General features: G+C 64.1%; 55 protein-coding genes and 1 riboswitch (1 of these 56 running past the window's edge). Of the genes, 26 read left to right on the forward strand and 29 right to left on the reverse strand.

Annotated elements, in window-relative coordinates; translation table 11 throughout:
* On the forward strand, positions 1–324 hold a 324-nt coding region (locus M2432_RS25495; protein ID WP_280829634.1), incomplete at its 5' end, for an HNH endonuclease signature motif containing protein.
* A gap of 32 nt (positions 325–356) precedes the next feature.
* Here M2432_RS25495 and M2432_RS25500 read toward each other — a convergent pair.
* Positions 357–1,154 (reverse strand): exodeoxyribonuclease III, encoded by a 798-nt coding sequence (locus tag M2432_RS25500; protein WP_280829635.1) that lies wholly within the window; start codon positions 1,152–1,154, stop codon positions 357–359.
* A gap of 263 nt (positions 1,155–1,417) precedes the next feature.
* A complete protein-coding gene (locus M2432_RS25505) occupies positions 1,418–3,652 on the reverse strand; it encodes an NADP-dependent isocitrate dehydrogenase (protein WP_280829636.1) in 2,235 nt (744 codons plus the stop codon).
* A 207-nt stretch (positions 3,653–3,859) separates the two neighbouring features.
* A riboswitch (SAM riboswitch) is annotated at positions 3,860–3,979 on the forward strand.
* Between the two features lie 44 nt (positions 3,980–4,023).
* Here M2432_RS25505 and M2432_RS25510 point away from each other — a divergent pair.
* Genes M2432_RS25510 through M2432_RS25520 form a run of 3 tightly spaced genes read left to right on the forward strand, consistent with a single transcriptional unit; the run spans position 4,024 to position 7,198 of the window.
* Positions 4,024–5,346, forward strand: coding sequence for a bifunctional o-acetylhomoserine/o-acetylserine sulfhydrylase (locus M2432_RS25510; protein WP_280829637.1), 1,323 nt, complete (start codon positions 4,024–4,026; stop codon positions 5,344–5,346).
* Positions 5,343–6,479 carry a homoserine O-acetyltransferase gene (locus tag M2432_RS25515; RefSeq protein WP_280829638.1) on the forward strand — a complete coding sequence of 379 codons (1,137 nt, stop codon included), beginning with the start codon at positions 5,343–5,345 and terminating at the stop codon, positions 6,477–6,479. Before M2432_RS25510 ends, M2432_RS25515 begins: the two co-directional genes overlap by 4 nt.
* A complete protein-coding gene (locus tag M2432_RS25520; RefSeq protein WP_280829639.1) occupies positions 6,476–7,198 on the forward strand; it encodes a class I SAM-dependent methyltransferase in 723 nt (240 codons plus the stop codon). The genes M2432_RS25515 and M2432_RS25520 overlap by 4 nt, the downstream gene beginning before the upstream one ends.
* 48 nt (positions 7,199–7,246) lie before the next feature.
* On the opposite strand, the gene M2432_RS25525 is transcribed toward M2432_RS25520, so the two are convergent.
* The 3 genes from M2432_RS25525 to M2432_RS25535 form a co-directional block, all read right to left on the reverse strand.
* Positions 7,247–8,752 (reverse strand): FAD-dependent monooxygenase, encoded by a 1,506-nt coding sequence (locus M2432_RS25525; protein ID WP_280829640.1) that lies wholly within the window; start codon positions 8,750–8,752, stop codon positions 7,247–7,249.
* The gene (locus tag M2432_RS25530; RefSeq protein ID WP_280829641.1) at positions 8,749–9,378 is read right to left on the reverse strand and encodes a TetR family transcriptional regulator; all 630 of its coding nucleotides are present in this window, start codon (positions 9,376–9,378) and stop codon (positions 8,749–8,751) included. Before M2432_RS25530 ends, M2432_RS25525 begins: the two co-directional genes overlap by 4 nt.
* Positions 9,379–9,448: 70 nt before the next feature.
* Entirely contained in the window at positions 9,449–9,823 is a 375-nt protein-coding gene (locus tag M2432_RS25535) for a DoxX family protein (protein ID WP_280829642.1), read from the reverse strand.
* A 34-nt stretch (positions 9,824–9,857) separates the two neighbouring features.
* On the opposite strand from M2432_RS25535, the gene M2432_RS25540 reads away from it, so the two are divergent.
* Positions 9,858–11,399 (forward strand): recombinase family protein, encoded by a 1,542-nt coding sequence (locus M2432_RS25540; protein WP_280829643.1) that lies wholly within the window; start codon positions 9,858–9,860, stop codon positions 11,397–11,399.
* Positions 11,400–11,444: 45 nt separating this feature from the next.
* Here M2432_RS25540 and M2432_RS25545 read toward each other — a convergent pair whose 3' ends face one another.
* Positions 11,445–11,639 carry a hypothetical protein gene (locus tag M2432_RS25545; RefSeq protein WP_280829644.1) on the reverse strand — a complete coding sequence of 65 codons (195 nt, stop codon included), beginning with the start codon at positions 11,637–11,639 and terminating at the stop codon, positions 11,445–11,447.
* A gap of 445 nt (positions 11,640–12,084) precedes the next feature.
* On the opposite strand from M2432_RS25545, the gene M2432_RS25550 reads away from it, so the two are divergent.
* The 3 genes from M2432_RS25550 to M2432_RS25560 all read left to right on the forward strand — a co-directional run bounded on the left by M2432_RS25550 (position 12,085) and on the right by M2432_RS25560 (position 14,666).
* Positions 12,085–12,435 carry a DUF732 domain-containing protein gene (locus M2432_RS25550; RefSeq protein ID WP_280829645.1) on the forward strand — a complete coding sequence of 117 codons (351 nt, stop codon included), beginning with the start codon at positions 12,085–12,087 and terminating at the stop codon, positions 12,433–12,435.
* The gene (locus M2432_RS25555) at positions 12,432–12,755 is read left to right on the forward strand and encodes a DUF732 domain-containing protein (protein WP_280829646.1); all 324 of its coding nucleotides are present in this window, start codon (positions 12,432–12,434) and stop codon (positions 12,753–12,755) included. Before M2432_RS25550 ends, M2432_RS25555 begins: the two co-directional genes overlap by 4 nt.
* A gap of 1,275 nt (positions 12,756–14,030) precedes the next feature.
* Positions 14,031–14,666: a maleylpyruvate isomerase family mycothiol-dependent enzyme gene (locus tag M2432_RS25560; protein WP_280829647.1), complete on the forward strand. Its 636-nt coding sequence runs from the start codon at positions 14,031–14,033 to the stop codon at positions 14,664–14,666.
* 454 nt (positions 14,667–15,120) lie between these two features.
* On the opposite strand, the gene M2432_RS25565 is transcribed toward M2432_RS25560, so the two are convergent.
* The 7 genes from M2432_RS25565 to M2432_RS25595 all read right to left on the reverse strand — a co-directional run bounded on the left by M2432_RS25565 (position 15,121) and on the right by M2432_RS25595 (position 19,021).
* Positions 15,121–15,570, reverse strand: coding sequence for a hypothetical protein (locus M2432_RS25565; protein ID WP_280829648.1), 450 nt, complete (start codon positions 15,568–15,570; stop codon positions 15,121–15,123).
* A gap of 221 nt (positions 15,571–15,791) precedes the next feature.
* Entirely contained in the window at positions 15,792–15,935 is a 144-nt protein-coding gene (locus tag M2432_RS25570) for a hypothetical protein (protein ID WP_280829649.1), read from the reverse strand.
* Between the two features lie 357 nt (positions 15,936–16,292).
* Positions 16,293–17,366: an AAA family ATPase gene (locus M2432_RS25575; RefSeq protein WP_280829650.1), complete on the reverse strand. Its 1,074-nt coding sequence runs from the start codon at positions 17,364–17,366 to the stop codon at positions 16,293–16,295.
* Positions 17,363–17,752 (reverse strand): hypothetical protein, encoded by a 390-nt coding sequence (locus M2432_RS25580; protein ID WP_280829651.1) that lies wholly within the window; start codon positions 17,750–17,752, stop codon positions 17,363–17,365. Before M2432_RS25580 ends, M2432_RS25575 begins: the two co-directional genes overlap by 4 nt.
* Positions 17,753–17,856: 104 nt before the next feature.
* The gene (locus tag M2432_RS25585; RefSeq protein WP_280829652.1) at positions 17,857–18,078 is read right to left on the reverse strand and encodes an excisionase family DNA-binding protein; all 222 of its coding nucleotides are present in this window, start codon (positions 18,076–18,078) and stop codon (positions 17,857–17,859) included.
* Positions 18,079–18,213: 135 nt separating this feature from the next.
* Positions 18,214–18,840, reverse strand: coding sequence for a hypothetical protein (locus tag M2432_RS25590; protein ID WP_280829653.1), 627 nt, complete (start codon positions 18,838–18,840; stop codon positions 18,214–18,216).
* On the reverse strand, positions 18,833–19,021 hold the full coding sequence (locus tag M2432_RS25595; RefSeq protein ID WP_280829654.1) for a helix-turn-helix domain-containing protein: 189 nt from the start codon (positions 19,019–19,021) through the stop codon (positions 18,833–18,835). Before M2432_RS25595 ends, M2432_RS25590 begins: the two co-directional genes overlap by 8 nt.
* A gap of 39 nt (positions 19,022–19,060) precedes the next feature.
* Here M2432_RS25595 and M2432_RS25600 point away from each other — a divergent pair, with 39 nt between their 5' ends.
* Positions 19,061–19,546 (forward strand): hypothetical protein, encoded by a 486-nt coding sequence (locus M2432_RS25600; RefSeq protein WP_280829655.1) that lies wholly within the window; start codon positions 19,061–19,063, stop codon positions 19,544–19,546.
* A 437-nt stretch (positions 19,547–19,983) separates the two neighbouring features.
* Here the strand turns inward: M2432_RS25600 and M2432_RS25605 are convergent, their stop codons facing one another.
* Positions 19,984–20,277: a DUF3017 domain-containing protein gene (locus M2432_RS25605; RefSeq protein ID WP_280829656.1), complete on the reverse strand. Its 294-nt coding sequence runs from the start codon at positions 20,275–20,277 to the stop codon at positions 19,984–19,986.
* Positions 20,274–21,125, reverse strand: a complete 852-nt coding sequence (locus M2432_RS25610; protein WP_280829657.1) for a bifunctional methylenetetrahydrofolate dehydrogenase/methenyltetrahydrofolate cyclohydrolase — start codon at positions 21,123–21,125, stop codon at positions 20,274–20,276. The genes M2432_RS25605 and M2432_RS25610 overlap by 4 nt, the downstream gene beginning before the upstream one ends.
* A gap of 70 nt (positions 21,126–21,195) precedes the next feature.
* On the opposite strand from M2432_RS25610, the gene M2432_RS25615 reads away from it, so the two are divergent.
* On the forward strand, positions 21,196–22,395 hold the full coding sequence (locus M2432_RS25615) for an NADH:flavin oxidoreductase (RefSeq protein ID WP_280829658.1): 1,200 nt from the start codon (positions 21,196–21,198) through the stop codon (positions 22,393–22,395).
* 18 nt (positions 22,396–22,413) lie between these two features.
* Positions 22,414–25,062: an FHA domain-containing protein gene (locus M2432_RS25620; protein ID WP_280829659.1), complete on the forward strand. Its 2,649-nt coding sequence runs from the start codon at positions 22,414–22,416 to the stop codon at positions 25,060–25,062.
* Between the two features lie 35 nt (positions 25,063–25,097).
* On the opposite strand, the gene M2432_RS25625 is transcribed toward M2432_RS25620, so the two are convergent.
* Positions 25,098–25,670, reverse strand: coding sequence for a pentapeptide repeat-containing protein (locus M2432_RS25625; RefSeq protein ID WP_280829660.1), 573 nt, complete (start codon positions 25,668–25,670; stop codon positions 25,098–25,100).
* A gap of 49 nt (positions 25,671–25,719) precedes the next feature.
* Here M2432_RS25625 and M2432_RS25630 point away from each other — a divergent pair, with 49 nt between their 5' ends.
* Positions 25,720–26,439: a DUF1906 domain-containing protein gene (locus tag M2432_RS25630; RefSeq protein WP_280829699.1), complete on the forward strand. Its 720-nt coding sequence runs from the start codon at positions 25,720–25,722 to the stop codon at positions 26,437–26,439.
* Positions 26,440–26,456: 17 nt separating this feature from the next.
* Here M2432_RS25630 and M2432_RS25635 read toward each other — a convergent pair whose 3' ends face one another.
* From M2432_RS25635 to M2432_RS25650, 4 genes are read right to left on the reverse strand one after another with little or no spacing between them, the layout of a single operon-like run.
* Positions 26,457–26,999 carry an ATP/GTP-binding protein gene (locus tag M2432_RS25635; protein ID WP_280829700.1) on the reverse strand — a complete coding sequence of 181 codons (543 nt, stop codon included), beginning with the start codon at positions 26,997–26,999 and terminating at the stop codon, positions 26,457–26,459.
* Positions 27,000–27,054: 55 nt separating this feature from the next.
* Positions 27,055–27,435: a DUF742 domain-containing protein gene (locus tag M2432_RS25640; RefSeq protein ID WP_280829661.1), complete on the reverse strand. Its 381-nt coding sequence runs from the start codon at positions 27,433–27,435 to the stop codon at positions 27,055–27,057.
* A 15-nt stretch (positions 27,436–27,450) separates the two neighbouring features.
* Entirely contained in the window at positions 27,451–27,864 is a 414-nt protein-coding gene (locus M2432_RS25645; protein WP_280829662.1) for a roadblock/LC7 domain-containing protein, read from the reverse strand.
* The gene (locus tag M2432_RS25650) at positions 27,861–30,572 is read right to left on the reverse strand and encodes a sensor histidine kinase (RefSeq protein WP_280829663.1); all 2,712 of its coding nucleotides are present in this window, start codon (positions 30,570–30,572) and stop codon (positions 27,861–27,863) included. Before M2432_RS25650 ends, M2432_RS25645 begins: the two co-directional genes overlap by 4 nt.
* A gap of 356 nt (positions 30,573–30,928) precedes the next feature.
* On the opposite strand from M2432_RS25650, the gene M2432_RS25655 reads away from it, so the two are divergent.
* Entirely contained in the window at positions 30,929–31,393 is a 465-nt protein-coding gene (locus M2432_RS25655; RefSeq protein ID WP_280829664.1) for a tRNA (cytidine(34)-2'-O)-methyltransferase, read from the forward strand.
* 13 nt (positions 31,394–31,406) lie between these two features.
* On the opposite strand, the gene M2432_RS25660 is transcribed toward M2432_RS25655, so the two are convergent.
* The 3 genes from M2432_RS25660 to M2432_RS25670 form a co-directional block, all read right to left on the reverse strand.
* Complete coding sequence (locus tag M2432_RS25660; protein WP_280829665.1) at positions 31,407–32,048, reverse strand: nitroreductase family protein; 642 nt, start codon at positions 32,046–32,048, stop codon at positions 31,407–31,409.
* Between the two features lie 100 nt (positions 32,049–32,148).
* Positions 32,149–33,702 carry a succinic semialdehyde dehydrogenase gene (locus M2432_RS25665; RefSeq protein ID WP_280829666.1) on the reverse strand — a complete coding sequence of 518 codons (1,554 nt, stop codon included), beginning with the start codon at positions 33,700–33,702 and terminating at the stop codon, positions 32,149–32,151.
* 157 nt (positions 33,703–33,859) lie between these two features.
* A complete protein-coding gene (locus M2432_RS25670; RefSeq protein ID WP_280829667.1) occupies positions 33,860–37,156 on the reverse strand; it encodes an error-prone DNA polymerase in 3,297 nt (1,098 codons plus the stop codon).
* A 143-nt stretch (positions 37,157–37,299) separates the two neighbouring features.
* On the opposite strand from M2432_RS25670, the gene M2432_RS25675 reads away from it, so the two are divergent.
* The 3 genes from M2432_RS25675 to M2432_RS25685 all read left to right on the forward strand — a co-directional run bounded on the left by M2432_RS25675 (position 37,300) and on the right by M2432_RS25685 (position 39,933).
* Positions 37,300–38,583 carry an MFS transporter gene (locus M2432_RS25675; protein ID WP_280829668.1) on the forward strand — a complete coding sequence of 428 codons (1,284 nt, stop codon included), beginning with the start codon at positions 37,300–37,302 and terminating at the stop codon, positions 38,581–38,583.
* Between the two features lie 137 nt (positions 38,584–38,720).
* Positions 38,721–39,239, forward strand: coding sequence for a tautomerase family protein (locus M2432_RS25680; protein ID WP_280829669.1), 519 nt, complete (start codon positions 38,721–38,723; stop codon positions 39,237–39,239).
* A 103-nt stretch (positions 39,240–39,342) separates the two neighbouring features.
* A complete protein-coding gene (locus M2432_RS25685) occupies positions 39,343–39,933 on the forward strand; it encodes an emopamil-binding family protein (RefSeq protein ID WP_280829670.1) in 591 nt (196 codons plus the stop codon).
* Positions 39,934–39,959: 26 nt separating this feature from the next.
* Here M2432_RS25685 and M2432_RS25690 read toward each other — a convergent pair whose 3' ends face one another.
* Positions 39,960–40,088, reverse strand: a complete 129-nt coding sequence (locus M2432_RS25690) for a hypothetical protein (protein WP_280829671.1) — start codon at positions 40,086–40,088, stop codon at positions 39,960–39,962.
* A gap of 8 nt (positions 40,089–40,096) precedes the next feature.
* Positions 40,097–40,234, reverse strand: a complete 138-nt coding sequence (locus M2432_RS25695; protein ID WP_280829672.1) for a hypothetical protein — start codon at positions 40,232–40,234, stop codon at positions 40,097–40,099.
* A 960-nt stretch (positions 40,235–41,194) separates the two neighbouring features.
* On the opposite strand from M2432_RS25695, the gene M2432_RS25700 reads away from it, so the two are divergent.
* Positions 41,195–42,394 (forward strand): DUF4157 domain-containing protein, encoded by a 1,200-nt coding sequence (locus M2432_RS25700; RefSeq protein ID WP_280829673.1) that lies wholly within the window; start codon positions 41,195–41,197, stop codon positions 42,392–42,394.
* A 579-nt stretch (positions 42,395–42,973) separates the two neighbouring features.
* Here the strand turns inward: M2432_RS25700 and M2432_RS25705 are convergent.
* Positions 42,974–43,150: a hypothetical protein gene (locus tag M2432_RS25705; protein ID WP_280829674.1), complete on the reverse strand. Its 177-nt coding sequence runs from the start codon at positions 43,148–43,150 to the stop codon at positions 42,974–42,976.
* A 414-nt stretch (positions 43,151–43,564) separates the two neighbouring features.
* Here M2432_RS25705 and glsA point away from each other — a divergent pair, with 414 nt between their 5' ends.
* A complete protein-coding gene (gene glsA / locus M2432_RS25710) occupies positions 43,565–44,824 on the forward strand; it encodes a glutaminase A (RefSeq protein ID WP_280829675.1) in 1,260 nt (419 codons plus the stop codon).
* Positions 44,825–45,318: 494 nt separating this feature from the next.
* Positions 45,319–46,830, forward strand: coding sequence for an FAD-dependent monooxygenase (locus M2432_RS25715; RefSeq protein WP_280829676.1), 1,512 nt, complete (start codon positions 45,319–45,321; stop codon positions 46,828–46,830).
* Between the two features lie 69 nt (positions 46,831–46,899).
* On the opposite strand, the gene M2432_RS25720 is transcribed toward M2432_RS25715, so the two are convergent.
* On the reverse strand, positions 46,900–47,145 hold the full coding sequence (locus tag M2432_RS25720; RefSeq protein ID WP_280829677.1) for a CsbD family protein: 246 nt from the start codon (positions 47,143–47,145) through the stop codon (positions 46,900–46,902).
* 340 nt (positions 47,146–47,485) lie between these two features.
* Here M2432_RS25720 and M2432_RS25725 point away from each other — a divergent pair, with 340 nt between their 5' ends.
* On the forward strand, positions 47,486–48,190 hold the full coding sequence (locus M2432_RS25725) for a DUF899 family protein (protein WP_280829678.1): 705 nt from the start codon (positions 47,486–47,488) through the stop codon (positions 48,188–48,190).
* On the forward strand, positions 48,187–48,672 hold the full coding sequence (locus M2432_RS25730) for an ATPase (protein WP_280829679.1): 486 nt from the start codon (positions 48,187–48,189) through the stop codon (positions 48,670–48,672). The genes M2432_RS25725 and M2432_RS25730 overlap by 4 nt, the downstream gene beginning before the upstream one ends.
* 183 nt (positions 48,673–48,855) lie before the next feature.
* On the opposite strand, the gene M2432_RS25735 is transcribed toward M2432_RS25730, so the two are convergent.
* Positions 48,856–49,722: a MaoC family dehydratase gene (locus M2432_RS25735; protein WP_280829680.1), complete on the reverse strand. Its 867-nt coding sequence runs from the start codon at positions 49,720–49,722 to the stop codon at positions 48,856–48,858.
* A gap of 89 nt (positions 49,723–49,811) precedes the next feature.
* Here M2432_RS25735 and M2432_RS25740 point away from each other — a divergent pair, with 89 nt between their 5' ends.
* The gene (locus M2432_RS25740) at positions 49,812–51,821 is read left to right on the forward strand and encodes an SDR family oxidoreductase (protein ID WP_280829681.1); all 2,010 of its coding nucleotides are present in this window, start codon (positions 49,812–49,814) and stop codon (positions 51,819–51,821) included.
* Between the two features lie 59 nt (positions 51,822–51,880).
* Here M2432_RS25740 and M2432_RS25745 read toward each other — a convergent pair whose 3' ends face one another.
* Positions 51,881–53,125, reverse strand: coding sequence for an ammonium transporter (locus tag M2432_RS25745; protein WP_280829682.1), 1,245 nt, complete (start codon positions 53,123–53,125; stop codon positions 51,881–51,883).
* Between the two features lie 207 nt (positions 53,126–53,332).
* Here M2432_RS25745 and glnT point away from each other — a divergent pair, with 207 nt between their 5' ends.
* The 4 genes from glnT to M2432_RS25765 all read left to right on the forward strand — a co-directional run.
* Positions 53,333–54,670, forward strand: a complete 1,338-nt coding sequence (gene glnT, locus M2432_RS25750) for a type III glutamate--ammonia ligase (RefSeq protein ID WP_280829683.1) — start codon at positions 53,333–53,335, stop codon at positions 54,668–54,670.
* Positions 54,671–54,756: 86 nt separating this feature from the next.
* Positions 54,757–55,668 carry a glutamine amidotransferase gene (locus tag M2432_RS25755; protein WP_280829684.1) on the forward strand — a complete coding sequence of 304 codons (912 nt, stop codon included), beginning with the start codon at positions 54,757–54,759 and terminating at the stop codon, positions 55,666–55,668.
* Positions 55,665–56,345 carry a protein glxC gene (locus tag M2432_RS25760; protein ID WP_280829685.1) on the forward strand — a complete coding sequence of 227 codons (681 nt, stop codon included), beginning with the start codon at positions 55,665–55,667 and terminating at the stop codon, positions 56,343–56,345. The genes M2432_RS25755 and M2432_RS25760 overlap by 4 nt, the downstream gene beginning before the upstream one ends.
* A 13-nt stretch (positions 56,346–56,358) precedes the next feature.
* Positions 56,359–57,671 carry the 5' portion of an FMN-binding glutamate synthase family protein gene (locus M2432_RS25765; protein ID WP_280829686.1) on the forward strand. 43 nt of this gene lie beyond the right edge of the window, so 1,313 of the gene's 1,356 nt are visible here — the first part of the coding sequence; the start codon lies at positions 56,359–56,361; its stop codon lies beyond the right edge, outside the window.

Here is a 57,671-nt window from a genome sequence, read left to right on the forward strand (position 1 = left end):
GGCTGCGGAGCCACCCGAGGATTGCACGCCCACCACATCCAACACTGGGAAGACGGCGGACCCACCGACCTTCACAACCTGGTGCTGCTATGCCCACACCATCACCGCTTGCATCACCGCGGCGGCATCACCATCACCGGACCCGCCGACCGACTGATCGTCACCGACAGCACCGGAAAACCACTAAGCGGCGGATCGCTGGCCCGCCCACCAACCACACCACCACCCGCAGTCCCACCATGCCCAGGACCCACCGGCGAACGCGCGCAATGGTGGTGGTACCAACCCTTCCAACCGGAACCACCCCCACCGTCGACTAACTAGGTAAATCCCCTGGGGTGACGCGAAAAGCCAGGTCAGCCGAACTCGACCGTCACCGGCGCGTGGTCGGACCACCTCAGGGCGTACGCCTCAGCCCGTTCGACCCGTGCCGCAACGGCTTTCGGCGCCAGTTTGGCGTTGGCCAGCTGATAGTCGATGCGCCAGCCGGCGTCGTTGTCGAAGGCCTTACCCCGCCACGACCACCAGCTGTACGGGCCCGGTGTGTCCGGATGCAGCTCACGCACCACGTCGGTCCAGCCCGAGGCCATCAGGTCAGCCAGCCATTGCCGCTCACTGGGCAGAAAGCCTGACTTCTTGACGTTGTTCTTCCACGCCTTGATGTCGAGCTCACAAGCAGCGATGTTCCAGTCGCCACACACCACCACACCGCGCCGCCTAAGGCTCAACTCGGCCATCCGGCCGGCCAGCGCCGTCATGAAGCGTTCCTTCTCCAACTGCTTGTCGGTCTCGGCCTCGCCGGTAGGCACATACACGCTGGCGACCGTGGCATCGGCGGTATCGACCTCCAGATAACGTCCGTGCGAAGCGAATTCGTCACCAAGACCCATCCGCGCAGCGGTGATCGGCGTACGGGACAGCACCGCCACCCCGTTACGGCCCTTCACGTGGGGCTCAGCCGAAGCCAGCTGCCAGCCTTCGGCCAAGGCCGGGGCCAACGCGTCGGCCAACTGAGCGTCGTCGGCGCGGGTTTCCTGCAGGCACACCACATCTGACTTGGTCTGCGCCAGCCAGGGCAACAATCCCAGGTTCTCCGCCGAGCGTTCTTTCACCGCAGCCCGGATGCCGTTGACATTGATGGTGGTGACGATCACGACGGAGAACCCTAGCCGTGGGGTGCGACAGCCTTTTGCGGCGGCTACGGAACGATCAGGTCCAGCACGCTCAAATCGGTGTTCTTGAACGCCGACAAGGTGATCAGCAGCGTCCCGATCCACCCGTTGGCGACGAGTCGCTGCGCCGTGTTGTTCAGCAGCGCGCCGCAGTCGAATGCGATGACATCCCGTTTCGTACCGGCCCCGTTGCAAGCCTCGCTTCGATCACCGGCCTGTCTGGTGAGGGTGGCCGACGCATCACCCTACTGAGCGGCCGCCAATACAGCGTTGAAGGTGGCGCTGGGCCGCATCACCGCCGAGATCTTCTCCGGATCCGGTGCGTAGTAACCACCGATGTCGGCCGAATGACCCTGGACCGCAGCCAATTCAGCGACGATCTTCGGCTCGTTGTCGCTCAGCGTCTTGGCCAGCGGGGCGAACTTGGCGGCCAACTCGGCATCCTCGGTCTGTTCGGCCAGCGCCTCCGCCCAGTACATGGCCAGGTAGAACTGGCTGCCCCGGTTGTCCAGCTCACCGGTGCGACGCGACGGAGACTTGTTCTCGTCCAACAGCTTTCCGGTCGCGGCGTCCAGTGTCTTGGCCAGCAACAGGGCCCGTGCATCGTCGGTCTTGTTGCCCAGATCCTCCAGGCTGGCACCCAGAGCCAGGAACTCGCCCAGCGAATCCCAGCGCAGGTGGTTTTCCTCGACCAGCTGCTGTACGTGCTTGGGTGCCGAACCGCCGGCACCGGTCTCGTACAGTCCGCCGCCGGCCATCAACGGCACGATCGAGAGCATCTTGGCGCTGGTGCCCAACTCCAGGATCGGGAACAGATCGGTCAGGTAGTCGCGCAGGATGTTGCCGGTAGCGGCAATGGTGTCCTGCCCGCGGATCGCCCGCTCGATGGTGTGCCGCATGGCGCGTTCCTGCGACATCACTTGGATGTCCAGGCCCTCGGTGTCGTGGTCCTTCAGGTACAGCGCGACCTTCTTGCGCAGTTCGTTCTCGTGCGGACGCTCCTGGTCCAGCCAGAACACCACCGGCATACCGGAGTTGCGGGCCCGGGTGACGGCCAGCTTGACCCAGTCCCGGATCGGCGCGTCCTTGACGATCGGCATGCGCCAGATGTCACCCTCTTCGACGGCCTGGGTCAGCAGCACCTCACCGGAGTCGATGTCGATGATGTTGGCGACGCCGTCCTCGGGGATCTCGAAGGTCTTGTCGTGCGACCCGTACTCCTCAGCCTTCTGCGCCATCAGACCGACGTTGGGCACCGTGCCCATGGTGGTCGGATCGAACTGGCCGTGGGTCTTACAGAAGTTGATCATCTCCTGGTAGATCCGGGAGAAGGTTGACTCCGGGTTGACGGCCTTGGTGTCCTTGGTACGGCCGTCGGCGCCGTACATCTTGCCGCCCAGGCGGATCATGGCCGGCATCGAAGCGTCCACGATGACGTCCGAGGGCGAGTGGAAGTTGGAGATGCCGCGGGCCGAGTCCACCATGGCCAGTTCGGGCCGGTGCTCGTGGCACTTGTGCAGATCGTCGACGATCTCGTCGTGCAGTGACTTGGGCAGCGAGGCGATCTTGTCGTACAGGTCGGAAAGGCCGTTGTTGACGTTGACACCCAGCTCGTCGAAGAGCTTCTGGTGCTTGGCAAATGCGTCCTTGTAGAAGATCTTGACCGCGTGGCCGAACACGATCGGGTGGCTGACCTTCATCATGGTCGCCTTGACGTGCAGGGAGAACATGACGCCGGTCTTGTAGGCGTCCTCCATCTGCTCTTCGTAGAACTCGATGAGCGCCTTCTTGCTCATGTACATCGAGTCGATGACGTCGCCTGCGTCCAGCTTGACCAGCGGCTTGAGTTCGATGGTCTTGCCGGCCTTGGTCTTCAAGACCATCTTGACGTTGCGCGCCTTGTCCAGCGTCATGGACTGCTCGCCGTGGTAGAAGTCGCCGTGTTTCATGGTGGCGACATGAGTGCGCGAGGCCTGCGACCACTCGCCCATGCTGTGCGGGTGCTTGCGGGCGTACTCCTTGACCGCTTTGGGGGCGCGGCGGTCCGAATTGCCTTCGCGCAGCACCGGGTTGACCGCACTACCCAGACACTTGGAGTAGCGCTCCTTGATCGCCTTCTCCTCGTCGGTCTTCGGGTCACCCGGGTAGTCGGGCAGGTTGTAGCCCTTTTCCTTGAGTTCCTTGATGGCGGCGACCAGCTGCGGCACCGAGGCGCTGACGTTGGGCAGCTTGATGATGTTGGTCTCGGGGAGCTGGGTCAGCCGGCCGAGCTCGGCCAGATTGTCCGGCACCTTCTGCTCGTCGGTCAGGTAGTCGTCGAACTCGGCCAGAATGCGCGCCGCCACCGAGATGTCACTGGTCTGGACGTCAATGCCGGCCGCGCCGGCGAAAGTGCGGATAACCGGCAGGAAGGCATACGTCGCGAGCAGCGGTGCCTCGTCAGTCAACGTGTAGATGATGGATGGTTTCTCGCCACTCATGGTCACTCTCCCGGCGTCACGGACGGTCACATTCATGCAAAATCTATGTCGCGTTCGGTACCCACACACGGCTACCCATGACACGACGGATACGAAGCTACCGTGACCCGGCTAACAGCCTCTCAGTGGTCCCGTATCAGCTCACCTGACCGGCCAATAGAGAGTCCAGGTGGCAGCCTTCGCATGAGTTGAGATACGCTCACAGTCGGTCATGAGCGCCAGCGTCAAGCCCCGGCTTGCTGGCCGGCAACCCTCCATCCGCGGTGGGGTGCCCCGGGAGACGACCAGGTTGAGTAGCCGGTATCGGCTACGCGGCAAGCGCGGGTCCGCCACCACGGGCCCCGAGTGACCCGAGTGGAGGCTCTATACCCATGACTGACGCCAGTAGCTGGTCGTTTGAGACCAAGCAGATTCACGCCGGCCAGACGCCCGACGACACCACGCGTGCCCGGGCCCTGCCGATCTACCAGACCACGTCGTACACGTTCCGCGACACCGACCACGCCGCCGCCCTGTTCGGGCTGGCCGAGGCGGGCAACATCTACACCCGCATCATGAACCCGACTACCGACGTCGTCGAGCAGCGGATCGCTGCCCTGGAAGGCGGCGTGGCGGCTCTGTTCCTGTCATCCGGGCAGGCCGCGGCGACCTTCGCGATCCTGAACCTGGCCTCCTCAGGCGACCACATCGTCTCCTCGCCACGGCTGTACGGCGGCACCTACAACCTGCTGCACTACACGTTGGCCAAGCTGGGCATCGAGGTCACCTTCGTTGAAGATCCCGACGACCTGGACTCCTGGCAGGCCGCGGTGCGACCGAACACCAAGGCGTTCTTCGGCGAGACCATCTCCAACCCGAAGATCGACGTCCTGGATCTTCCCGGGGTGTCCGGCGTCGCGCATAAGAACGGCGTGCCGCTGATCGTGGACAACACCGTCGCCACGCCATATCTGATCCAGCCGCTGGCCCACGGCGCCGACATCGTGGTGCACTCCGCCACCAAGTACTTGGGCGGTCACGGTTCGGCGATCGCCGGGGTGATCGTGGACGGCGGTACGTTCGACTGGACCAACGGCAAGTTCCCGGGGTTCACCGAGCCGGATCCCAGCTACCACGGCGTCGTGTTCGCCGACCTGGGCGCACCGGCCTACGCGCTCAAGGCCCGGGTGCAGCTGCTGCGCGATCTGGGCTCCGCGGCAGCACCGTTCAACGCGTTTTTGATCGCGCAGGGATTGGAAACGCTCAGTCTGCGCGTTGAGCGTCATGTGGCCAATGCACAACGTGTCGCCGAGTTCCTGCAAGGGCACTCCGATGTGGTGTCGGTGAACTACGCCGGCCTGCCGTCCTCGCCCTGGTACGAGCTCGGCCGTAAGTTGGCCCCGCGCGGCACCGGTGCGGTGCTGTCGTTCGAGCTGGCCGGCGGCATCGAGGCGGGCAAGGCCTTCGTGGACGGCCTGTCGCTGCACAGCCACGTCGCCAACATCGGTGACGTGCGCTCGCTGGTGATCCACCCGGCGTCCACCACCCACCAGCAGCTCACCGAGTCCGAGCAACTGGCCAGTGGCGTCACCCCTGGCCTGGTACGGCTCGCGGTGGGCATCGAGGGCATCGACGACATCCTGGCCGATCTGGAACAGGGCTTTGCCGCCGCACGGGCCGTGGGTAGCGCTACTGCAGCTGTGGGGTCAGCGTGACCATCATCGATGTGCCCGTGCCTAAAGCGCCGTTCGCCGAACTGCCCACCGAAGGGGCCATCGGTGTGGTGAACATCGGCGCACTGACGTTGGAAAGCGGTACGGTGCTGCCCAACGTGACGGTGGCGGTGCAGCACTGGGGCGAGCTGTCCGCCAACCGCGACAACGTGGTCATGGTGCTACACGCGCTGACCGGCGACTCGCACATCACCGGCCCGGCTGGACCTGACCATCCGACCGGCGGCTGGTGGGACGGCATAGCAGGACCGGGTGCCCCGATCGATACCGATCGCTGGTGTGCCATCGCGACCAACGTCCTGGGCGGCTGCCGCGGGACCACCGGGCCCAGCTCTTTGGCTCCGGACGGAAAGCCTTGGGGCTCAAGGTTTCCCGAGATCACTGTGCGCGACCAGGTGAATGCCGATCTGGCCGCGCTGGCGGCACTGGGCATCACCCAGGTGGCCGCTGTGGTCGGGGGTTCGATGGGCGGCGCGCGGGCGCTGGAATGGATTGTCGGACATCCCGATACGGTGCGGGCCGCGTTGGTGCTGGCTGTCGGCGCTCGGGCCACCGCCGACCAGATCGGCACCCAGTGCGCGCAGGTTGCGGCGATCCAGGCCGATCCGTATTGGAACGGTGGCGACTACTACCTCACCGGCCAAACGCCTGATGCCGGCATCCAGATCGCACGCCGGTTCGCCCACCTGACCTACCGCGGCGAAAAGGAACTCGACGACCGGTTCCGCAACACCGCGCAGAACCATGAAAACAGTTCTATCGATGGGCTTTACGCGGTCGAAAGCTACCTGGAGTACCAGGGCCGCAAGCTTGCCGCGCGGTTCGACGCGGGTACTTACGTGGCCCTGACCAACGCGCTCAGCAGCCATGACGTCGGCCGCGGGCGTGGCGGTGTGGCGGCCGCTCTCAGCGGTTGTCCGGTGCCGGTGATCGTCGGCGGCATCACTTCGGACCGGTTGTATCCCATTCGGCTGCAAGAGGAATTGGCCTCGTTGCTGCCCGGTTGTGCCGGACTCGAGGTGATCCAGTCCGATTACGGCCACGACGGCTTCTTGGTGGAGTCCGATGCAGTGGGCGTATTGATCCGCCAGACACTGGATTTGGCTTCGCGGTGACCGGCGAACGCTCCCTGTCGTTCGGCGAGGAAGCAGCTGCCTACGAACGGGGTCGCCCGTCGTATCCGCCGGAGGCCATTGACTGGCTGCTGCCCACAGGCACTTCGGACGTGCTGGACCTCGGTGCCGGCACCGGCAAGCTGACGGTGCGACTCGCCGAGCGCGGCCTCACGGTGACCGCAGTCGACCCGATTCCGGAGATGCTCGAGGTACTCAGCAACTCGCTTCCGTCGGTACCCGCATTGCTGGGGACGGCCGAGGATATTCCGTTGCCGGACAACAGTGTTGATGCCGTTCTGGTGGCGCAGGCATGGCACTGGTTCGACCCTGATCGGGCGTCGGCCGAGGTTGCCCGGGTACTCCGCCCGGGCGGGCGGTTGGGCCTGGTGTGGAACACCCGCGACGAGCGCCTGGGCTGGGTCAAGGAATTGAGCCAGATCATCGGCAGCGAGCACGACCCGCTCGGCAAGTCGGGACTGTCTGACCTGTTCACCGACGTGCAGACCCAGCTGTTCGAATGGACGAGTTACCTTACCCCGCAAGCGCTTATCGATCTGGTCGCCTCGCGCAGCTACTGCATCACCTCACCGGCCGATGTCCGTAGCCGGGTACTGGACCAGGTGCGCGAGCTGCTGGCCACGCACCCCGCGCTGGTCAACAGCAACGGCCTGGCGCTGCCGTACGTGACACACTGCGTCCGCGCCACCCTGGCCTCCTGAGTGATTTGTGCACGATTTCGCGCGCTGAGCGCGCCTTTCGTGCACAAATCACCCGACCCAGCGGCGTAGTTGGGCGGTCAATCGGTCGGCGTCTTCGTCGGTGAATTCGTCTGCGGCCCAGGCGACATAACCGTCCGGGCGGATCAGCATGGCGGCCGCAGGCCCGTCCGCCATCGCGGCGTGGACGACTTCGACCCGGTCTGCCCAGTCGTGCGCGGCCTTAGCCGCATCGCCACCCGTGAAATCCAGCAGCAGCGGACGGGCCGGGTGCAACAACTCGGCGACCCGTCGACCGTCATCAAGGGTCAGTTCGGGCACCAAGCGGCCGGACAACGCATGGTCATCTCCGACGTCGTACCGGACATCGGAACCCGCCAGCAAGTTCCCCATATGTTCCACCACCGCCGGGATCTGCAGCAGCTCACTGAAAAGCTCTCGCATCGCGGTTATTTCGGGACCCGGTGCCATCAGGGCGATCTGCGACTGAGACTGCATCATCACCCGCTGCCCCACCGGATGACGTTCGGACTCGTAGCTGTCGAGCAGACCGGGCTGCACTGCGCCATTGATCTCGGCAGCCAGTTTCCAGCCGAGGTTGAAGGCGTCTGACATCCCGAGATTCAGGCCCGGTCCGCCGAGGGGAGAGTGCACATGCGCGGCGTCGCCGACCAAAAAGATTCGTCCGGTCCGGTACCGGTCAGCTTGACGGGTGTTCTGCCCATCGATGCGCAGGTTGGCTTTCGGTCCCGCCCAGCGCGGTTCTTCGATTGGAACGTCGACGCCGAGGATGCGATGCAGGCTCTCCCGCAACTCGGCGACCGACATCGGCCCCTCAGCACTGCCCGGGGCGTGTCCGTACTCGATGGTGCCGATCATCGGCTTTTCCGGATCCATCATCATGACCATGACCACGCCACAGTCAAGTCTGTTGTGCCGGAACGGAATAAACCCATACCCAGGGATCTCGAGTCCACCTTTGACCACGTGCACCTGTTCGGGCAGGTGCACGTGGGACAACCGGCTGACGGTGTCTGCAGTGTGGCCGGGGAAGTCGATACCGGACTGCTTACGCACCGTGCTGCGTCCACCGTCCGCGCCAACGAGATAACCGGCTTCGAGTTGATATTCGCCATCCGGGCCGGCGGCGGTGACCACCACGCGGTCGTCTGCGGCACTCAGGCCGATCAGTTCATGGCCCCAACGGATTTCGACTCCGAGGTCGCAGGCACGTCGCTCCAGAACCTCGACCATATGAGGCTGCGTGATCCGCAGACCGTAGATCGGCTTGTCTGCCAAACCCACGAAGTTGAGCGGCATTCCGGCGAACACCCACTCGTAGGCCGGCTCCGGCGGACCGGGATGACCGCGCAGTGCGGGATAAAGGCCACGCATGTCCAGTTGCCGAACCACCTGTCCGACAAAGCCGTTGGCCTTGAGTTCGGTGCCGCGGGCGGGCAGCTTATCCAGCACAACGGGTTGCACGCCGGCCAGTGCGAGCTCGCAGGCCAGCATCAGGCCGTTGGGTCCGGCCCCGGCAATCACCACATCGGTCATCGGCGCCTCCTTCGGGGCGGTTCGGGCAGCCCGGCTGCCACCTCAGCCAGTCCACTACGCACCAACTCGGCGAACGACACCGGCGGGCCCGCCGTCACATACATCTCCGCCGCGGCGTCACCGACAGCGCGAACAACCGCGGCAACCAGACGCGGGTACATGTCACGGACCGGATCGGTGCCGGTGCGCTCGGCGACGACCTCAACCCACTCGTCGAACAGGTCCTTTGCCATCGCGCCGCGAACCGGCTTGCTCATCAACAATTTTCGCACCTCGACAAGCTCGGTGCGCGTCATCTCGCCGTCGATGTCGGCCAGGTCGTCCTCCAGCGGTTTGAGCACCGACGCACTGACCGACGCCCACAGCGGCTCGCTGGCGGGGCGCCGGCGCAACTCGTCGATGCTGCGGCGCATCCGTTGGGACTGCCAGTAGGCCAACGCCTCGTACTTGCCGGTGAAGTAGTTGTTGAACGTCCGTAGCGACACCCCGGCGAGCGCGGCGATCGCCTCGCGGGTGACGTTTTCGAAGCCGTGTTGGAACGCGAGCTCCAACGCGGCGTCGCTCAACGCCTTTCGGGTGTCGGCCTTCTTGCGTTCCCGCAGGCCGACTTCGGGATGTTCGGGCACGCCACGATGCTACCCAGATTTTTGCATGGTGGGCAAGATTGCACATTGGGCACGTATAGCCCCAGATCACTCAGAAGGCGTACTGACCGAAGCGACCCCAGGCCACGAATACCGCCATCGCCAACAGCACCAGGTTCACCACTACGTTCGGGTATTCCTTCCGACGGGAATGCGTGACAATGGCCCCGATCATCACCAGGGCCAGCCCGACAGCCGCCAGGGGAACCAGCATCGGAGCGATATGCGTGGCGGCAGGCAGGATGAGGCCGAGTGCGCCCAGCACCTCAAGTACCCCAATCGATCGAATGGCGGCCGGGCTGACGTCAGCGGCCCAGCCCTGGCCGGCACCGACCAGTTTGTCCTTCGGCACAGCCAGTTTCAGCAGTCCACTGCCGACGAAGACGAATGCCAGCACTCCGGCGATGATCCACAATGTGTTGTTCATTCATTCATAGTACCCGTCGCTGTAGTCTGAGCGCGTGAGCAGCACAACCCTGGAAAACGACTACCCGTCCCTACGCAAGTACGCAGGTCGCTACCTGCTCAACCCGCCTGACGTGCCAGCACCCGGCACGCGCTACGCGGCTGCATATGCACGACTGTCGAAAGACAAGTACGGTGACGAGCTCGGCGTCGACCGTCAGCTCGAAGACGTCGTGTCGATGCTGCTCAACGACGGCTATGTGCCCGTCATCTATGTCGACAACAGTGTCAGCGCGACGAGCGGCATTCGACGCCCCCGCTATCAAGATATGGTCGCCCACATCACCGCAGGCAGATTGCACACTGTCGGCTGCTACGACACGACGCGTCTATTTCGCGACAATCTTGAGCAAGAAATATTCATGCGGCTCGCGCAAGAGATCGCGTTAGAGCCGCTGCGATTCAAGAGTGGCGGTGAAAAAGATTTGTGCGACTACACCGGTCAGTTCGAATTTCGCATTAACGGCGCAGTCGCAGCGCGGCACGTCGCCGAATTGAAAGCGAAGCTGAAGCGTTCGCACAAACAGCGCTTCGAGTCGGGTCGCGCATACTGGCCGAAACGCCCATTCGGGTTCGAGCGCATGAAACGCGACGGCACGGGCGTCATACATCGCGAAGATGAAGCTGCGCTGATTCGACAAGCGTACAAAGATGTTCTGCGCGGTCGCTCGATCGCTGGCATCACGCGCGAATGGAACGAGAAGGGTTATCGCACGCCGACGTGTGTGAACGAAGACGGTGTCGTCACATCGGGCGGCAATGAATGGAAAGCAACAGTTGTGCGCAATCTGCTGCTCGCCGGGCGCAACGCAGGCATACGCGAACGCACTGAGCGACGCAACGGCAAGCGCGTCAAAACGGGTGACGTGTGTAAAGCAGACTGGGAGCCGATCGTCGACCGCGACCTATACGACGGTGTTGTTGCGTTACTCAGATCACGCAAAGCGCACCCGAGCGCGTGGGTGCTGAAACATCTGCTGACCTCGATCGCGTACTGCGGCAAGTGCGGCAAGACGATCGCGTCCAGCAAAAGAGACAACGGCGTCAACATCTATCGCTGTCTTCATCACGGCTGCTACGGCGTGCGCCGCAACATGCACGACGTCGACACGTACATCGTCAACGCGATCGGCTTGCGACTGTCAGCAGACGACGCGAAAGACTTGTGCAAACGTGACGCGCTCGACACAGCGCTCGTCGCGAGCGTCGAAGAAAAAATCGACGCGCTTGTGAACGTGCGCAAGCTACAGAACAAGCTCGCGATACAAGGCGAGATCAGCGCCGACGAATGCGAAGAAAACATTGCTGAGATCAACGCGAAGATCGCGACGCTGCACGCGACGATCACAGAACCTGCGCGCGCAGAAGTGTTCGAAGACGCAGTGAACGCCGACGATCCGCGCGTGTGGTTCGACAACGCGACGCTCGACCGCAAACGCGCGATCATCGACGAGCTGTGCTCGATCACGATTCTGCCGGGTCAGAACCCGCGTCGACCATTCGACGACGAGCTCGTCGTCATCGAGTGGAAGCAATAACGCATGTCATACGCGCGTTGTATCGTGCGGACGCCGTGAGGTTCTCTAACCCATCGTCCCTGGAGGTGGGCCAGCCTGCACTTCTTCGTGCCCCTTCTCGCTGATCAGCACCGTCACCACGTGGTGGCAGTACCGCAGCACCCAGTAGTTGCGCCCCTGCCGGTGAGAGACGACGCGGTGCCTCTGGCACACCGGACAATACCTGGTCACAGGGGGTGCGGGTGCTGCGGGAGTGCTCACGGGGTGCTCCTACCTATGTCACATCGCAATGAGGCCATCGCAAGGTGGATTCTGTTGCAAATTTACAAACCGGTCAATTTTTGTGAAGAAGCCGTTACGAGGCATTTGCGCTGCTGGCCCAGCCGCACCTGGCCGTGCGATCTATATGCGATCTTCTGCAGCACTTGCCAGCACTCACCCAGCACGTCAGGCCCGGTCGGCAGGCTGCTCGCAGGCCCCGCCAGTGCCGGTCGCCAGCCAGTCCGCCAGGGCCCCCCGCCGAGAGGCCCGTTCCCGGCCGCCAGGTGCCACGCTGGGCCACAGTCACTCTCGGGCATGAACTCCGCGCCAGGGGAGAAGAAGCCCTAAGCGTTCCGTCGAAGTGTGCTGCCTTGTCCGTGGCCGAATGTAATTTCTAGCGGGCTAGGGATTGCCACCCGAGCAGAACTAAACAAAGGAATGAATCATGATGAAGCGCACTATCATCGGCGCGGTGTCGGTGACGGCGATCCTCAGCCCGGTCACGGCACACGCCGATCCAAGTTCAGGCCAAGTCGATACATTCCTCAACGAATTGCAACAGCGCGGCGTCCAGTACTCGACAACCCACGCCATCGTCAACACTGGCGTTGACGCCTGCAACGCGTTGCGCGGCGGCAACAGTGTGCAGTCGGTGGTCAACGCCATACACGAGGGCGGCGATTTCAGCCACCGCGACTCCGGTCTGGTCGTCGGCGCAGCAGTCGGGTCTTTCTGCCCAGATGAATGGCCGATCATCCAAGCATTCGTGCAACACGGCCAAGGCGGTGGCTCGTGAACTCCTGGGCCATGACCAAAGGGGCAATCGCTGCTGTCGCCGCCGCCAGTTTGTTACTCGCGGGAACGGCCCGCGCCGACACGGACGACGTAGACGGCTACCTCTCCGTCCTAAACCATGAGGGCGTCGACACCAGTGCCCGCGCGGCAGTTGTTCACATGGGGCGTGAAGTGTGCGAGGGGTTCGACAACGGCCTCACCCTGAACCTGATCCTCCGTGCCATCACGACCGCAGGGGGCTACACCAACGACGAGGCCGAGTGGATCGCCGCTGCATCTGTGACCAAACTATGCCCCAACCACAAGGGAGACGTTCACTAAATCAGTGGCCGTCTCACTGCAGGCAGGAGGGCGAAGTGTGCTGCGCCTGTGGGAGATTCGGGCTGATCGCGGTTAAAAGGCTCCACGGGTGTGCGTGACGACGAGCCGAAGTGAAAAGGAGGAACGGTGAAGGTACATGCTCGAGATCGGCAGTGTCCCATAATGGCTAGGATTCGTTCCTCTCACGCAGCCAACCCAGCCGACTGTCAGGAATAGGCCGTGAAGAAACTAATTGCGACCACGCTCGCCGGCACGGGCCTCATTGTGGGCACCGGGGTTGTGGATGACCTATTCTTTGCGCCTCAAGCCCACGCCCAATGGTGCAACGACGGCACCTTTGACCATAGCGGGGACTGTATCGCGCACGAGGGCGAACTTGGCGGCCCAATCATGAAGCCTTGCGGGCTGATTCAACTGGCCATGCATGATCCGTGCTGGGGCGGCCTGGGCGACCCGCCTGCTCCGCTCTTCTTCACGGGACAGCTACTGTCTCAGGACAGCAGTGCGCAGCTATCCAATGTGGCCCACAGACAAATCGTAGTCTCATGCCCTGCCGACCTTGAGAGGCTCGTCGACCAAACAGAACGCTGCACGTTCGACGATCAAGGCCGGGGATGGTGGCTCGATGCCTCAGTGGTACCTGCTGGCCCCGGTATCGTTACAACCCACTACCAAGTACAACCAGGATGGACCCCTTAACAGGGTGACACAGGCAGGCGCTGCGTTCGTCCAGTAGGCCCGGCCTGAAGCAAGATTGCTCCGCCCGAGCTTGCGCGAACTGCGTTCATGCTGCGTGACGCGCTTTTTGTCGCGTTTTGCGCAATTTGCGCGCCTTGTTTGCTGCGTGACGCGTCAGGTTTGCTGGCTTCTGCGTGTTGCATCACGCGCCTCCGTTCCTTCATTTTGGGTAGATAGATCGCGACACCGCGAACGTGTCGGCCCCGTCGTGGCAAAAAAACGACCGTCGCATCACCGCTCTGAGCTGCGGGGATGCGCTTTCTGTTGCTGCTCCGCGAACGTGCTTCGTTGAGTGACACGACTGAACGCGTGCCGCGACTGTAGTTGCAGTTCGCGCACGCGCCGCGCACGTTTGCGCGAACGTTTGCTAGGTCGGGTCGCTTCGATACTGGGATGACGTGATCGGCGGTCGTTGACAGGCCGGTGCTGCCGGGGAGTCTGAGCCAGCAGTAGGGCTCTTCGCGTGACGTGGACGCTCAGTGCACCCATTTGGGGGAAGCCCGTTTCGACCACCGGTGGTCGTAATATCCTCGGCGGATGAACCGCGAGAAAATTCACGTCGGTATCGCGGAGGAGCGTCGCAGCATTGCGGATCTGATCGACAGCCTGGATGACTCGCAGCTGGCCACCGAGAGCTTGTGCACGGGTTGGGATGTGAAAACCGTGGCAGCCCATCTGATTCTCGCTTTGGAAGAAGGGGTTTTCCCGGCTGCCATCTTGACCTTGCGACGTCGCAACGCGGCTCGGGCGTTCGACGAGTTGGCCCGTCGGAGGGCGCAGTCGCCCGCCACAGAAATCGCGGCAAGTCTTCGCAACCTTGCGGATCACCAATACTGGCGGCCTCCGCCGAAAATACCGGCAAGGCTGGCTGAAATCCTCTGCCATAGTGGCGACATCAAGATCCCGCTCGGAGTGCCCTTCGAACCCGATCCGCAATTGACAATGATCGCGCTGGAGATGTTAACCGGACCGTTCCCCTTCGGCTTCGTGCCGCTTGGACGGCTACGCGGTCTTGGTTGGCAAGCGAACGACATCGACCGAAGATGGGGCAAAGGACCGGAAATCCGTGGGCGGACCGCTGATCTGCTGATGGCGGCGGTTGGCCGCACCGCCACGCTAGATGCGCTCGACGGGCCCGGATTGCCATTGTTGCGCCAGCGAATATCTGGCTAGTCAGACTTACCTTAAATCAGCCACATTGTTGCCCACGTGGTAGCACGCGTGCACGCAGCCAGCACAGGGGTTCTTCACGGATGACGCGTGCACGCAGCTCGCGCCATTGCCGGGTGGAGCCGTTGCGTGCTGGTGTCACGGTGCACCGACGGTCATCGTTATCGGACACGCAGAATCGTGCCGACATGCCCGCTGTAGCGAATTGGCCCAGCGTGGCGCTCGTGCAACGCCGTGTTCACCGGCAGGTACGAGTCACATGCTGGGCAGCGAGTTGTGTCGGCAGTGATGCGTTCGCCGCAGAAGCGACAGCATGAAACGTTGAGCGCTTTGTCGAGCTGTGCGACGTATGCCGCCGCTGTGGCGCGGAGTTGCAGCCGTTCGGTTTCTTGACGCTGCGCGGCGGCGTGCTGAATGTTGCGTGCGCACTGGCCGGGGCTTAAGACCATGAGACTGTTCATGACTGTTCTCCTTGTCGGATCGGGTGGTAGACGCCGTAGTCGCCGCGGTTGGTGGCGTCTTTGAGTTCGTCGAACGTGCGTCCTGTCGATTCCATTTTGTTCTGATGGTCAGCGGTCGCCATCATCGCGAAAGCTGAGACGCCGTCGGCGATCTCGCCGGATTCGCGCAGTCGACGGTCGCGTGCGTCGATCGCGGTGATGCGGCGACGCAGTGCGTTCGTCTGCTGCGACATTTCGGCGTGTGACCGCTGTTGGCGTTCGCGTTGTGCAGCGTCGTCGGCGAGCCGTTCGGTGTGCCATCGGCGCGCCACTGCTCGGGTAACGCAGCGTATGCCGCAGTCGTCGACCTCGACGTCGGTGCTGAGCTGTGCCGCTAACTGATCGGCGTTGGTGCCGTGCTCGAAGGCGAGTAGTAGCAGCGGAATTGGGTGTTCTTGTGGCTCCATGATTCGGCTCCTTTGATTGTTTTTATTGTTCGACATTTTGTTGGTGAGTGCCGCGAATTTCTCGCGGGGAGTAGGGATTTGAGGGATCGGTGAGTGCGCGCGGGCGGGGGTTCCGTTCGCGCGATTGGCGAGCACGAAAATCCGTTTCACGTTGGGGTTCCTTTCTTACTTCTGGTGTGGCTCGAGCTGATCGGTGTCGCCGACGTTCGATGCGTTGAGCCTCATGGGCGGCTCCAGTTCCGTAGCGCTGCGGGCGTCCGGGCCGTGCGTGCGCGGTTCTCCAGCCAGACAGCGGCGCGGTGCCGCTGCGCCTTCTGTCGGGCCTTGCGGCGATGCGTGGGCCAATGCACGGGGTGCTGCTTCATGTTTGTGTCTCCTCGAGGCCGTAGGGTCCGCCCGGCTTGCGCGGGCATTCATGCACTGCGTTGCTCGCGGTAGTCCAGTGCCGGCGGTCGCAGACAGGGCGCACGACCTGCACGAGGCGTCGGCCATCGGCGAGCTGGCGGGTAGTGACGTACCCGGCCAAGCAATGACGCCAGCGGCGGAACGTAGGCTGCCCTGTTTTACAGATGCCTGGACAAGAAAGGGCTTGCAGTTTTGGGAGCGGGCTTATCTGTCTCTCGGACTCGTCTCGTGGTTTCATGTCTCACCCCCTAAAGGAGGGGGGTGAGATGAGACTGATCCACCGTGAGTGAGACCAGTGAGACTGTGTGAGACCAACATCAGTCCCCCGGCTCTTCCCAGAACGGTCTCTTAGCGGTGCCGTTATTGACCAACCGACCTTGTTTTTGCAGGTCAGACAGGGCACGGTAGAACGTCGACTTCGGCATTCCAGACACCTCAAGCAGTTGCGTCGTGTATGCCCCAATACCCTTGAAGGTGAGACGAAACTGAGACAACAGGCGGTCTGAACGGCCCGAGTCAGTCTCACCGGTTGAGACTGCAATAACGCCGCTGTGGCTGCCCTCGACAGGGCTGAACTTCAGCTCGTGTTCGTCGAGCTCAGGGCCGTCTTTTCGTTTCTCCCGGTTCAGGATCACCGTCGGAGACTTTCCGTCACGGGTTACCGAGTACACGGTGTCGACGCCGCCCTCGAATGCGGATGACCCGCGCAGGGTGTGCCCGTCCTTGCCGGTGTGGTGAACGCCGGTGATGACGCCTCGGCGGTCAGGTGTCGAGTCGAGCAGCTTGTACAGGTTGTCGATGACAATGCCGCTGTCTTTCGCTGAGTTCTCATCGAGGCCGACCATGCAGCGCGCCAGGGTGTCGAGGATGACGAAGCCGTAGCCGCGCCAGTCGATGAGGGATCGCAAGTTGTTGACCTGCACGCTGTTCCCCAGGTTCACGGGGAACGGCAGGAAGTCGAGTTGGCCGTCGATGATGCTGGTCTTCCAGCCGCTTTCCCAGGCGTCGATACGGTTTTTGAAGCCGAACGCCCCTTCACCGGCGACGTACAGGGCACGACACTGGGTGGTGTCTCGTCCCTGCCAGCGGCGTCCGGTGGCCACCGAGGCTGCCCAGTCGATAGCGATGAACGTTTTCAGGGTGCCGCGATGCCCGTACAGCAGGGTGCAGGTGCCCTGGTCGAGCACGTTGCCGATCAGCGGTGCCGGGTCGGGAAGCTTACGCAGCTTGGAGCGGGTGTAGATGCGGCTTGCGTACAGCGGCGGCTCTTTCGGTTCTGGTGGTCCGGAGTCGTTGGGGTGTTGACCGTTGCTGCTGGCCTTTTCGCGGCGCTGGTCTTCTGCGATCAGCTCGAGTAGTTCGTCTGTGCGATCGATGTCGTCGTCGCTCATGCCGCCACCCACCATCGTTCGGCGAGTTCAGCGACGAGACGCCGGTCAGCGTCGCCGCGCCGCCACAGTGCTTGCATCGCTGCGATGTTCGGTGCCGGAAGCAAGCCGCAGTGCCGCAGATGAAGCGCGGCGTCGCGGTAAGCGTCAACCTCGCGATCGGTGAGCTGCGGCTCGGCGCATCTGCACGGCCAGGGGTCGCGGCAGCCACAGTCGAGCGGCGCTAGCCGGCAGCTTGCGGAGCGGCGGCGGTTCAGATCGGCGATGACGTCGCCGCCGGTTCTAGACTTGTAGTTGCCGGTGTTTAGATGGCTGCCGGTGGTGTCGGTGCGGTTGGCGGCTTCAGCGGTGGGGTCGCCGCCCCCACTGGGGTTGTTCTCGATAGTCATTGCGCATCACGCCGTCGCTTGACTGGCGTTGTACTGCTCATCCAGCCACGCCTGAACCACATGGCGAGCATCGCAAAAAGAGCTGACGGGCCTTCTGCTTCTCATCATCGGGCTGCACCGCCAAACGGGACCATCATGGCGTCGACATCGTTGAGATCAACGCGCACAAGACGTGTACCGCTGCGGTAGGCAGTCAGCTCGCCGTCTGTGATCTTCTGACGGATGGTGCGGACCGTGACGCCGAGGTATTCGGCAGCCTGCTGTTGAGTGACGTATCGGCGGCGCGGAAGTTCAGCGCCGATCATGTCGCGGAATTTGGTCGCCATCGTGGGGCCTTTCGGGCATCACAAACTTGATGCCTCCATGCCCCGGGCTAGTCCTGGGTGGTGCTCTAGACGTGAACGTTACGCCATACAGCGCAATGCTGCATGCACGAGAAGTAGGTGGTGCCGTGTCGGAAGTCAGCGCTTGCCCGGCTTGAGTGACGCGACAACGTCTTTGAACAGCCACCACGGAATCACGTGGCGGCGCACCGTAACGGGTACCCACACCGGTTTTGGGCCGGTGTAGGTGCCGCCGCCGAGGTCATCGACGACGAACTGCTCTAGCGCCAGTTCCTCATCCTCGTCCGTGGCGGGTGCGTTACGGTCGTAGAACTCAACGCACTCAAGGGATTTCGCCGCGGGCGCGATCGTGTCGACAACTGCGGCAATGGTCGCGAGCCGCAGAAGCTGCGGCTTGCCACAGCCTGCGCATCGCAGACTGAACGGGCTTCGGGTGTCGCCCCTTCGGTTAGGTTTGACCGCCCGAGAGGCAAAGCTCTCCAGCACGTTCTGCTCAACCTTCAACGGACGATGTGGCCGGTAGTCGTCAATCAGTGCAACGACGTGGCGCTCGTCGTGCTGCTGTTCATGCGACACGCGAAACTGTTGTTGTGGTGGCATACCGCAATCGCACAGGATGATGCAGCGCGACATCGCTTCGTTCTCAGCCATTTTGCTTAGCTGCCTTGCGATTTCGCGATCGCGACCCATCGCGGCGTGCTGTTTGGCGGGTCGTTCTGGTGCGTTGCCCGAGCGTTTAGTCACGGGCAAGCTTGGTGATGAACTCGCGGATTGCGGACTCGGATACGAGTCGCCGCCGCCCGATTGTCACTGTGCGCAGCTCGCCGCTGCTGACTAGTTGGTAGCCCTTGCTCCTGCCGATGCCGAGCCGCTCAAACGCCTCGTCGAGGCCGAGCAAGCGCGGCTCCGTCGCCGATTCGGACATGGTCACACCTGTATTCCGTGATTGTCAGGACACAAATTGATGTGTGATGTGTTCGCTCACAGTTATACGACTACGCGCGTATTCGCGCTAACGGCACGAACTGCGGGCAGCGCGTTCTGCCGATCAGCCGGGAATCGTCGAGTATGCGCCGTCGACGTCTATGACGGTGATGATCTCGCCGAGTACGTGATCGACTGCAACATCACCCGGCGCAACATGTCGACAGGGCGGCGCGCGATGTCGACGGCGCTCGTACTCGAAGCTGACGGGCGCCGAAAGAACGGACGGTGGAAGCGGGGCAGTGTTCGGCTGGGTATTCACGAGTCCGTGAATAGGGACTGGGAGAACCGGCTAAACGAGTGCGGCGTCGTTCTCGACTATGCGCCCGACCTTGCCCTCGAAATCGTCTGCGGCGCAATCACACTCAACGAGGCGCACGTGACCGCATCCGAGGCCCGCGACGCATCCCCACGCCAAGCCGAACGGGGCGCCACGACCTACGAGACACCGCACTCGACAAGCTGACGTACGACATGCACCCGTTGAAGCAGCGCTTCGCTGATGTGCCGGGCTCAGCGGATCATCAAGGCCGATCTCGACGCCGCCGCGCTCGCGCTCGACGCTGGCGCGCACGCACAGCCGTCTAGCGACGACGCTGAGCGCGTGTCAGCACCACGCGAACAACCACGACGCAAGACGACGCTCCCCCCTGCTAAGGGGCGACCAGTACGCACTGCTGCTGCTGCACACGCTGCTCACGCTCACGCAGCAGCAGCAGCAGCGCAGACGACGCTAGACGCTGCGAAAACGCATCACCGCACGTCACAACGGCGCTAAGAATGAATACACAGCGTCGTGTTCATGTTGCGCTCCTTGGGTTGGACGGTAACAGTCTGTCGCAGTAAACGGACCATAGTCCGTCTTCATTCCCGGCACCGAACTTTTCGCCAATCCAAACGAGACTAGGCAGTACCCAGCGGGTTGATGGTCCATGCGACGTACAGCATCGCCGCACTGACCGACGCCGTCGTAACGCAGTCGATCACGCGGGTGCGCACCACCAGCAGCCCGGCTCGATCATCGGTGAGCATCAGCCGTAGCGCAGCGGCCATACCGACACCAACCGCCATCACCAACGCGCCGCGGCGCCAGTACCCGGCACCCACGAGCGCGAACGCCATCACAAAGAACACGCCCACCGACAGGATCGGCCACTGGCCGGCAAACACCTTGCGAGCGAATTCTTTTGCGGTCAAGAAAGTTTCGCCTCTTCGGCCTCGACTACGTTGGTCAGCAGGAAGGCGCGCGTCAGCGGCCCGACCCCGCCCGGGTTAGGCGACACAGCACCGGCCACCTCCCACACATCGGGGTGCACATCTCCCGTCAGCTTCCCGTCCACCCGGCTCACGCCGACATCGACGACCGCAGCTCCAGGCTTGACCATGTCCGCGGTCACCATATGCGGCACCCCGACCGCGGCGATGATGATGTCAGCCTGCCGGGTCAGCGCAGGCAAATCACGAGTTCCGGTGTGGCACAACGTAACCGTCGCGTTCTCGCTGCGACGGGTGAGCAGCAGACCCATCGGCCGGCCCACCGTCACGCCGCGGCCCATCACCACCACGTGAGCCCCTGCGATCGGCACCTCGAAACGGCGTAGCAGGTGCACGATCCCCCGCGGAGTGCACGGCAGAGGCGCAGACTTCCCCAGCACCAACCGCCCCAGGTTGGTCGGGTGCAGCCCATCGGCGTCCTTGTCCGGGTCGATGCGCTCCAGCGCGGCGTTCTCATCAAGGTGCTTGGGCAGCGGCAGCTGCACGATGTAGCCGGTGCACTCGGGGTTGACATTCAGCTCATCGATGACCTCGTTCAGATCATCCTGGGTGATGTCCGCGGGCAGATCCCGCCGGATCGAGTTGATGCCGACCTTGGCGCAGTCCGCGTGCTTGCCGCGGACATAGGCCTGCGAGCCGGGGTCATCTCCGACCAGCACGGTGCCCAAACCGGGAGTCCGGCCCGCCGCGGTCAGCGCTGCAACCCGCTTGGTCAGATCGGTGAAAATTTCGTCGCGTGTGGCCTTGCCGTCCAGCGTGATTGCACCCACGGCCACCATTGTGTCAGGCGAGCGGGAACCGACGTTGACACCACCCGCCGCGGCGTGGTCAGCTGCCGTTGTGAACACCCAGCCCAATGTGTCCACTGACGTATTCAGTGAAGCCAAACTCGGTCCGATCACGCTGCGCAATCGGATCATCAAAGCGGCCACGTTCGAAGCGTCCACCCCCAACGCTCTGGTCACCGACGACCTGATCCGCTACCACCAACTGCCCGCGGCCGGCGGCGTCGGGATGACGACAGTCGCGTATTGCGCGGTTACGCCGGGTGGCCGCACCGATGGTTGGCAGATCTGGATGCGGCCCGAGGCGGTGCCCGGCCTGCAGAAGCTGACCGAGACCATCCACGGCGAGGGCGCGGCGATCAGCGCCCAGATCGGCCACGCGGGACCGGTGGCCAACTCGCGGACCAACAAGGCCACGGCCCTGGCACCGGTGCGGTTCTTCAATCCGCTGTCGATGCGGTTCGCCAAGAAGGCAACCCGCCAGGACATCGATGACGTGATGAGCGCGCACGCCAACGCAGCCCGGCTGGCCATCGAGTCCGGGTTCGACGCGGTCGAGGTGCACCTGGGCCACAACTACTTCGCCAGCTCGTTCCTGAGCCCGCTGATCAACCGCCGCACCGACGAGTTCGGCGGTTCGCTGGAGAACCGGGCCAAGGTCGCGCGCGGCACGGTGCAGGCGGTCCGCAAGGCGGTCGGCAACCAGATCGCGGTCATCGCCAAACTCAACATGAGCGACGGCGTCCGCGGTGGCATCCCCATGGAGGAGTCGCTGCAGACCGCCAAGTGGCTCGAAGAGGACGGCGCACCGGACGCGCTCGAACTCACCGCGGGCAGCTCGCTGGTGAACCCGATGTACCTGTTCCGCGGTGGCGCCCCGGTCAAGGAGTTCGCGGCGAACTTCAAGCCGCCGATCAGCTGGGGCGTTCGGATGAGCGGTCACAAGTTCTTCCGCGAGTACCCGTACCACGAGGCCTACCTACTGCGCGATGCCAAGCAATTCCGCGCCGAGCTCAAGATGCCGCTGATCCTGTTGGGCGGTATCACCAATCGAGAGACCATGGATCTGGCCATGGCCGAGGGCTTCGAGTTCGTTGCGATGGGCCGAGCGCTGCTGGCCGAGCCTGATTTGCTCAACCGGATCAAAGACGAGGACCGTCAGAACCCCGTCACATCTAAGTGCACGCACTGCAATCTGTGCATGCCGACCATCTACAGCCACACCCACTGTGTAGTCACAGGTTCGCCCGGCTGACCGATACAGTTGGTCGCGATGAGTCGACCAGTTCCGCCGCCCGCGCTCACTGTTCGTTACGACGGTTCGACCCGAACCTTCGCCCCGGGAAATGACATTGTCGTCGGCCGGGATCTGCGCGCCGACGTGCGCATTGCCCACCCGTTGATCTCCCGCGCGCACCTGCTGCTGCGCTTCGACCAGCGCCGGTGGGTCGCGGTCGACAACGGCAGCCTCAACGGGATGTACCTGAACGGGCAGCGGATCCCGGCCGCCGACCTGCACGACGGCACCGCGCTGAACATCGGCAATCCGGACGGGCCGCTGCTCACCTTCGAGGTGGGCCGACACCAGGGACCGGTGGGGACGCCGCCGACCACCTCGATGGCGGTCCAGCAGGCACCGGTCACGCACGCACCGCACACCAACCCGCCTCGAACCGGGCCCGCCTGGCCGGCCAACCAGCACTACACGCCTCCCTCGGTCGCCCAACAGCGCTACCCAAGCGGGCCCCAGCCGTACAGTCCGCCGTACCCGACCGGGCCATACCAGCCGCCCCAAACGCACCAGCGTCCCGCTCTGCCGGCACAACAGCAGTACGCACCCCCTGCGGCTCCGACCCCCGCGCCGGCTACCACCAGCGCGCCCGCCACGACCAGTGCGCCGGCCACCCAGCTCGGGCCCACCGCGGTGCAACGACAAGGTGACGGCAACCTCGCCACCAGCATGCTCAAGATCCTGCGGCCAGGCCGCAGCACCGAGGTGCCGGCTGGCGCGATCAAGATCGGTCGCGCCACCGACAACGACATCGTCGTCCCGGATGTGCTGGCTTCACGGCACCACGCCACGTTGGTCCCGTCGGCGACCGGCACCGCCGAGATCGTCGACAACCGCAGCATCAACGGCACGTTCGTCAATGGCCAGCGGGTCGACGCCGCGCCGCTGAGCCAAGGCGACGTCGTCACCATCGGTAACGTCGACCTGGTTTTCGACGGCCGCACTTTGACCCGACGCACGGTCAGCGAAACCGATACCCGCACAGGCGGTTTGGAAGTTCATGGGCTGACCTGGACCATCGAGGGCAACAAGACCCTGCTGAGCAGCATCTCGCTGGAGGCGCGGCCCGGCACCCTGACTGCGGTGATCGGCCCGTCCGGTGCCGGCAAGTCGACGTTCGCCCGGCAGGTCGCCGGCTACACGCACCCGACCAGCGGCACCATCACCTTCGAGGGCCACGACATCCACGCCGAGTACGCCTCGCTGCGGTCCCGGATCGGCATGGTGCCCCAGGACGATGTGGTGCACGGTCAGCTGACGGTCAAACAGGCGCTGATGTACGCCGCCGAACTGCGGTTGCCGCCGGATACCACCAAAGAGGACCGCGAGCAGGTCGTCATGCAGGTGCTCGAAGAACTCGAGATGACCAACCACCTGGAAACCCGGGTGGACAAGCTGTCCGGCGGGCAGCGCAAGCGCGCATCGGTGGCGCTGGAACTGCTGACCGGCCCGTCCCTGCTGATTCTGGACGAGCCGACCTCGGGTCTGGACCCCGCGCTGGACCGCGCAGTGATGACCATGCTGCGCCAACTGGCCGACGCCGGCCGCGTGGTGCTGGTGGTGACGCACTCGCTGACCTACCTGGACGTGTGCGACCAGGTGCTGCTGCTGGCGCCCGGCGGCAAGACCGCGTTCTGCGGGCCTCCGAGCGAGATCGGCCCGGAGTTGGGCACCACGAACTGGGCTGACATCTTCAGCACCGTCGCCGGCGACCCCAACGAAGCCAACCGCAAGTTCCTGGAACGCAGTGGGCCGCCGCCCCCAGCGCCGGCCGCCGCTGCGGCCACCGATCTGGGCAAGCCCGCGAAAACCAGCCTTATGCGGCAGTTTTCGACCATCGGGCGCCGGCAGATGCGGCTGATCATCTCCGACCGCGGCTACTTCATCTTCCTGGCGCTGCTGCCGTTCATCATGGGCGTGCTGTCGCTGTCTGTGCCCGGCAGCATGGGCTTCGGAGTACCCGACCCGCGCGGCGACGCACCCAACGAGCCGGGCCAGATTCTGGTACTGCTCAACGTCGGCGCCATCTTCATGGGCACCGCGCTGACCATCCGCGACCTGATCGGCGAGCGGGCGATCTTCCGGCGTGAGCAAGCCGTCGGCTTGTCCACCACGGCGTATCTACTGGCCAAGGTGTGCATTTACGCGGTGTTCGCGGTGCTGCAGTCGGCCATCGTCACGGCGATCACGATCGTGGGCAAGGGTGCGCCGACCAAGGGCGCGGTGCTGCTGGGCAACGGCGCGCTGGAGCTGTTCGTGGACATGGCTGCGACCACGGTGACTGCCGCCATGGTGGGTCTGGCGTTGTCCGCGCTGGCCAAGTCGAACGAGCAGATCATGCCGCTGCTGGTGGTGGCGGTGATGAGTCAGCTGGTCTTCTCCGGCGGCATGATCCCGGTGACCGGCCGGATCGTGCTCGACCAACTGTCGTGGATAACCCCGGCCCGCTGGGGCTTCGCGGCATCGGCATCGACGGTGGCGCTGCGTGATCTGGTGCCACCGCCGATCACGCCGGCCGACGCACTGTGGGACCACACCCTGCGGTCGTGGTTGTTCAACATGGGCATGCTGACGCTGCTGTCGGTGGTCTACGTCAGTTTCGTGCGCTGGAAGATCCGGCTGAAGTCCTGAGCCCGCCGTGCGAGCCGGTCGATACTCAGGCCGTCCTACTCCCCATGCAGATCCAGACCATGCGCGACGGCGTACGCGATCGCCTGGTCCACATCGATGCGGGCGCCGCGGACCCCGGCCGCCGTCCAGAAGGTCGCATCGGTCCGCGCACCGCGCAGGTCGGCTTGCTCGAACTTGGCGTTCTGCACCCGGGCACCGCGCAGGTCCGCGCCGCGCAACACCGCCTTGCGCAGATCGGTACCGACCAGCGACGCCTCGGCCATCCGGCAATCGGACAGGTCCACCAACCGCAGATCGCAGCCGGCCAGCACTGCCAGCCGGAGGTCGACCTCGACCATGGTGATCGGCCGCATGCCGCACTCGGTGAACGTCGAGCCCAGCAGGGTGCAGTGCCGGAACATGCTGTGCGCCAACGAGGTCCGCCGGAACATGCAGTTGCGAAACGCCGATCCGGAATGCTCGGATTCTGTCAGATCGACCCCACTGAAGTCGCAGTCGGTGAAGACCACACGCTCGGTGCGGAGACGACTCAAGTCGCCGTCGTACTCGTCGCGGAACACCACACCGACGAATTCGCGGTCAGCCCAATGCTCGTCGTTGTCCGTCACGGCTTCGTACGATAGCCCGATGCAGGTATCGCGCCGTGGCTTCCTCTCCATGTCGGCTGCGGCCCTCGCCGCGGTGGCCGCACCACCGCGGGCGTCGGCCCAGGGCACCAAGATGATCGACTTCGCCGAACGTCAGGTGCCGGTGGATCAGGTTGCCGCCGCCGGGTACGCCGGGGTGATCGTCTATGTGTCCGAGCTACGCCCGGGCGCGACGTTCGACTTCAAACCGGTGACGCGCAGCTACACCGACGCGCTGCGGGCCGCGGGCCTGCACGTGGTCAGCGTCTATCAGTACGGCAAGCCGGGTTGGGTGAACAGCCCGTCGGACTTCACCCGAGGCTTCGACGGCGGCGTCGCCGACGCTCACGCTGCGTTAGGTCTGCACACCGCCGCCGGTGGACCGGACAGTGCCCCGATCTTCTTCAGCGTCGACGAGGACATCGACGCGGCGACCTGGAAAAGCCTTGCGCTGCAATGGTTCAAGGGCATCAACTCGGTGCTGGGAGTCCAGCGCACCGGTATCTACGGCGGCGCCCGGCAGGTCACCTGGGCGGCCGACGACGGCGTGATCGGCCACTCCACCAGCCCCGGCCACCGCTGGGCGTGGCAGACCCGGGCATGGTCCGGTGGGGCCCGCGCGCCGATCGCAGTGCTGTATCAGTCGACGGTTGTTACCGCGTCCGACCCCGGCACCATGATCGGCGACATCCATGTCGATGAGGACGACATTCTGGCTGCCGATTACGGCCAGTGGGATTTGAGCCGCTGAGCGGTACCGTGCGGGGGTCAGCGCCCGCCGGTAGGCGCGCCCAAGCTCATCAACGCGTACTCGGTGACGGTGATCAGCGCGTCGCGCGCCGATTCCCGGCGCCGGGCATCGACGGTGACCACCGGGATGTGCTCCGACAATGCCAGTGCCTGCCGTACGGCGTGGCCGGGATGCCTTGGCGCACCGTCGAATTCATTGACGGCAATGATGAACGGCAACCCACGGGCCTCGAAGAAGTCGACTGCGGCGAAACTGTCCTGCAAGCGGCGAACGTCGACCAGGATGATGGCGCCGATAGCACCGCGCACCAAGTCGTCCCACATGAACCAGAACCGGCGCTGCCCGGGCGTGCCGAACAGGTAGAGCACCAGATCATCGGCCAGGGTGATGCGGCCGAAGTCCATGGCGACAGTCGTGGTGTTCTTGCTCGGCGTGGCGGCCAATGCGTCCAGCCCGGCAGACTCCTTGGTGACGATCGCCTCGGTGCGCAGCGGCATGATTTCCGATACGGTCCCGACGAACGTCGTCTTGCCAGCACCAAAACCGCCCGAGACGACGATCTTTGTCGACGCGGGGTTGTGCCGGTCGGAGTGCCCGGCCGGGGCCGATGGTCGGTCAGAGAGCCCGTAGGCCACGCAGAGTCCTCCTGATCAGTTCACGCCGGTCGTCAGTGCTCGTCGAATCGCCAAGCGTGGCGTTTACTTCAAGATATCCCTGCGTCACCAAGTCACCGATCAGCACACGCGCAACGCCGAGTGGAATTGCTAACTTTGCCGCGACCTCAGCCACCGATGGCCTGCTGCAGCCGAGTTTGAAAATCTCGGCGCGGACGTCATTGCCGGGCCAACGCAGCGCGGGAGCCAAACCCAGCGGATGGATCTGCGCCTCCACCGGCAGGTCCAACTGCGAGCTGGTGCGCCCGGCAGTCAGCGTGTAGGGCCGAACCAGGCTGGGTTCGGCGTGCGGAGGCTCCCAAGCGTCAGGCGGTCGGTCCATGGATGACTTCCGTCGTTAGGAATGTTGGGGGGCGCGACGCGCCGATTGAATGACGGTACCCACTCTTTCCACCAGAACCGCCATTTCGTAGCCAATCTGGCCGATATCACAGGATCGGGCGGCCAGGGTTGCCAGATTCGAGCCGTCGCCGACCCGCATCAGCAGCAGGTAGCCGTTCTGCATCTCGACCACCGACTGCATCACATGCCCGCCGTCGAACAGCTGCGCCGCACCGGTGGCCAGGCTGGCCAGTCCGGACGACACGGCTGCGAGCTGGTCGGCCCGCTCGATAGGCATGCGGGAGCTGGCCGCCATCAGCAGCCCATCCGCTGAGACCAGGATCGCGTGGGACACCCCGGCCACCTCGTCGGCGAATTTCGACACCAGCCAGTCCAGCGAATCACGTTGGCTGGAGCGCGGATTGGTCATCGGGAACCTCCATTGTCCCGGGCGTGCGTGCGACCGGCGTGGACGCCACCGAAGTGACTGCCGATACTGGCGCGCACTGCAGCCGGGTCACGTTGTGGCAGAGAGCTGAAAGCCGCTTCACCATCTGCGGATTCGTCGTCGGAACCATCTTCGTCGGGTGCTCCTGGAATCAGTCGCGCACCCGGCTGACGGACCGGCAGGCCTGCCTCGGTGTGCTCGACCACCGGGGCATCCTGAGCTGCGGCAGCAGCCGACCAACCATGATCCCACACCGACTTCCAGTCCAGGTCGGTGCTGTGGGCCAGCTCGACCGGGTCGTCGATCAGCCACTCGGACAGCATCTTCTGATAAATGGCGTCCTCACTTCCCGAAGTCTCTACCGACTCGGCGGGTTGCTCAGCCGGTTGATCTACGGATTGCTCGGCCGGCTGATCGGCACCCTGCTCAGCCGGCTGCTGGGCCACTTGGGCGCGAGAAGCGAAGAACGACGAGGTATCCGTCAGGGACCGCACCGACTCCTCGGGGCGTTCGGCGCTGTCGTCGGCCGACCCGGCGATGCCGCTGGCTCCGGGGCTGCGACGCGGTAACAGCGCGCCACTCAGGTCGTCACCGTGCTGGTCATACCCGTTCAGCCCCCGACTTTCCGCGACCGGCTGGGCGAGTTCAGGCGCTGCGGGTTCTGTGAGCTGCTCTTCGGTTTCGTCAGCCACGGCAGGCTGGTCGAAACCACCACCGAACGCCGCAAATGCGGCACCGGGCAGCGCGGTCGCCTCGGTGTGCGCGCTCGACGTACCGTCCCAGAAATCGCCGTAATCAGGGATGGCCGGCAAACCGGCCTGCAACGCGGCGGGCACGTAGATACCGGCCGTGGTGCCCGAATCCGGTTGGTTCTCGACGGTGCGACGCAGTCGCACGACCAGCCCGTGCTGGGTCGCCAGCCGACCGACCACGAAAAGCCCCATGTGCCGGGCGGTGTATGCATCAACCTCACCGCCGGACTGCAGCCGGACGTTGGCCATACGCAGATCGCCGTCGCTCATCCCGAGGCCGCGGTCGCTGACCTCGATGATCAATGCCCCGTCGGGCGCATGGACCGCTGACACGCGCACCTGCGAGTTGGGCGGCGAGTAGCTCAGCGCGTTGTCGAGCAGTTCGGCCAGCACGTGCACCAGGTCGCCGGCCATCGAGCCCTGGATTTCGCTGTCGGGTGCGGTCTCTGTGACCACCCGGGTGTAGTCCTCGACCTCGGAGGCTGCCGCATTGATGACGGCCGCGACCGGCACCGCCTCGGTCTGTTCGCGCGGGACTTTCGACCCGGCCAGCACCAGCAGGTTGGCACCGTTACGGCGCATGCGTGCGGCCAGGTGGTCCAAGCGGAACAGGTTTTCCAGCCGTTTCGGGTCCTGCTCGTCGCGCTCGAGTTTGTCGATGACCGACAGCTGCTGATCGACCAGCGACCGACTGCGCCGCGACAACGTCTCGAACATGTCGCTGACCTGCAGCTGCAGCCTGGCCTGCTCGCCGGCCAGCAGTACCGCCTGCTCGTGTAGCTCATCGACGGCGTGCGCGACCTGACCGATTTCTTCGGTGGTGTGTACCGGCAGCGGGCGAACGGTCACGTCATCCCCGGCCCTGACGGCATCCAACTCACGCACCAGGTCCTGGTGGGCGACCTTGAGCGCGCCGTCACGCAGACGGCGCAGGGGCTGCACCAACGTCCGGGCCACCAGCACGACGAGCAGCAAGACAAGCAGCATGACCCCGCCGACGATCGCCGAATCGCGGATCGCCACTTTGCGCTTGGCTGCTGCTCGGTCGTCCACCGCCGTGGTGACGGACTTGGACGTCTGCGCGATCAGTTTCCCGGCGATACCACTGGTGGCCTGGATGGACTCGGTCAACTCCGGGCTGTTGGCCACCGGTATGTCCGGGTCGGACATCATGGCCATCCGCTTGACCATTTCCTGCTGCAACGTCCGTACTTCCGGGGATCCGACACCGAGCACCTGGCTCATTCCGAACAGTGTCGAGGGCTCGGTACCAGCCAAGGTGGTCATCGAGTTGCGCAGTTCGAGGTCGGGTAGTTCGCCGCCGAGGTTCACCAGCATCTGCTGCATCAACATCTGGCCGCGGGCCCCGACCGCCCGGCTCAGGCCCTGCGTCTCGGCGCGGATCTTCTCGTCGTCGACCCTTACCGAACCGTTGATGGCGTCCTCAGCGGTCAGCAGGATCGGCGCATACATGGTGACCCGCTCGCGCAGACCGATGTCGCCTCCGGCCACCTTGTCCAGCAGCGCCTGACCGCCTCCGAGAATGGTCTTGATTCCTGACTGGACGTCGGTAGCGACGTCGGTCACGGCCAGTTGATGCTGCAGCTTCTGCTTGCCGGCGTCGAAAGCGCTGAGCGCGGCCTGGGTGTCTCCGCCAGTGGAACTGGCCAGCATCGCACCGTCGAAAACTGCCATGTAATTCTCAATGAGCGGAACCATGTCGGCGCGATCGGCCGCCCGACGCAGATTCGTGGCGTCGGTCCAACCGGAATAGATGCGCAGTCCACCGAGTGCGCCGGCCAGCAACAACGGCACGAACGCGATGGCGAACACTTTCCAGGCCACCGGCCAGTTGGTGAGCGACCATCGCCGGGGCCGTTTAGCTGGGGCGCGGGTCACCTTTTCAGCAGGCGACGACTGCTTTGCGGTCACCGTCATTGCGGACCGGCTTCCCCGCCGGCCGCGGGGCTGCAAATAGATTTAGATTCGTCGTTCATATTGCTTTCCTGCCGAATTTCACCCAACTGGGCATGCGGAATCCGCTGGCAATCTGGTGCAGTATGACAGCGATATGCAGCGGTTTCTATCCTTCTTATCGAACGGTCAGAGTTCGTGACCGTTGTGTTGCAGAGTTGTTTGATAACCGCGCGCTACGGTTTCGGTCGGATTTGGTCCTTCCTCACAGTACTTCCACACCGCGTCGACCCACCGCCACGGCCGCACGGTTTCACCAGCTCACGCGCGACGCCGTAGCCTGCTGATGCCGGTGCAGCCAGATAGGAAGGCGGTGAGCATTGTTCCGGATCCTGTTCTTTTCACCGCGCATCGCACCGAATACCGGCAATGCCATTCGGATGGTTGCGGCCACCGGAGCGGAACTGCATCTGGTCGAGCCGCTGGGCTTCGATCTGTCTGAGCCCAAGCTGCGCCGGGCCGGTCTCGACTACCACGACCTGGCCTCGGTGACCGTGCACGCCGACCTGGCCAGCGCCTGGCGGGCTCTGATGCCGGCGCGGGTCTTTGCCTTCACCGCGCACGCCGATTCGTCGTTCGCCGATATCGCCTACCAGCCCGGAGACGTTCTGATGTTCGGACCCGAACCCACCGGCCTAGACGCCGAGACCCTGGCCGACCCGCACGTCACCGGGCAGGTGCGCATCCCGATGCTCGCCGGACGGCGGTCACTGAATCTGTCTAATGCAGCTGCTGTTGCGGCCTATGAGGCCTGGCGCCAGCACGGTTTCGCCGGCGCTGTCTAGGTGATTTCGGCGCTCACCAGGTGTTCCAGTGGGTGAACTGCTCGGCCGGCAACCGCCGGGCCTTCTTGAAATCGGTGCCCTTGGTGTAAGCGATCGGGAACAGCCCGCCCTGGGCGAACTCACCGAACGGGATGCCCAGCACCTCAGCGGCCTGCTTCTCCCCCTTGCCGACCAGGTGCAGCGTGGTCCACGCCGAACCGAGCCCACGGGAGCGCAGCGCCAGCATGAAGCTCCACACCGCCGGCAGCAGCGAACCCCAGTACGACGCCTGCAGACCCGCATCCGCACCGTCGGGACGTCCCTCCAGACACGGGACCATCAGAACCGGAGCCTTCTCCATGTTCTCCATCAGGTAGACGGCCGAATCCATCACGGCGCCCATCTGCTCGTCGCGAATATCGCCACGCTCGGGCTTCTCCATGGCCAGGTACGGCGCGGCGTTGCTGCGATAGATGTCAGCCAACGCTTTTTTCTTGTCCGGGTCGGTGATGAACACGAACTGCCAGCCCTGGGCGTTGGAGCCGGTGGGCGCCTGCAGTGCGAGATCGAGGCACTCCATCAGCACCTCACGCGACACCGGCTTGTCGAAGTCCAGACGCTTACGGACCGATCGCGTCGAGTTCAACACTTCGTCGGCGGTGAGATTCAGGTTCATGGCCGCAGACTACCGCTCACCCGTGGACCGATTCAGATATCGCCCGCCGTACGGGATATTCCGCACGGCGACAACAACTTTCGACGGCTGCGGGGCCAGCTCAGCTGCCGGGCAGCTTCATCACCGCGCGCACGATCGGGATCAACGACTTGCGCCACTGCGCGGTCGGGATGCCGAACGGCGGGTCCAGGTTGAACACGCGCGCACTGGCGATGGTCTGCGACTCGGTGTACTTGAGCAGGCCCTCCGCACCATGACGACGGCCTACGCCCGAGATGCCCATACCGCCCATCGGGGCACCGAGGCTGCCCCAGGCCAGCGCGTAGCCCTCGTTGACGTTGACAGTCCCGGACCGCAGCCGGGCTGCGATCTGCTCGCCCTTGGCCGACGAGCCGGCCCACACGCTGGCATTGAGGCCGTACTTGGTGTCGTTGGCCTTGGCGATCGCCTCGTTGACGTCGGCCACCGGGTAGATGGACACCAGCGGACCGAATGTCTCATTGGCCGCGCACTCCATCTCGGTGGTGACGCCGGTGAGCACCGTCGGTTCGTAGAACAGCGGCCCGATATCCGGACGCGCGCTACCGCCGGCGATCACCGCGGCGCCCTTGACCTTGGCGTCGTCGACGTGGCCGGAAACGGTCTTGAGCTGCCCCTCGGAAATCAGGCTGCCCATGTCGACGGTCATGTCATAGGCGGTGCCGAGCTTCATGTTGCGCACTGCCTCGCCGAACGTGGCGGTGAACTGGTCTGCGACGGCCTGCTCGACGTAGATCCGCTCGATGGAGATGCACAGCTGACCGGCGTTGGAGAAGCAGGCCCTGATAGCCGCTGTGGCGGCCTTCTCCAGGTTGGCATCGCGCGTGATGATCATGGCGTTCTTGCCACCGAGTTCGGCAGAGAAACCGATGAGCCGACGACCGGCTTGTTCGGCGAGCTGGCTGCCGGTAGCCGATGAGCCGGTGAACATCAAGTAATCGCAGTTCTCGGCGATCGCATTGCCGACCACCGAACCCGGTCCGGGTACCACGGCGTAGAGCGCCCGCGGCAGGCCGGCCCGATACAACAGCTCGGCACAGGCCAGCGCGCAGTACGGAGTCTGGCTGTCCGGTTTGATCACCACGGCGTTACCCGCGAGAAGCGCCGGAACGGCATCGGACACCGTCAGGGTCATCGGGTAGTTCCACGGGGAGATGACGCCGACGACGCCCTTGGGCTGGTAACTGACCGAAGTCCGGCTGATGGCAGGCAGCAACGGCCGCACCCGATGGGGCTTGAGCAGCTTGCCGGCGACCTTGACGTAGTAGTCGGCGTTGGCGATGAGGTCGATCAGCTCTTCCTGGGCGGCCCAGCGCGCCTTTCCGGCCTCGGCCTGCAACAGGTCCATCAGGAATTCGCGGTTCTCGATGACCAGGTCCCGGTATCGGGCGATCACGTCGACCCGGTCGGATACCGAGCGTGATGACCAATCTTTCTGTGCAGCACGAGCTTTGGCGAAGGCCGCTTCGGTGTCAGCGGCATTGGCGACCGGGATCGTGGCGAGTGGCTTGCCGGTGAAGACTTCGTCGATGGTCCGCATCGGACGGGCGTCGACGTCCTCGATGGCAGCCAGTTGGCGCAGGCGGTCGAAAACCGATGCTGATGGTGCGGGCATGTTCTTCTCTCCCGATCAGGACCCTGTGCGGTGATGCGGTACCAGCGGTCACGGCTAACACTACGGGACTATAAAAGAGGGTTTTACAAATCCCTCCATATGTCAACGAGGTCGGCAAAATCGCCCATACTGTCCGGCGCTCACGCGATGCACAGGCTCACCGGAAGTCCCGCGACTTGGCCGTCACCCGCAGGTCCAGCCGACCCATCCGATCCGCCAGCACCGTCGCCGCACCACTGGCGTTCTGCACGATGCCCCGCACCAGCAGCGCCGGGGCACTCTGAGCCAACCGTCGATACCTGGCCCATACCCCCGGTGCGCACAACACGTTGACCATGCCGGTCTCGTCTTCCAGGTTGACGAATGTCACCCCCTGCGCCGTGGCCGGTCGCTGCCGATGGGTGACCGCACCGGCCACCAGAATCCGGGTACCGTCCGGCACCTCCAACAACCGGCAAGCGGGCACCACATTCAGCGCATCGAGGTCGGCCCGCAAGAACTGGGTCGGGTAACTGTCCGGGGACACCCCGGTGGCCCACACGTCAGCGGCGGCCAGTTCCAGCTCGCTCATGCCGGGCAGCTCCGGGATGGTCGACGACGACCCGACGCCGGGCAGCCGATCCGGCCGCTCGGTGGCCGCAGCCCCCGCAGCCCACAGACCTTCTCGCCGGCTGATCGCAAAACAACCCAGCGCACCGGAAGTCGCCAGCGCCTCGGTCTGCGGCACCGACAGTTGCACCCTTGCCGTCAGATCGAGCAGGGAAGCGTACGGCCCGTTGACTTCTCGCTCGTCGACGATGCGCTGCGCCAACTCGTCACCGATGTGTCGGACCGCCCCCAAACCCAATCGCACCTCGGTGCCACGGTTCTCGCATGTCGCGTATGACAGGCTGGCATTCACATCCGGCCCGTGCACCAGCACCCCGTGCCGACGGGCATCGGCCACCAGTGACTGCGGCGAGTAGAAGCCCATCGGCTGAGCCCGCAGCAGCGCCGCACAGAACACCGCGGGGTGGTGCAGCTTGAACCACGACGAGGAGAACACCAGCGACGCAAAGCTCAGCGCGTGACTCTCCGGAAAGCCGAAATTGGCGAAGGCTTCGAGCTTTTCGTAGATCCGGTCGGCGGTGTTCCCGGTGATCCCGTGCAATTCGCGCATGCCGTCGTAGAACCGACCGCGCAGCCGTTGCATCCGTTCGGTCGATCGTTTGGAGCCCATGGCCCGGCGCAGCTGGTCGGCTTCGGCCGGGGTGAAGCCCGCACAGTCCACGGCCAATTGCATGAGCTGTTCCTGAAACAGCGGCACCCCCAGCGTCCTATCCAACGCCGGCTTCATCGAATCATGTTCACAGTCCGGCTTTTCCAGCCCATTGTGCCGCCGGATGTACGGGTGTACCGAACCGCCCTGAATCGGTCCCGGTCGGATCAGCGCCACCTCGACCACCAGGTCGTAGAACTTTTTGGGTTTCAGCCGGGGCAGGGTGGCCATCTGCGCCCGGGATTCGACCTGAAACACCCCGACTGAGTCAGCCCGCTGCAGCATCTCGTACACCGCGGGTTCGGACAGGTCCAGCTTGGCCAGCTCCACCTCGATGCCCTTGTGCTCTTTGGACAGATCGATCATGTAGTGCAGGGCCGAGAGCATGCCCAGGCCCAGCAGGTCGAACTTCACCAAACCGATTGCCGCACAGTCATCTTTATCCCATTGCAGCACGCTGCGGTTTTCCATCCGCGCCCACTCGACCGGGCACACATCGGCGATCGGCCGGTCGCAGATCACCATGCCACCGGAGTGAATTCCCATGTGGCGCGGGAGATTTCTGATCTGCAGCGCAAGGTCGATCACCTGCTCGGGAATGTCTTGAACATCCGGGTCGTCGGGCGACATTCCGTTCCACCTGCTGATCTGTTTGCTCCAGGCGTCCTGCTGCCCCTGCGAAAAGCCAAGGGCCCGAGCCATATCCCGCACTGCACTGCGGCCGCGGTAGGTAATGACGTTGGCCACCTGCGCCGCGTAGTCACGGCCGTATTTGGCGTAGACATGCTGGATGACCTGCTCGCGCAGGTCCGATTCGATGTCGATATCGATGTCCGGTGGGCCGTCACGGGCCGGGGACAAGAACCGTTCGAACAGCAACTCGTTGGCGACCGGGTCAACGTTGGTGATGCCCAGGGCGTAGCAGACCGCCGAGTTGGCCGCCGAACCCCGGCCCTGGCACAGGATATTGCTGCGCCGGCAGAACTCGGTGATGTCGTGTACCACCAGGAAATAGCCTGGGAAGTTTAGTTGCTCAATGACTTTCAGTTCATGTTCAATCTGCGCGTATGCCTTCTCCGCGCCTGCCTTCGGCCCGTATCGACACGCCGCCCCGGAAGCCACCAACTCACGCAGCCAACTGCTCTCGGTATGCCCGATCGGCACGTCGAACGGTGGCAACTGTGGCGCAATCAAACGCAATTCGAATGCACACTGCTCCCCCAACTCAGCGGCGGCCGACACCGCGCCCGGATGGTGCGCGAACATCCGGGACATCTCAGTACCCGACCGCAGGTGCACTCCACCGAGCGGGGCCAGCCACCCCTCGGCCTCGTCCATCGAGTTTCTGGCCCTGATCGCGCCCATCGCCATGGCCAGCCGCCCACGGGACGGCTGCGCGAAATGCGCTGCGGTGGTGGCGATGACGTCCAAGCCGAACCGCGGTGCCAGCGCAGCCAGCATGGCATTGCGCTCGTCATCGAGCGGGTGCCCGTGCTGGGTCAGCTCGACACTGACCCGACTGGCGCCGAACCGGTCCACCAAGTCGGCCAACGCCTTATCCGCGGCCTCCACACCACCCGACGACAATGCCTGCCGCACATGACCTTTGCGGCAACCGGTGAGAATCTGCCAATGGCCGCCGGCCGCCTCGGTGAGGACATTCAGGTCGTAGCTCAGCACCCCCTTCTGACCGCCGGCCAGGTGCGCCCTGGCAAGTTCCCTGGACAATCGCCGGTATCCCTCGGGCCCGCGGGCCAAGACCAGCAGATGCGGGCCGGGTGGATCCGGAAGCTCGGTCCGGGCTACGTTCCCCAGCGACAGTTCGGCACCGAAAACCGTCGCCATGTTGAGCTCTTTGGCAGCTTCGGCGAACCGGACGACGCCATAGAGCCCGTCATGGTCGGTCAGCGCGATGGCCCGCAAGTCCAGCCGGACAGCCTCCTCCACCAGCTCCTCCGGGGTGCTGGCGCCGTCCAGAAAGCTATATGCGGAGTGGGTGTGCAACTCGGCATACGGAACCGAGGTGGCCGGCCGGGCCGGGCGGTCCACCGGCCGATAGTTGCCTCGCTTGCGCGACCAGGCCGGACTGTCGCCGCCATCAGCCGGCGCCTCAGGAGATGCACCGGCAACCCGCGGCTTGCCGGACAGCACCCGCTGCATCTCCGCCCAGCTCGGCGGCCCGTTGTGCCAACCCATCGCTTCAGCGTATTCGAAACTTTGTTCGATTGCTACGCGCCTGATGGCGGGTGCGCGCCAGCAACGCTTGACGCTCCGCTATTAATTGACGTAGACGAAACCAGCGCAGCACCATGCCGCCTGATAACCGCGAGAGGTGAGACGTGCAGTTAATCGACGCCACCACCGATGCAGCTGCGGCCCGGGTCTCGCGTCGGCGACTCATTACCCTCCTGGCCGCGACCTTTCTGTTCAACGTGACCGGCTTTGCGGTAATCAGCGCGGCAGCATCGGTACTTCTGCCCACCCAGGTTGCGGCGACAGATCCGTTGGGCAAGGTCAGTGTCATCGGATTCCTCGGGGCGGTCGGTGCGATCGCCGCCGCCGGGGTCCCGCCGATTGTGGGAGCCCTGTCTGATCGCACCCGTAGCCGGTGGGGCCGGCGCACACCGTGGATCCTGGCCGGGGGTGTGACGTCGAGCGTGGCGTTCATCTTGCTCGGCATGCAGACCTCATTGGGCTGGCTGGCGTTGTGCTGGTTCCTGGTGCACGGCACGGTCAACATCGGGATGTGCATCGTGTCGGCCGTCGTCGCTGACCGCGTCCCGGTGCGCCAGCTCGGGCTGGCCGGCACGATCAACTCGGCCACCATCCCGTTGGGCGGTGCTATAGGCGCCATCCTTGGTGCGCGAGCCACGCACGCAATGACCTTCGCCTACATCGCCTTCGGCGTTGCCGTGCTTATCGTCTCGCTACCGCTGGCCCGAGTCGCGCGAGAACAGCTGGGGCCACCGGACGGTAACCAACCCGCCCATGCCAACACCGCTTCCCTAGCGTCCCGAGCCGCTCGTGAGATCAACGCAATGTTCGCGATGTTCCGAACCCCGGACTATCGATACTTCTTTGCCGTCCGGGCCATGATCATCTTCGGCTATTCGACCGCCGCCGCCCTCGCGCTGTACATCTTGACGGACTACCTCAAACTGCCCGCCGGCATGCACCCGACCGATGCCCTTGCGACCCTGGCCGTCGTCGAAATGATGGGGTTCCTGCTGGGTGGCGCCATCGTCGGACCGCTGGCCGATCGCCTTGGGCGACGCAAGATCTTTGTCACGGTATCGGCACTGCTGGTCTCCATTGCCCTTACGCTGCCTGCATTTTCGCCGATCTGGCACACCCAACTTGTCGCAGGTGCCATCGGTGCGCTCGGCTTCGGCGGATACTTCGCCGTAGACCATGCGCTGGTGATCCAGGTACTGCCCACCCACAACGACGCCGGCCGGGATCTGGGCACCATCCACATCGCGATGACAGCGCCACAGGTCCTGGCGGCCCCATTCGCCGCATTTCTGATCAATGAATTCGGTTATCCGACATTGTTTCTGGTCGCGAGTGCACTGGTACTCGTCGGTTCACTCTTCGTGATTCCGATCCGATGCGTGCGGTGAGAGGTCTCACGGCGGCCTTTGGCGATCGACGACTGCAACATTCAGGCGTATCGCGCCCCGACAATGCGATTGCATGCGAAGGCATCTGACAGGTAAGCCGTGGTCACCCTGATCGGCGATGTCTAGATACACACGGCTTGTCGGATGGCCGCCAGTCAGGAACATCCGGCGGTTGGCAGCAGTTGCAAGCTAGTGGGACTGACCTGCCACCGGCAGAAGATGTCGAACCCACGACACTTTGGAGTGTTGTCATGCCACTGGTACGGATCGATCTGCTTGCCACGTACACCGCCGAAGAGCGCAAGGCCATCGGGGACTGTGTCCAACGCGCGATGATCGACACCCTCAATGTCCCTGAACGAGACCGTTTCCAAATCATCACCACTCACTCGCCCGCTGACTTCGATTTCGATCGTTCCTATCTCGACATCGAACGAACCGACCGCTTCGTGCTCGTCGAGGTCACACTGTCCACGGGGCGTACCGCAGAAGCGAAGCAGGCGTTCTACGCACGACTGGCCGAGTTGCTTACCGGAGCCGTAGGGCTTCGCCCCGAAGATCTCGCCGTCGCGTTGATTGAAAACCAGCGCCAAGACTGGTCGTTCGGAAAGGGCGAAGCGAGCTATGTGGTGCTACCCCGAGAGCAGTGGCGCTGACCGGCTCGCACTTCATCCAAACATACGCCCCAACTGTAAGATTTACGGCAAGGGTTGCAGTAAAACTGCCAATGCGTCGCTGTTTACGTTCTAGCATCAGCTCGTGACAGTTTCTTCACCTGCGTCCGACGGTGCTATCGCGCCCAATCAAGCGCCCCTGCCGCTTAGCGAACGGCGCTACGACTGGCTGTTTATCGCCGCGTTTGTCCTGTTCGCGTCGACATCTTTCTGCGGCGACTTAGTCAACTTGCTCATGCGACCGGATCCGGACTCGCCATACCTGATGGCCCGGCTGGTCTACCGTGTTTACGCCGAGGGCGCCGATCCACTCCTGATTGCCAATCCCCGCTTTCTGCAGGCGGGCGCGGGGGTCTCTGCGCTAGTCTTCGGCTCGTTTTACCTCGTGCTGATCTACGCCTTCGTCAAAGGACGTGACTGGATTCGGCTGCCGTCGATTTTTTACGCCGGAATGGTTGTGCAGACGACGTTTCTCGTGCTCGTTGTTGGAATTGCGGGTGATGCGCCGTTGTTCAAGATGGTCTGCGGCGCCGCCTACACCGGCTTTGACTACACGTTCACCGATGTCCCGAAGGTGTTGTTGTACAACGTGCCTTATATCGTGATCCCTCTGTTGTTGGTCGCACGCATGTGGCGGCCGCATCCTTTCTGCCGCCCGATCGGCCGCCGCAACTAGCGGAGAGGATCGATTACGTCCGCCGTTCACTGCTCGGACACAGCCGCCGTCGATGGCGTGCCGCTCACGGTGACCGTGACGGTTGCGACGCCGGGGTCTGATGCGATCACCAATTGCTGGGCGCCCGGTGCCGAAATCACTTGTTCACCAGTCACATTGATCTTTAACCGTTGAGGAACTGCACTGTTGCATAGCCGGCGGGCGCATAGCTGTCGCGGCCGATCACCGTCACCGGTTCAGCGGTACAGCGGACCGCGACATTTGCGCGAACATTTTCCGGCACCGCCGTTCTGCGTGGCACGGATCCATTCCGGTAATACCAGCCGCAAGAACGTCCACGACGCCTGGTGGCAACCGGTTCCCATGGAAGAGGTCACCACCCTCATGGGACGCGAATGGTCGGAGCATTGGGCAGTCTACTTCGTTCAGCACCACCGTCGGCTTCTCAATCTGATGCACGCCTCAGCCGACGAACTTCGCACACTTCTGTGCTGAAAAAGCTTGGCACCGCGCACGACCGAATCGCAGAATATGCGGCGCGTCCCAGAGGGCGGGCCAGTTGGCGCGATGTCCACCGAAGCCACACCGCACTCACAGCTGGTGTGATGGATTGGTGACGCGGCGGGCGTACACCGGCGTCGTGATGTCGGTCGTAGATGCCGGGCGGCGGGTGGTGAACACGCGTAATACCACCACCGCGGCGCGGTCGGCATCCCGGGCGATGTCCCGGCAAGGCGGTCAGACATGCGTGCGCCCCTCACAGGTAGCGGTCGCGGGCTCACCGCTTTTGGTGCTGAACGAGTTCCGCACTCTGATAGTCGACGCCGACCGCCGCGCTTCTCTGCCTCAGCTCGCGCGAACGCGGGTTGCTAACAAGCATCAAAGCCACTGCGAACGAGACACTTTCGCGATGCGTGTGACCGATCAAACGGCGCTCAACGCAGACCTGCCAGCGCCCACATCCGGTCCGGCGACGGCCTCCATAACAGATCGGCACGGCGTCTGCGCCGGGAGTTGCCCTCGCTGTCAGGAGCGGTCAACTGTTCGGGGCAGCGTCGAGGTCGGACGCGTCGGTGAGTCGCACGAGCAGCAAGCCGATCGGGTCGCCGAGGAGGTAATGCGTGCCGCTGATGGGCAACCTGACGACGGATCTGCGGTGGGCTCACACAGTGCTCGCGTCAACCCCGCCCCACCGACAATCCAGCACACATCTGGTGCGCGCCATCGCGCGGACACACGTCCGACGGTCGCCGCGTCGAGAATGGTCAATGACAGCTTGCGCACCGAGGGCCAGCCGCTCGATGCCGGTTCCCGCGAATTCATGGAAGCGCGCTTCGGACACAACTTCAGCCACGTGAGAGTGCATACCGGAGCGCAAGCGAACGCGTCGGCAGGCGCCCTGCGCGCCTGCGCATACACCAGCGGTAGCCACGTGGTGTTCGGCGCCAATCAATACGAACCGCATACAAGCGCCGGCCGACGGCTGCTCGCGCACGAGTTGGCCCACGTTGTACAACAAGATTTGTCGCCGCATCGTGTTGCCATACCCGTACAACGCAAGCCGGCCAAGCCAGCCGACAGCGGCCCCGCGGCCCAGCACATCGACGATGTGTATGGTGCCGGCACATTCCTCAGCGCGGAACGCTGGCGGTTTCTGCTCAACGCGGCGCAGAACGCGTTCAACCGAGCCGACCTAGAGGCGGCCACCCTCTACTACTCGATCCTCTGCACCGACCTGGCGACGCTGGCCCAGGCGGATCTGGTGACGAGTTCGCACGAAGTCCATTACGTCGATTGCGACAGAGACAAGCACTGCACGGGCACACGAAAGGGCGTCAATTTCACATGGGCCACGTGGGGAAGCGCCCAGGCCACCACCGGTTTCGTCGATGACGCGACCGGCGAGTTTCCTGCCGGCCCGTGGCGGCCGGGGGCGCATCAGTCGCTGGCGATCGTGCTGTCGCGCAGCGCCTTTGTGCCCGACAAAACCGTGTCACTGGGCATCTTGCGTCACGAGATGAGCCATGCCGGGGACGACGCCGCCAATGCGGCAAAAATGGTGCGCGCAGGCAGCGCGACCCCTGGTGGACTGATCAACAACGCCGGCTTAGAGGTGCGCGGTTACGCCGAAGGTTTCATGACGATGTTCAAGCTCACGTCGCCTGCCCCGACCGACTTTACGGTGCCAGCATTCATTGAATTGCTTGGCGTGGCTGACTTCTGGCACTTCGCGGAGGAAGACATTCGCAAAGGCACGTTGCGCCGTCTGCAGAGATACTTCTGTGACGAGCTCGACGGCCCGCATCGCAAGTCTCTCGAAGACTTCCTGCGGGTCGAGTCTGCGCGCACGTGGCCGTCGGAAAAGACAAGCCCCAAAGACACCAGACCGGGGCGGCCCGATTTCTTCCACCGGTTGCGAGACAGCATCGCGACATGCACGACGACCGTAGCGCCGAAATAAATAATGGTACGAGGTTCGTGTAGTACTCCACCACCTGCGACGCCGACAAGATCATCGTGGTCATTTTGTCTGACGACGAGGCGTCGGCGCGGGCTCGGCACCCACTACTGACTACACCGCATTTAATAAAAATAGCCGAATTGGGGATCGAATCGCGCACGCACGCGCGAGAACACTGCCCCCACGCCACGACGGCACGACGGCACGAATCAGATTCGAGGCCGCGCCCCAAGGAAATCAGCTTCCCAACGTTTTCGAATGCGCCCGTCACGCCTACCTAGCATCCCCACCACGGCCCGACGGGCCCCTGGTATCCGTATGGCTTGCCGATTTACGGTGTATATCGCGGCCAAACCTGGCGATAGGTCTCTAATCGAATAGCAAAGGCGCGCGCCGACATTCGGCGGCGGGCGAACGGTCACGCCGCAGCCAGACCACAGCCGCAGCCAGACCACAGCCGCAGCTAGCGCCGCAAAGAGCCATCACTGCCGCAACGACAATGAGAATCCCCGCCTTCAGTAAATGATAGAACCGCCGAATTCAAATACGAAGAACCTTTAGGCGGCCTCATTGCGTGTCTTAGCCAGCCGTTTCGGGATCTGGAACGGGGTCGGACGGACCTGGCGCCTGCTTGCGCTGTGCGAGTTGATACTTCACCACGGCGACCAACGCCTTCGGATTGCGGGCGAACATTTTTGCGGCCTGGAATCCCACTTTGACCGTCTGACTAAATGTCAGTTCCTGCGCTGGCTCCATGCTTCGTACCTCCCCGGGATGCTGATCGCTTCGGAACAATAGCAAGGTTCGGCACGCTGACCGCCAGCCTGTTCGGGGCTGGTTGGCAGCTTAGGCCCATGAGTAGTGCTCGCGACGGTCGCTGTTCACGTCGTGCGCGGCCCCAAAGACTGAGTTCGGAAAGAGCTGACCGACCGAGTCGGTCAGCTCATTTTGATCAGGCCGTCCGACGATGCGTCGCACCCCCACCCCGCTGCCGCCCCACGCCAGCCGGCAAATCCCCAGCTCGACAAACCGGTATCGCTCGCCGCCTTCTGCATCCCGATCCAGACGCAGACCGGCTCGCGCCGGTTCGGGACCGCCCTTGATTGCCTTCGGTCCGGTCGCCTGGGGAACTCCCCGCGGGCGACCCAGCGCCCTGGCACGATGACACACATGGCCCGCCTATCCCCGCGAGCAACGGCCCAAAAGCCGAAAGCAGCGGCGGTCGATCCCGTCACCCGCGCTTTCGAGACGGTCATCGCAAAGGTGCGAACGCTGCGGCTGGATGGCCAAGTCGCGGACTATATCCCGGAGCTTGCGAAGGCCGACCCTGAGGAGTTCGCAATCGCGGCGACCTCGGTCTCCGGCCACGTCTATAACGCGGGCGATTCGAGCAGCTTATTTACAATCCAGTCGATCTCGAAGGCGTTCGTGTATGCGCTTGCGCTCTCCGTCCATGGGTTCGAGGCGGTCCTGCGTCACGTCGGGGTGGAGCCTAGCGGGGAGCCGTTCAATGCGATCAGCTTCGATGAGCGAAACCGTCCCGCGAACCCGCTCATCAATGCCGGTGCCGTGGTCACCACCTCCCTCATCCCCGCCGCGAGTAGTGAGGAACGGTTCGAGCAGATCCTGGCCGGTCTGTCGTCGTTCGCCGGCCGGGAGCTGGACGTCAACGAGGCGGTCTATGCGTCCGAGTCGGCCACAGGCGACCGCAACCGGGCGCTCGCTATGCTCGCACGTTCTTACGGGGTGCTCGACAGCGACGTGGACGCCGCCATCGAACCGTACTTCCGGCAGTGTGCGCTAATGGTCGACTGCACCGATCTGGCCGTCATGGGCGCCACACTCGCCAACCACGGCCAGAACCCCATCACCGGGCGCCAGGTGGTCTCACCGATAGTCGCCCGGCAGGTGCTGTCGCTGATGTCGAGCTGTGGCATGTACGACCGCTCGGGGCAGTGGCTGTTCGACGTCGGCATGCCCGCGAAGTCCGGTGTCGGCGGCGGTATCGTCGCTGTCGCCCCGGGCGAGTACGGCATCGGCGTCTACAGTCCGCCGCTGGATATCGCAGGAAACAGCAGCCGCGGCGTAGTGGCCCTTCGCGCTCTCGCCGAGGAGTTCGGGCTGCACCTGTTCAACCACCCCGCACGGCCGGCATCGCCGGTCGCGAGGATTACGACGAACGACGGTGACGGCGCGATCACCCTCCACCTGCGCGGCACGATCGATTTCGTTGCTGCCGAACAGATCGTCTACGCCGCAGCGGAAGCACTCACCGAAGGTGCGGGCACAAGATTGGTGCTGGATCTCGCCGACGTCACCGCTGTCACCACGGTGGCCACCCGACTCATCCGCGACCTCCCCGACCATTCCGGGATGACCCGCGGCAGGCAAGTGACCGTGCACGATCCGTCCGGTGTCCTTGCGAACTGACCGGCGCCGCTCCCAAGCTCCGGCGTACTAACCGAATCCTGAGACGCACCCTCTCGCACGCAGGGTCACCGCAACGGCGACCAAGGTGCGTTCGTGGCTCACGGCGCAGCAGGAGGTCTCGTTCGCCTCAGCACAGGTGATCCTTTTCGTCAAGGGTGCGCAGATATCGTAAAACGTGCTGTCGGCGAGGTGAATAGCGGTGTGCAGCAGCAGAAACGCCGGTGCCCGGCCATCCGATCAGCGGTTCGTACTCGCGGACGATGCGAGGGTCCCCCTTCACGCACTCTGCGGGTAATCCGTTGTCGGGCGGCACTATTCACCACAGCGACGCGGGCTCGCAGTACACCTCACGATAGGTCCACGGAGCCCAACCGGGTGCACCACCACCACTTTTAGGATACCGCGACCCCGGGGGCTTGCCGCAAGGCCCCGGGTATAGCTCAGAATCCTTGGGTCACAACGTGACTGATATTGAGCTGCCTTGAGGGGGACACATGACAGACACCGATGTGATCATCGTGGGCGCCGGACCAACCGGCCTGATGCTCGCGGCCGAGCTCGGCCTTGCCGGGATCAATCCGCTGGTACTGGAACGGTTGCCCGAAATCCGTGAAGTCGCCAAGGCCGGCGGCCTCGGTGGTCGGATCCTGGATCTGCTGCGCTACCGCAAGCTCGGGGACGAGCTTGAGGCCGTAGCGGGTGTGCCGGTCACAGCCTCACTTCCGTTCGGAGGCATCCACGTTGACCTGACCGTGCTGGATGACTCACCCATGCGGGTACAGCGGATTCCGCAGCCGAAACTGGAAGCCCTACTGCAGGAACATGTTCGAGGCCTCGATATCGAGGTCCGGCGTGGCCACGAGGTGACCGGACTGAGCCAGGACGACAGCACGGTACACCTGGACGTCCAAGGTCCGGTCAGGCCGTACCAGGTCAGCGCCCGCTACGTGATCGGGTGCGACGGAGTGCGCAGCCGGGTGCGGGAACTGGCCGGCATCGAATTCCCCGGCATCACCTATCCAGAGGTCCATCGACTGGCCACCGTCACGATGCCCGAGGAAATCACCGTCCGCGAGGACGGCGACTACGACGTCCCTGGCTACGGCCGCCTGCGGTGGGGTTACACCCAGACCGAGGGCGGGGTGTTCGCCATCGCGTCGTCCGCTCCAGGGCAACTGGGCATCTACACCAGCGAGGTGCCGGACCGTGAGTACGACGATGACGAGCCGATGACGCTCGCGGAGCTTCGCAACAGCATTCGCCGGGTGCTCGGCGCAGAGATACCGCTGGGTGAGCCAAAACGGTTGACCCGCTTCACTTATGCGGCGCGGCACGCCGATCGTTATGTGGCTGACCGAGTGATGCTGGCTGGAGACGCAGCCCACCAGATTCCGACCGGCGGAGTGGCGGTGTCGGCCGGGATGCTCGATGCCGTGAACTTGGCCTGGAAACTCGCGGCAACGACGCACGGCACCGCACCGGACGGACTGCTCGATACCTACCACCATGAACGCCACTACGCCGGCGAATGCCTGCTGCTGCATGCCCAGGCCCAGGTGGCGCTGCGGCGCGGGCATGATCCGGCCGCTGAAGCGCTGCGAAAAGTGTTCGGCGAGTTGCTGACTGACCCGCAGACCGCCTACCGGGTCGGGGCGATGATCGCCGGCGCGGATGTCCGTTACCCAATGCCCGGCGGTCCACAGCATGCTCTCGCGGGAACATTGGCGGCGAACCTGCCGGACAACATCCCCGAAGTGATGCGATCGGCGCGGCCGGTGTTCGTCGATCTCACGGGTAGCAGCGACCTGCAGGAAGTAGCCGCGCCGTGGCGCCGTCGCATCGAAATACTCAGTGCCGCAACCGATGATCGGTTGTGCGATGCCATGCTGATCCGCCCCGATGCACACATTGCCTGGGCAGCAGAAGTTGGTGAGCCGGCCGAAACTGCAGCAGGTGGCTTGCAGGAAGCGCTGCGCTACTGGTTCGGCGATCCCGCATTGCCGTGAATTCGATGTTCTCGATGAAGACGGCCCAGTCCAGCATGTCGCTGGACTGGGCCTGAGGCCAGCGCTTTGTCAACGACGCTGTTCAGCTCGCTGGCGCTCCTCAGCAAGTCGGGCACCGGTGCGTGCCGCGTCAGCTTCTGCTTCCTTCTTTGCCGCGTCGCGTTGTGCGTCCGCCTTGTCTCCTTGGGCCTGGCCTTCTCGCACCAGATCGTCGCGACCGGCCACGGTGCCGATGACTTCCTTGGCCTTACCCTTGACGCCTTCGACGACGCCGCGGACGGCTTCCTCAGGTCCAGTGTTTTTCTTCTTGGTCATGTCTGCCCCTTCCGGTGCTGGATCAGATTGGTCCTGCACGGAGAACGTTTCCCCACGCAGTCCAAGACTTCCCGCCACGGACGAACACCAAACTTCAATTACTGCGATCTACCCCACACAAGTTAAATACGGCCGTCCCACAGGACACTCCGTCGGTCATATTCGATGTTTGACGGGCCGCAGTCCTGGGTACGACAGCACGCAGGCGGCACCGGAGAACCTCCCCATGGCGGGCCAATCACCCACGAGCAGTCCCCAATATTCGCGGACAGCGATGAATTCTGTCGGCCGCAGCGGTCTACTCGTATGTGAGGCTCTCGAGCGCCTTTGAGGAGGAATAATGACCCAGCAGACCGCCCCCGCCCTGCCACCAGTCGTCGACAACGACACCTGGCGCGCCGCCCTCGACGAATTGCGCCGTCGTGAGAAAGCCGCGACCAGAGAACTCGATGCCATTGCCGCTCAGCGTCGGCGGTTACCGATGGTGCAAATGCCCGACTACACACTGATCGGCGCCGACGGCCCGATCCGCCTGGCCGACATCTTCGACGGCCGGCCCCAGTTGATCGTCTACAACCACATGTGGACCGACGGCGCCGAATGGCAGTGCGGTGGCTGCACCGGATACACCTCGCAGTTCACCCGGCTGGATTTCCTGGACAGCTACGACGCCCGGTTCGTCATCGTCACCAATGGCCCCATCGACGAAGCTCTGGCCTATAAGGCCAAGGTGGGCAACAAGATGGACTGGTACTCGTCCTCAGACAGCAGCTTCGGAACCGATGTCGACGCCCCACCCGGCGGCGGATTTGCAGTGAATGTGTTTCTGCGAGAAGGCAATACGGTGTACCGGACGTGGCATACGAACGGCCGGGGGACCGAACAGCTGAGCTACACCTTCCCGCTGATCGACGTCCTGCCTTACGGCCGCCAGGAACAGTGGCAGGATTCGCCCGAGGGCTGGCCCAAGTCGCCGACGTACTCCAACTGGCTCGGCTCTCCCGATATCGCACGAGCCTACGGACCGAACGGAGAGAACCGATGACCAGTGACTCGTTGACCGACGAACGCTATGTCGCCACCCGCACCATTGCCGCGGCACCTGCGGCGGTATTCGCGATACTGGCCGACCCGGCCCGGCACAAGGACACCGAGCCGGGCGACTGGGTGCGCGACGCCGTCGACACCAAGCCCATCACCGCCGCCGGACAGATTTTCGCCATGAACATGTTCTACCCCCGTGCGGGCGGCCACTACGTGACACACAACCTGGTGACCGAATTCGAACGGGACAAGACCATTGCGTGGGCGACCGGCAGTCTGACCGAGTCGGGCGAGCACCAACCCGGTGGTTGGTGGTGGCGCTACGACCTGGCCCCTAACGGGACGGGCACCGATGTCACCCTGACCTACGACTGGACCGGAACCCCGCAATCTTTCCGCGACCAGATCGGTGGCATGCCGCCGTTCGACGTGACGTTCATCGAGCAGTCGCTGACCGCATTGGACCGCGCGGTCACCGGGTGATTTGGGCGCGCTGCGTCTCGCTCAGCGACACGCAGCGGGCCGAAATCGCAATAGCCCGAGTCGCCCGCGTCTGTGCGACAACTTCTGTGCAGCAGGGGATTTGTCGCACAGAGGCGGGCACATTCACCCATTCGCTTCAGCCCGGGACGCGTGCGACAGGTGCGACCAGAGCGGCCGCAGTCCCTAGTCAACGTACTCGGCTGTGCCGTCCTCCAGCACCAGTCGGGCATTGCTGCCGTCAACGTCTGCGGCCTCGGTGCGGAACACCGCATGCCCGGCCTCGGTGCGCCACACCGACGTGGTCAGCGTTTCGCCGGGGAACACCGGCGAGGTGAACCGCGCGCCGATGGCCTTGATCTTGGAGGCATCCCCGCTACCGAGCGAAGCGACCAGCACCCGGCCGGCCACTCCGTAGGTGCACAGGCCGTGCAGGATCGGCTTCGGGAAGCCGGCCAGGTTCTGCGCGAACCAGGGGTCGCTGTGCAGCGGGTTGCGGTCACCGGAGAGCCGGTAGATCAGCGGCTGGTCCTCGGTGGTCGGCAGCGCCACCATGACGTCGGGGTCGCGGTCCGGGATCGCCGGAGCCCCGGCCCGCTCCCCTGGCTGCCCGCCGAATCCACCCTCGCCCCGGATCACCGCGGTGGACCAGGATTCGGCGATGACGTTTCCGGCGTCATCGGTGCCAGTGCCCTTGAGAACCAGGATGGCGTTCTTGCCCTCGCCCTTGTCCTGGATATCGGCGACCTCGGAGGTCACGTTGAGCTTGCCCGACGGCGGCAGCGGCGCGTGCAGGCGAATCTGCTGCGAGCCGTGCAGCAGCATCGCCCAATTGAAAGATCCGACCTCGGCGGCCGCACCCCACGCCGGGCATGCGATGACCGCGTAGGTCGGCAGCACCTGCTGCGTGATGTCGTGGCTGTTCTCGGTAGTGAATGCCAAATCCTTGGTGCCGCAACCCACTCCGAGCGCATACAACAGCGTGTCGCGTTCGGTCCATTCGAACGGCTGTGGTGGGGTCTTGGCCCCGATGGCGTTGGGGTTGATCGGCATGCGGCGTTCTCCCTTACAGATTCAGGTGTGATCTAGACGGACCATACGCGCTGTTGACCTTTGCCTGCGAGAGGTTCACGATGGCACCCATGCGCTATGTCGTTACCGGCGGTACTGGGTTTATCGGCCGCCGCGTCGTCAGCCGGATTCTGGATTCGCGCGACGACGCCGAAGTGTTCGTTCTGGTTCGGCGGGCGTCACTGTCCCGATTCGAACAACTGGCTGCGGACTGGGGACCTCGAGCCAAACCGCTCGTCGGCGACCTGACGTCGGCCGGCCTCGGATTGTCCGACGAGAATCTCGCCGAACTCGGTGAGGTCAGCCACGTGGTGCACTGCGCCGCCATCTATGACATGACGGTCGATGCCGAGACCCAACGGGCGGCCAATGTCGATGGCACCCGGGCGGTGATCGAATTGGCCCTGCGGACGGACGCCACCCTGCACCATGTGTCGTCGATTGCGGTGGCCGGGAACTTCCGTGGGGAGTTCACCGAGGACGACTTCGACGTCTCCCAAGAACTGCCGACGCCGTACCACCAGACCAAGTTCGAAGCCGAACAGCTGGTGCGCGCCACCCCGGGACTGCACTACCGGATATACCGGCCGGCGGTTGTAGTCGGCGACTCGCGCACCGGTGAGATGGACAAGATCGACGGCCCTTACTACTTCTTCGGCATACTGTCGCGGTTGGCCGTGCTACCCAAGTTCACCCCGATGTTGGTGCCCGACACCGGCCGTACCAACATCGTGACGGTGGACTTCGTTGTTGATGCGGTTGTCCATCTGATGCATATCGACGGCAGAGACGGCCAGACCTTCCACCTGACGGCACCGAAAACCGTTGGGCTGAAAGATATCTACCGCGGAGTCGCGCGGGAGGCTGGGCTGCCGCCGCTGCGCGGCACGCTGCCGAGGGCCACCGCCACCCCGGTTCTGAACGCCACGGGCCGGGTCAAGGCGCTACGCAACATCGCAGCCACTCAGCTGGGCATTCCCGGCGAGGTGCTCGACGTGGTCGACCTGGCCCCGACGTTCACCGCCGACAAGACTGCCAGTGCCCTGGAGGGCACTGGCATCGCCGTTCCTGAATTCGCTTCCTACGCACCGAAATTGTGGCGGTATTGGGCTGAGCACCTGAATCCCGATCGAGCCCGTCGGGATGACCCGCGTGGCCCACTGGTTGGGCGCAACGTGATCATCACCGGAGCATCGAGCGGCATCGGCCGGGCTTCGGCCATCGCCGTCGCCGAACGCGGTGGTCGGGTGTTCGCGCTGGCCCGGAGCGTCGACGCGCTCGACGAACTGGTTGCAGAGATCCACGAATTCGGTGGTGAAGCATACGCTTTCGCCTGTGACGTTGCCGACGGCGCATCCGTCGAGCACACCGTCAAGGACATCCTGGGCCGGTTCGACCACGTCGACTATCTGGTCAACAACGCCGGCCGGTCCATCCGCCGGTCGGTGGTCAATTCCACCGACCGGTTCCATGACTACGAACGGGTGATGGCGGTCAACTACTTCGGCGCTGTGCGCATGGTGCTCGCACTGTTGCCGCACTGGAAAGAGCGCCGATTCGGCCACGTGGTGAACGTGTCCAGCGCCGGCGTACAAGCCATCAGCCCGAAGTACAGCGCCTACGTGCCCAGCAAGGCGGCACTCGACGCATTCTCCGAAGTGGTTGGCACCGAAACACTTTCGGACCACATTACGTTCACCAACATCCATATGCCACTGGTTGAGACGCCGATGATCGCACCGTCGAAGCGGTTGAACCCGATGACGCCGATCACTGCCGAGCATGCTGCTGCGATGGTGGTGCGCGCTCTGGTGGAGAAGCCGGCGCGGATCGACACTCCGGTGGGAACGCTGGCCGATCTGGGCACGTACTTCACCCCGAAGTTGTCTCGCCGGGTGCTGCATCAGCTGTATCTGGGCTATCCGGATTCCGCGGCAGCTCGCGGTGAAGCGGTCCCGGAGGCTGCGCAGGAACGCCCGCGCAACCCGCGTCGGCCCCGGCGCCCAAGCCCGGTCGGCCGCATCCGGGTGCCCCGGCCGATCAGGAAGGCGGTCCGATTGGTGCCAGGAGTGCACTGGTAACGCAACAACAAACAGCTGGCCCGAACCAACAGTTCGGGCCAGCTGCCGTTTCACCTGACTCAGACGAGTTCGTACGCAGGGTCCCGGTGCAGTGTCGAGTCGATACCCATCTCCTCGGCTTCAGCAGAGATGCGAATCCCGAATGTCTTCTTGATCACCAGCGCAACGATGAGCGCGATGGTGAACGAGTAGACCAGAACGGCGCTGGCAGCAACAGCCTGCTTCATCAGCAGATCAGCGCCTCCGCCATACAGCAGACCGTTGACGCCGTTGGGCATTCCCGAGCTGGCGAACAGTCCGATCAGCAGCGTGCCCACGATGCCGCCAACCAGGTGGACACCGACGACATCGGTCGAATCGTCGTAGCCGAACTTCTGCTTGAGGCCAATGGCGAACGGGCAGATCAGGGCCGGGATGAAACCGACGAAGATGGCACCAACCGGAGTGACCGCACCGCAGGCCGGGGTGATGGCTACCAGGCCCGTGATGGCACCGGACGCGGCACCGATACCGGTCACATGCCCATCCTTGAACTTCTCCACCAGGAGCCAGCCCAGCGTGGCCGCACAGGTCGCCACAAACGACGTGACCATCACGATGGCAGCCGGCTTGCCGGCGGCGAGGGCAGATCCACCGTTGAACGCATACCAGCCGGCCCACAGCAGCCCCGCGCCCAGCAGGGTCAACGGCACGTTGTGCGGCTTTCGCGAACTCCAGGTCGCTGATCGGCCGAGCACGATGGCGACGGCGAGTGCAGCGGCACCGGCGTTGATGTGGACGGCGGTACCACCGGCGAAGTCGATGGCGTGCAACTTGTTGGCTATCCAGCCGCCTTTGGCATCGCTGGTCACGACACCGTCAGCCGCGAAAACCCAATGGGCAACGGGGAAATAGACCAGTACCGCCCACACTGTTGCGAAGGTCATCCAGGCTGCGAACTTCATGCGGTCGGCGGCGGCACCCGAGACGATCGCGACGGTCAGGGCCGCGAAAAGCGCTTGGAACAGGGCGAACAGACTGACCGGCAGTCCGTTGATGGTCGTCATGGGGTCGAGAAGATTGCTCATGCCGGCGAATTCGCTGAGGTTGCCGACGAACCCTCCGTGCGAGGTGCCGAACGTCATCGAGAAGCCGAACAACACCCACAGCACGCCGACGATGGCGACCGCGCCATAGGTCATCATCATCATGTTGATCGAGCTCTTCACGCTGACCATGCCGCCATAGAACAGCGCCAGGCCCGGGATCATGATAGTGAGCCCGATTATGCAACACAGCATGAAAGCTGTTGTTCCAGTGTCCATTTCGCCTCCTCACAAGGTTGGTGGGCACATCCCGCGCCCGTCTCACTACAGTAGACACTGTTTTCCTCGCATGGACAGTCGAGCGGTGTTACAACCTCGTGAACCGGTCCGTAACACCGAAGTTACGTCGTATCACTTGCCAATAGCCGGTCGATCACCGTCTACTAAAACGAGACAATGATTCCTACTAGTAGTCAGGTGGTTGAGATGTCGGAATCGAGTGAGCTCGCCAGTCTGGCAGCGCAGTCGAACACAAAGTTCATCCTCGCGCTCTTCGTCGACCTCAATGGCAAGCCGTGCGCCAAGCTGGTTCCGGTCGAGGCGGTCGACGAACTCGCCACCGATGGCGTCGGCTTCGCCGGCTACGCGGTCGGAGCGATCGGGCAGGAGCCGAAAGACCCTGACTTGATTGCGATTCCGGATCCGGCTTCATTCACCCCGATTCCCTTCATCAAGGAGGGGTTGGCCATCGTCCACTGCGACCCGCACGTCAACGGTGAGCCGTGGCCGTACGCACCCCGCAACATCCTCAAGGCTCTGATCGCCCGCGCTGCCGACTCCGGATTCGAACCATGGGTCGGCGCGGAGGTCGAGTACTTCCTGGTCAAGCGCTCGACCGACGGCGCGCTGGTGCCCGCGGACGATGCCGACACCGCACTGCAGCCGTGTTACGACGCCCGCAGCGTCACCCGCATGTACGACCACCTGACATCGATCAGTACCGCCATCAACCAACTCGGTTGGGGCAATTACGCCAACGACCACGAAGACGGCTCCGGCCAATTCGAGCAGAACTTCAAATACGCCGCGGCACTGACCACGTGCGACCGGGTCATCACACTGCGTTATCTGCTCAATGTGATGGCCGCGCAGCGCGACATGATCGCCACATTCATGCCGAAACCCTTCGCCGACAAGACGGGTTCGGGTCTGCACCTGCACATTTCGTTGACCAGTGGCGGCACGCCGGTGTTTCCCATCGACGCGTCCGAGGACGACCGCCCGCTGGCCATGTCCGCGGCGGCCTACTCGTTCATCGCCGGAATCCTGGAACACGCTTTTGCCATGCAGGCGGTGATAGCGCCAACGGTCAACTCCTACAAGCGAACCGGCGCAATCTCTACGGCATCGGGCGCCTCCTGGGCACCCCGGTTCCCGACGTACGGCGGCAACGACCGCACCCACTACGTCCGGGTGCCCGACAACAGCCGCATCGAACTGCGCGGCGGTGACGGCTCGGCCAATCCCTACCTTGCGGTGGCCGTCGCCCTTGCCGCCGGACTCGACGGCATCAAACGCTCGGCCGATCCCGGCGCCGTCGGCAGCGGCCCGGTACACGAACGACTCCCGGCTACACTCCTGCATGCGATCGAGCAGTTGGAGACCGACGATGTGGTGATCAGCGCCCTTGACGCCGCGATTCCACCCGGCTCGGACATCCCTAGTGTCGCAGCATATTTCGCTCAATTGAAGAAGACCGAATTCTGGGACTGGCACTCGGCGGTGGGAGCCTGGGAGCACGAGCGGTACCTGACCGCCTTCTGACGCTTCTGACGCCGCAGAGGCAGTCACACCCATGCCACCGAACTCCGAACCGGTGGCAGCGAACTCTGGAAAGGAACCAAGCAGACATGTGCGGAATCGTCGGGTTGCATTTGCGCAATCCCGAGCTCTATCCCCGACTCGGTGAATTGCTCAGCGGCATGCTGATCGCCATGGAGGCCCGAGGTGCGGACTCGGCCGGAATCGCCGTCTACGGCGACCCGGTGTGGTCACCTCCCGAGCGCAGCACCGTCTCCCTGATCGAAGTCGACGCCACTCCTGAACAGGTCGCCAGCACCCTCAGCGCTCGTATCGGCACCGAGGTCACCGTCACCGCGCTCGACGTCACCTACTTGGTGTCCGCCGACGCCGAACCCGAGACCTTGCTCGCCGCCGCCCGGGATGTTTATCCGCGGGGCCTGGTAGGCGGATTCGGCAAGGACGTAACAGTGCTCAAAGGCGTCGGCACGCCAACGACATTGGCGCAGAACTGGAAACTGGCGACGGCGCAGGGCTGGCAGGGCGTCGGGCACACCCGGATGGCAACCGAGTCGGCGGTGACACCGAGCGGGGCCCACCCATACGCCGTGGGCCCGGACCAGTGCTTGGTCCACAACGGTTCCTTCGCGAACCATGCCGGCATCCGTCGCGAGCTGCGGGCCGCCGGTGTCGAATTCGACTCGGAGAACGACACCGAGGTCGGCGCCCGGTTCGTCGCACATGAGCTGGCCGGGGGCGCTGACCTCGAGACAGCGCTCACCGACCTCACCACGACGTTCGACGGCTTCTACACCTTGCTGGTGTCCAACAGTGACAGCTTCGCGGTGCTGCGCGATGCCATCGCCTGCAAGCCCGCAGTCATCGCCGAGACCGACAACTGGGTGGCCATGGCATCGGAGTTCCGCGCCCTAGCGCATCTCCCGGGAATCGAGGAGGCCCGCATCTGGGAGCCCGAACCAGAGGTCGTCTACGCCTGGAGCCGAGAGGCGGTGTCGGCATGAACCGTCTCGCAACGACTTTCGACCTAACCACCACTACGTTGCGCGATGTCAACGCGGCCCTGCATGCCGACGGCATCGACGGCCAGTATGTGATCGACAACCCCCTGGGCGCCCACAACATCGCCGTCGGCATCAACGCACCCGTCGAGGTGACGGTCAACGGCCACGTCGGCTACTACGCCGCCGGCATGAACCAGAAGGCGGAGATCACCGTCAACGGCAATGCCGGACAAGGCGTTGCCGAGAACATGATGAGCGGCGTCGTACATGTCACGGGTGATGCTTCACAGTCCGCGGGAGCCACGGGCCGCGGCGGCCTGCTGGTGATCGACGGCAATGCGGCCGCGCGCTGCGGCATTTCCTTGAAAGGCCTCGACATCGTGGTGGGCGGTTCCGTCGGACATATGAGCGCGTTCATGGCTCAGCGCGGCCGCATCGTAATCCGCGGAGACGCCGGCGACGCGCTGGGCGATTCGATCTACGAGGCGCGACTGTACGTCCGTGGCGCCGTGAAATCGCCGGGCGCCGACTGTATCGAGAAACCGATGCGCGCCGAACATCTCGAGGAACTCGCCGGTCTGCTCAAGGCAGCGGGCTATGACGACGACCCCGCCGGTTACCGGCGCTACGGCTCGGCGCGCAGCCTCTACCACTTCCAAGCCCACAACTCTTACTGATCAGGACCAGCACATGACCCTCTCTGCCGACGACCGCACCCGCCTGGGTCTACGTGAGTCAGCGACGTTCGACCGAGCAACCATTGCCGCGATCCACCGGGCCGCCGAAAGCGGGATCTACGACATCCGTGGGTGGGGCGCCAAACGTGCCCTCCCCCACTTCGACGATCTGCTCTTCCTCGGCGCGTCCATGTCCCGCTACCCGCTGGAGGGTTACCGCGAAAAGTGCGGCACCGATGTGGTTCTCGGCGCCCGGAACGCGAAATATCCACTTCACCTCGACATTCCCGTCACCATTGCGGGAATGTCGTTCGGCGCCTTGTCCGGCCGCGCCAAGGAAGCGCTGGGCCGCGGTGCCTCCGAGGTCGGGACCTCCACCACCACCGGCGACGGCGGCATGACGCCCGAAGAGCGCGGCCACTCCAAACATCTGGTTTACCAGTACCTTCCGAACCGCTACGGTATGAACCCGGACGACCTGCGCCGCGCGGACGCCATCGAGGTGGTGCTCGGTCAGGGAGCAAAGCCCGGTGGCGGCGGAATGCTTCTGGGGCAGAAGGTTTCCGAGCGGGTGGCTGGCATGCGCGACCTGCCGCAGGGCATCGACCAACGCTCGGCATCGCGGCACCCCGACTGGACCGGGCCAGACGACCTGACCATCAAGATCAACGAGCTGCGCGAGATAACTGACTGGGAGAAGCCGATCTACGTCAAGGTCGGCGCCTCGCGGACCTACTACGACGTCAAACTCGCCGTGCACTCGGGCGCCGACGTCGTCGTGGTGGACGGCATGCAGGGCGGCACCGCCGCCACCCAGGAGGTCTTCATCGAGCACGTCGGCATCCCCACCCTCGCCGCCGTCCCGCAGGCCGTACAGGCGCTGCAGGAACTGGGTGTCCACCGCAAGCCCGACGGCGTGCAGCTGATCGTGTCGGGTGGCATCCGCACCGGCGCAGACGTCGCGAAGGCTTTGGCTCTCGGTGCCGACGCGGTCGCCATCGGTACCGCCGCACTGATCGCGCTGGGCGACAACCACCCCAAGTACGACGCGGCCTACGCTGAACTCAATTCAGCTGCAGGGTTTTTCGATGACTTCCAGGACGGCCGCGACCCAGCGGGCATCACCACCCAGGACCCGGTACTGCAACAGGCACTGGATCCCGTCGACGGCGGCCGCCGCGTCGCCAACTACCTGCGGGTGCTGACCATGGAGGCCCAGACCATCGCTCGCGCTTGCGGAAAAGCACACGTCACTCACCTCGAGCCCGAAGACATGGTCGCGGTTTCCATCGAGGCGGCCGCGATGGCACGGGTACCGCTGGCCGG

It is taken from the genome of Mycobacterium sp. OTB74 (assembly GCF_029892685.1).
GTDB lineage: Bacteria > Actinomycetota > Actinomycetes > Mycobacteriales > Mycobacteriaceae > Mycobacterium.

Bases quoted from the DNA above. Each gene is read 5' to 3' on its own strand.
- M2432_RS25525 (WP_280829640.1), bottom strand. From the start codon at position 8,752: ATGACCGATGTGGTGATTGCCGGGGCCGGACCCAACGGCCTGATGCTG.
- M2432_RS25735 (WP_280829680.1), bottom strand. From the start codon at position 49,722: ATGCCGATCAACCCCAACGCCATCGGGGCCAAGACCCCACCACAGCCG.
- M2432_RS25645 (WP_280829662.1), bottom strand. From the start codon at position 27,864: ATGACCAATCCGCGCTCCAGCCAACGTGATTCGCTGGACTGGCTGGTG.
- glsA (WP_280829675.1), top strand. From the start codon at position 43,565: ATGGCCCGCCTATCCCCGCGAGCAACGGCCCAAAAGCCGAAAGCAGCG.
- M2432_RS25705 (WP_280829674.1), bottom strand. From the start codon at position 43,150: ATGGAGCCAGCGCAGGAACTGACATTTAGTCAGACGGTCAAAGTGGGA.
- M2432_RS25510 (WP_280829637.1), top strand. From the start codon at position 4,024: ATGACTGACGCCAGTAGCTGGTCGTTTGAGACCAAGCAGATTCACGCC.
- M2432_RS25745 (WP_280829682.1), bottom strand. From the start codon at position 53,125: ATGGACACTGGAACAACAGCTTTCATGCTGTGTTGCATAATCGGGCTC.
- M2432_RS25560 (WP_280829647.1), top strand. From the start codon at position 14,031: ATGAACCGCGAGAAAATTCACGTCGGTATCGCGGAGGAGCGTCGCAGC.
- M2432_RS25720 (WP_280829677.1), bottom strand. From the start codon at position 47,145: ATGACCAAGAAGAAAAACACTGGACCTGAGGAAGCCGTCCGCGGCGTC.
- M2432_RS25715 (WP_280829676.1), top strand. From the start codon at position 45,319: ATGACAGACACCGATGTGATCATCGTGGGCGCCGGACCAACCGGCCTG.
- M2432_RS25725 (WP_280829678.1), top strand. From the start codon at position 47,486: ATGACCCAGCAGACCGCCCCCGCCCTGCCACCAGTCGTCGACAACGAC.
- M2432_RS25575 (WP_280829650.1), bottom strand. From the start codon at position 17,366: ATGAGCGACGACGACATCGATCGCACAGACGAACTACTCGAGCTGATC.
- M2432_RS25565 (WP_280829648.1), bottom strand. From the start codon at position 15,570: ATGGAGCCACAAGAACACCCAATTCCGCTGCTACTACTCGCCTTCGAG.
- M2432_RS25620 (WP_280829659.1), top strand. From the start codon at position 22,414: ATGAGTCGACCAGTTCCGCCGCCCGCGCTCACTGTTCGTTACGACGGT.
- M2432_RS25755 (WP_280829684.1), top strand. From the start codon at position 54,757: ATGTGCGGAATCGTCGGGTTGCATTTGCGCAATCCCGAGCTCTATCCC.
- M2432_RS25700 (WP_280829673.1), top strand. From the start codon at position 41,195: ATGGTCAATGACAGCTTGCGCACCGAGGGCCAGCCGCTCGATGCCGGT.
- M2432_RS25535 (WP_280829642.1), bottom strand. From the start codon at position 9,823: ATGAACAACACATTGTGGATCATCGCCGGAGTGCTGGCATTCGTCTTC.
- glnT (WP_280829683.1), top strand. From the start codon at position 53,333: ATGTCGGAATCGAGTGAGCTCGCCAGTCTGGCAGCGCAGTCGAACACA.
- M2432_RS25580 (WP_280829651.1), bottom strand. From the start codon at position 17,752: ATGACTATCGAGAACAACCCCAGTGGGGGCGGCGACCCCACCGCTGAA.
- M2432_RS25660 (WP_280829665.1), bottom strand. From the start codon at position 32,048: ATGAACCTGAATCTCACCGCCGACGAAGTGTTGAACTCGACGCGATCG.
- M2432_RS25650 (WP_280829663.1), bottom strand. From the start codon at position 30,572: ATGACGGTGACCGCAAAGCAGTCGTCGCCTGCTGAAAAGGTGACCCGC.
- M2432_RS25760 (WP_280829685.1), top strand. From the start codon at position 55,665: ATGAACCGTCTCGCAACGACTTTCGACCTAACCACCACTACGTTGCGC.
- M2432_RS25670 (WP_280829667.1), bottom strand. From the start codon at position 37,156: ATGGGTTGGCACAACGGGCCGCCGAGCTGGGCGGAGATGCAGCGGGTG.
- M2432_RS25570 (WP_280829649.1), bottom strand. From the start codon at position 15,935: ATGAAGCAGCACCCCGTGCATTGGCCCACGCATCGCCGCAAGGCCCGA.
- M2432_RS25505 (WP_280829636.1), bottom strand. From the start codon at position 3,652: ATGAGTGGCGAGAAACCATCCATCATCTACACGTTGACTGACGAGGCA.
- M2432_RS25730 (WP_280829679.1), top strand. From the start codon at position 48,187: ATGACCAGTGACTCGTTGACCGACGAACGCTATGTCGCCACCCGCACC.
- M2432_RS25640 (WP_280829661.1), bottom strand. From the start codon at position 27,435: ATGGACCGACCGCCTGACGCTTGGGAGCCTCCGCACGCCGAACCCAGC.
- M2432_RS25740 (WP_280829681.1), top strand. From the start codon at position 49,812: ATGCGCTATGTCGTTACCGGCGGTACTGGGTTTATCGGCCGCCGCGTC.
- M2432_RS25665 (WP_280829666.1), bottom strand. From the start codon at position 33,702: ATGCCCGCACCATCAGCATCGGTTTTCGACCGCCTGCGCCAACTGGCT.
- M2432_RS25600 (WP_280829655.1), top strand. From the start codon at position 19,061: ATGTGTGATGTGTTCGCTCACAGTTATACGACTACGCGCGTATTCGCG.
- M2432_RS25550 (WP_280829645.1), top strand. From the start codon at position 12,085: ATGATGAAGCGCACTATCATCGGCGCGGTGTCGGTGACGGCGATCCTC.
- M2432_RS25630 (WP_280829699.1), top strand. From the start codon at position 25,720: ATGTCGGCTGCGGCCCTCGCCGCGGTGGCCGCACCACCGCGGGCGTCG.
- M2432_RS25595 (WP_280829654.1), bottom strand. From the start codon at position 19,021: ATGTCCGAATCGGCGACGGAGCCGCGCTTGCTCGGCCTCGACGAGGCG.
- M2432_RS25585 (WP_280829652.1), bottom strand. From the start codon at position 18,078: ATGGCGACCAAATTCCGCGACATGATCGGCGCTGAACTTCCGCGCCGC.